Source organism: Rhodomicrobium udaipurense JA643 (assembly GCF_000636015.1).
GTDB classification, from domain to species: Bacteria; Pseudomonadota; Alphaproteobacteria; order Rhizobiales; family Rhodomicrobiaceae; genus Rhodomicrobium; species Rhodomicrobium udaipurense.
In genome coordinates, this window is record NZ_JFZJ01000001.1 from 57,092 (window position 1) to 103,250 (window position 46,159).

Here is a 46,159-nt window from a genome sequence, read left to right on the forward strand (position 1 = left end):
GTACAAAGAATTTTTCGCTTCCGAGTGATCGGATTTTGTTCCTATTTGTTGATCGGATTATGGAAGCAAAGTTTTAGGCATGCCGTGCAAAAACCAGCGTAGGCCGCAGGCTTCCACCGCTGGGTGATCGTTCCGGCGCACGCGATCTCAGCACTTGGTAACGATGGGTGGGGTAGACGTGGAGGAGTGTATCGATTGGAAACATCCCATGATTGGCGCATTTCTCGTTGTGCTCGTAGTTCTGTTCATGCCGCAAAGCGCCGACGCACAGCGGCGTTCTTCGCAGGCTGACGCTCCAAAAACCTTCCGCGACTGCTCGAACTGCCCGGAGATGGTGCCTCTGCCAGCGGGCGAGTTTCTGATGGGATCGCCCGAGACGGAGCGCGGCCGCAACAAGGACGAGGGGCCGCAGCGCCGCGTGTCGGTTCCGGCCTTCGCGGCGGGCAAATATGAAGTGACCTTCGCCGAATACGACGCCTGCGTGGCGGATGGCGGTTGCGCCAACAAGCCCGCCGACGAGGGATGGGGACGCGGCCGCAAGCCCGCGATCAACGTCTCGTGGGACGACGCTCAAGCCTATGTTTCGTGGCTCTCGCGAACGACGGGCCAGCCCTATCGCCTGCTCACCGAAGCGGAATGGGAATACGCCGCGCGCGGCCAGACGACAGTCGCGGAGCGCGTGTTGCCCTTCTCGACGGGGCGAACCATCAACTACCGGCAGGCGAATTACGACGCGAATTTTGTCTACCCCGGCGGCCAGCAGGGCGAATACAGGCAGAAGACGACAAATGTCGGCTCGTTCCAGAGGAATGCGTTCGGTCTTCACGACATGCACGGCAATGCGTGGGAATGGGTCGAGGATTGCTATCGCCCGACCTACGAAGGCGCTCCGACCGACGCCACGGCCGTACAGGATGCGACCTGCGAGCTTCGCATTTTGCGGGGCGGCTCATGGAACTATCACCCCCGGCTTTTGCGTTCGGCGTATCGGTATGCCACGCCCGGCACCATTCGTCTCAATTCGTTCGGGTTTCGCGTCGCGAGGCCGCTTTGATGCATCTCTGAGGGCCTCGATATGAAAAAACTCAAGCTCATCACGTCCTGCGCGTTCGTTGTTCTCGTGGTGGCGGCGCTGTCCGCTCCCGCGCCAACACCCGCCGACGCGCGTTCGAACCGCTACATGGACGACGACTACACGCGGCCGAGGTTCGGGGCCGCGCCCGTGCTTGCCATCGTCGGCCTGAAACAACAGCGCATCACGGTCTACGACGCGCGCGGCAAGATGCTGGAATCGCCCGTATCGAGCGGCGCAACCGGCTATGAGACGCCGCCCGGCATCTACAGCATCGTGCAGAAGAAGGAGGAGCATCACTCCAACCTCTATGATGACGCGTCGATGCCCTATATGCAGCGCATCCTCTGGACCGGCATAGCGCTGCACGAGGGCGCTTTGCCCGGCTATGCCGCGAGCCATGGCTGCATCCGGTTGCCGGGCTCGTTCGCGCAGAGGCTGTTCGGCCTCACGAACATGGGCATGCGCGTGATCGTGGCGCGCGAGGACATCGCGCCCGCTCCGATCGCCCAGCCCTTCCTGTTCGGTGCGCGCGAGGTGGCAGAGGAAAGCGACGGCGAGACGTCGATCCTCGGGATTCCCGTGAGCGTCGGTCGCGATAATGGCTCCGACCTGTTGCAGCGGCTGCGCCTCAACGCGATGGCGAAGAGGGGCGAAGCGGAGGCCGCCGCCCGGCGCGAAAAGGAACTGAAGCAGATCGCGCAGAAAAAGGCCGCCGAAGCCGCGCCCGCGTTGAAGGTGGTTGCGGCCGCCGAGCGCGATGTCGCCAGGGCGGAGGCAGACTTCGCGGCGACGGCCAAGTTGATCGAGGGCGCCGACACGGACGCGAAGGCGGAAAAGGCGGCGAAGGCGAAGGAATTGGCGACAGCGAAGCTCGCATCGGCGCGCGAGAAGCTTGTCCAGGCGAAGGCGCAGGCTGAAGCGAAGGCCGCCGCCGCGTCGACGGCAAAGCAGGAAGCCGAGGCGGCGGAAGAGGCGAAAAGCACAGCGCAGGACGCCGCCGACGAGGCCGAACTGAACACCGCGCCCGTTTCGGTGCTCATCAGCCGCAAGACGCATCGGCTTTATATCCGCAAGGCCAACCAGCCGATTTACGAAGGCCCGGTCTCGATCCGCGATGACGACAAGCCCATCGGGTCATTCGTATACACAGCCGTCGATACGTCGCGTTCCGGCGCGCTGAACTGGAGCGTCGTTTCGCTGTACAAGGATGCGCTCAACGTCGAGCCTTACGTGAAGCAGAAGGAGCCGGCCTCGAAGAAGAAGCAGCCGCCCGCGCCGCCGCATGCGACCGATGTCGCGGCCGCGACGGCAGCGCTCGACCGGTTGACGGTGCCGCAGGAAGCGCTGGACAAGATTTCGGCGGTGGTGCTGCCGGGGTCGTCGCTCATCATCACCGATGAAGCGCCGAGCGTCGAAACCGGCAAGGACACCGATTTTATCGTGTTCATGAGCGGCGAGCCGGCAGGCAGCATGGCAATCCGCAAGCGCGCGCCGAGCCAGGGCTGGGCGCGTCGCGGTGGCGAGACGGACTTCTGGGGCAATCCGCGCCCGCGTCGGTATGGCGGCGGGGGAGGCGGCTGGTCGCGCGGCGGTGGCGGCGGGTTTCCGTCTTTCTTCGGCGGATTTTAGCCGAAGCCTCGATAGCTGAAGGAAACGCATCGAAAAAGGCTGGGGTATTCCCGGCCTTTTTCAGTCGGCGGCGGATCGCTGGGTTGGGTATCGCCGCCCTTCAGGAGCGCCTTTTTGCCGCTGCAACCTGCGAATTGAGCCGGTTTCATACAGCGGAGGCTTAATTGTGAGGACATTACGGCTCCGGTGCGCAAAAAAGTGATTGGCAAGCCGTAAACGCACTCTTATCTTATAGTCCGAGTGAGCATAAGGTCGAGTCGAGTGATCGGCTGGGACAGGAAACCCGAGGGGTTCCTTTTTTGCCTGTCCCTCTTATGCTCAGGCGGAGCATTACTCCCGGCGACGGGTGGTGGGGTGGAGGACTTTTCGGCATGGCATTTCTCGATAGCGGCGTGGAGCCGATCCGTCGGCATAGGGGCGCAGACCCGGTATGCACGCTCGATGCGGACATCGACATCGAACCCGCTCGCCATCATTTCGACGCTGCCTTCGTCCGCGAGGCCATCCGCGAACTGAAGCCGGTCTATGCCAAGGTCGAGCGCGTGATCCCGTCCTTCGAATGGGCCGCGCATGCGCCTTATATCAAGGCGATCCGCGACCTAAAGCGCGAGAAGAATGCCGTCGTTCTTGCTCACAATTACATGACGCCGGAAATCTTTCACGGCGTGGGCGACATCCTGGGCGACAGCCTCCAACTGGCGAAGGAAGCGGCCAAGACCGACGCGGACATCATCGTCCAGTGCGGCGTACACTTCATGGCCGAGACCTCGAAGCTGATGTGCCCGGAAAAGAAGATTCTTATCCCGGACCCGAAGGCGGGCTGCTCGCTCGCCTCGTCGATAACGGCCGAGGACGTGCGCGCGCTTCGCGCCGCCTATCCGGGCGTGCCGGTCGTCACCTATGTCAACACGAGCGCGGCGGTGAAGGCCGAATGCGACATCTGCTGCACCTCGGCGAATGCGGTGAAGGTGGTGGAAAGCCTCGGCGCGCCGCGCGTGCTGCTGATCCCCGACCAGTATCTCGCGCGCTACGTGGCGACGCAGACGAAGGTCGAGATCATCTCGTGGAAGGGCGCGTGCGAGGTGCATGAGCGCTTCACGGGCGCCGAGCTTCGCGGCTATCGCGAGGCCGAGCCGAACGTGAAGATCATCGCGCATCCCGAGTGCCCGCCGGACGTGATCGCCGAAGCCGACTACACCGGCTCGACAGCAGGCATGATCAAGTGGGTTACGGATCACCAGCCGAAGCGCGTCGTGCTCGTCACCGAGTGCTCGATGGCGGACAACGTTGCCTACGCCGCGCCGAAGACCGAATTTACGCGGCCGTGCAACCTGTGCCCCCACATGAAGCGCATCTCGCTGCCGAAGATTCTCGACAGCCTTCTTTACGAGAAAGTTGAGGTCACGGTCGATCCGGCAGTTGCGGATCGTGCGAGACTCGCTGTTGAACGTATGGTGAAGCTGCCGCTTTGAGCAATTCAAGGAAAACAGAAACCGAGTCTCCGCCCGGAGTTGCTACTGAACAATAAGCTGGAGCGCTTGAATGATTCCGTTTAATGCGGAGGCGCTTTAAGTCCGAAGCGTTGGCGGTGGCTGCCGCCGACGCTTCTGCAACCTCGTCGGTGAGGATGCGCCGACTTTTCAGGTGGGGAGCATCCCGAAATGATCGATAAACGCGCGAAAGACCTGCTGCCTTTTCGGCGGCGGACGGCGCCTGATCGCGTTCTGGTGGTTGGCGGCGGACTTGCCGGGCTGTTCACGGCGCTTCGGCTTGCGCCGCTGCCCGTCACGGTGCTGACGCCGAAGCCGCTCGGCGAGGGTTCGTCTTCGGCGTGGGCGCAGGGCGGCATCGCGGCGGCTATCGGCGCGGGCGACGATGCGGATTCTCACGCGGCGGATACCATCGCGGCGGGCGCGGGGCTGACCGATCCCGAGGTTGCGCGTGTCGTCACGAGCGAGGCGGGCGATCGCATCCGCGACCTTCTTTCTTATGGCGTGCCATTCGACCGCGAGCTTGATGGCAAGCTTCGTCTCTCGCAGGAGGCCGCCCACAGCGCGCGCCGCATCGTGCGCGTCGATGGCGACCGCGCGGGCAAGGCCGTGATGGCCGCGCTGATCGCAACGGTCGCGAAGACGCCGTCGATCTCCGTGCTCGAAAATGTCGAAGCGGTGGAACTCGTCAAGCGCGACGGCCGCGTGATCGGGCTTTACGCCACCCGCAGCGGCAGCCATGGACGAGCCTCGTTTCTCGCGGGCCGCGCGGTCGTGCTCGCGACCGGCGGTATCGGCCAGCTTTTCCGCGTCACCACCAACCCGGCGGAAGCGCGCGGCGGCGGGCTCGCCATGGCGGCGCGGGTCGGGGCCATCATCGCCGACCCGGAATTCGTGCAGTTTCATCCGACTGCGTTCGACGTGAGCCGCGATCCCGCGCCGTTGGCCTCGGAGGCCATTCGCGGCGACGGCGGCCGCCTCGTGAACCGCGACGGTGAGCGTTTCATGCTGGCCATCGACCCGCGCGGCGAGCTTGCTCCGCGCGACGTGGTGGCGCGCGGCGTGCATCGCGAGATTGCGGCAGGACGCGGCGCTTTCCTCGACGTGCGCGCGCTCGACCTCGCCCGCGGTTTCCCGACCGCCTACGAAGTGTGCACCGAGGCGGGCATCGACCCCGCGAAACAGCCGATCCCCATCGCACCCGCCGCGCATTATCATATGGGCGGCGTCTCGACCGACATGCGCGGACGCACCTCGCTCACCGGGCTATGGGCCTGCGGCGAGGTCGCGTGTACCGGGCTTCACGGTGCGAACCGGCTCGCGTCGAATTCGCTTCTCGAAGCGGTGGTGTTCGCGGCTCGCGTCGCTGACGATATCGCGGCGGATGCCCCGCACTGGCCCGCGATGGGCGACATCGAAGCACCCGAGACCATCGCCGTTCCGGTCGTCGAGCCTGCCGAGGAGGCGCGCCTTCTGAAGCGCCTGCGTGAGGTGATGGCGAGCCACGTCGGCGTCGAGCGAACGGCCGCAACACTGAAGGCGGCGCTCCAGTCGGTGGTCGACATTTCGCGCGTCGCCACTTCGCCTGCGCTTGCCAACATGGCCGCCTCCGCGATCCTGATCGCGGCCGCCGCGCATGAGCGCAAGGAAAGCCGCGGCGCGCATTGCCGGCTCGACTTCCCCACCGCGAAGGAGCGAAGCCGCCACACCTTCATGACGCTGACCGATGCCGTCGGGATTGCCGCGCGCGTGACGGGCAAGTCGGCTTTCGATGCCGAAGATGCGCGAGCGGTTCGGGCACGGGCGGCGGATCTGGCCGGGTAGGGCGTTTCAGGCGAGGCGCGCGAAGTCATTCGCGCGCCTCGGGGTAGAGTTCGTTTCAGTGAAACGCGGAACGGGCGCTGGGCGTTTCTTGCCGTTTTCGCCCGGCTTGGAGCGTTAGTTGTCGGGAACCACTCCGGGGAAAATAATGCACCAAGCGCGATTGCGATGCCTTCGTTTTACGGCCCCGCGCGCACGTACGAACCCGGCGCGTCCTCGATGGGTTGGAACCCGTTTCCGCCCGGCTCGCGCGGCGCGATCTTGTCCCCCGACAGCGAGCCGAGCCACTTCGCGTAGTCCGGCCACCACGAACCCGCATATTCCTTCGCACGCGCCACGAACGCGTCGACGGTCGGGATCGATTTCGGATCGCCGTCCTCAAGGATCCAGTGCTGGTATTTCGACCGGCTGGTTGGATTGACAACGCCTGCGATGTGCCCGGACCCGGCCAGCACGAAGCGGACTGGGCCGCCGAAAAGCTTCGAGCCGACGAGCACAGACTGCGCGGGCGCGATGTGGTCCTCGCGTGTGGCGAGTTCATAGATCGGGATCGTCACGCGGGACAGGTCGAGCGGCACGCCGCCGAGCGACAGAAGCCCACGCGCTAGCTTGTTGTCGCGGTAGAACTCGCGCAGGTAGAAGCTGTGGTTCGCGGGGGGCATGCGCGTCGAATCCGCGTTCCAGTACAGGAGGTCGAACGGGAACGGCTGCTTGCCGAGCAGGTAGTTGTTGACGATGTAGGGCCAGATGAGGTCGCGCGGACGGAGCATGTTGAACACGGCCGACATGCGCGCTCCGTCGAGGAAGCCGCGCTCCGCCATCACTTCGTCGAGCGCCTTCAATTGCTCGTCGTCGATGAAGACAAGTAGATCGCCTGCGTGGCTGAAATCGGTTTGCGCAGCAAGGAATGTGGCCGACGCGATGCGGTCGTCGCCGGTCGCGGCCATATAGGCGAGCGTGCTGGCGAGCAGCGTGCCGCCGACGCAATAGCCGACAGCGTTGGTCCGCGGCTCGCCTGTGATACGCAGCACGGCGTCGGTCGCGGCGAGCACGCCCTCGCGCATGTAATCCTCGAACGACTTCGAGGCGAGGCTGGCGTCCGGATTGACCCACGAGACGACGAAGACCGTGAAACCCTGATCGACGACCCACTTGATGAATGATTTCGGCGGCGTCAGGTCGAGGATGTAATATTTGTTGATCCACGGCGGCACGATCATCAGCGGCACGCGATACACGCTCTCGGTCGACGGCGTGTACTGGATGAGTTGCATGATGTCGTTCTGATAGACGACCTTTCCCGGCGTGACAGCGAGATTCTTGCCCACTTCGAACGCCGACATGTCGGTCTGGCGAATGCGCAGAAGCTCTCCCGACTGGTTCAGGTCTTCGACGAGGTGCTGCATCCCCTCGGCGAGGTTCTGCCCTCCTGTCGAAACCGTGGTGCGGATTATCTCGGGATTGGTGAACGGGAAATTGGAGGGCGAAAGCGCGGTCACGATCTGGTTCAGATAGAAATCGGCGCGCATCTTCGCATGTTTGTCGACGGTCGACGCGTTTTCGACGAGATCGCCCGCCCATTTTCCGGTCAGGAGATAGGCCTGTTTCAGAAAATCGAAAAACGCATTCTCAGACCACTCCTTGTCCTTGAAGCGCGGATCGCTCGGAGCCGGCTCGATCAGCGGCTTGACCTCTTCGCCGAGGAAACGCTGATAGGTGCGCCCCCAAAGATCGATGAGATCCTCATTAAGCTTCGCCTGGGCTGCGGCAAGCTTCTGCGGATCATTCATCCAGTATTGCGCGATCGGCGCGAAAATCTTGCCGATGTCGGCCATTCCGCCAGCGACCGTGAAAGCTCCGGAGCGCTTGTCCTTGTCCTCGTAGATTTTCGCGACGGCCTGCCCACTCGCCTCGAAGGCGCGAAGAAGGTTCGTCGCGAATTGCTCTGGAGACTGAAGGCCCGGCAAAGGTCTGGATGGCGCCGGGCCGCTTGCGGCTTCTCGCTTGTCGCCTTTTTGACGCTTGTCTGACATCCGTGCGTAGCTCTCCCAAACCGCAAAGTTATTCTTGCGTCCTTTTGCGCCCGTTGAATCGAGCATGGACCAATAATATAACATCCTGGCGTCGTTTGGTGAGGGGCCAAAAGCATTTCTTAGCCCGCTGCAATAGTCCTCCGACTAAGTACGTACTATAGCGCTTCGTGCACGCGTGTCCCGCTTCCGCGTTGTCGTCATATCAGCCATGACTCGACGCGATGGCGACTTAAAATCGTCGCAGGAGCGCGACCAGCTTGCCCTGGATTTTCACGCGGTCTGGACCGAAAATCCGTGTCTCGTAAGCCGGGTTGGCAGGTTCGAGAGCAATCGATTGTCCGCGCTTGCGAAGCCGCTTCAGCGTGGCCTCCTCGTCGTCGATGAGCGCGACCACGATATCCCCGCTCTCGGCAGCCGCCGTCTTTTTCAAAACGACGGTATCGCCCTCTTGAATCCCGGCCTCGATCATCGAATCGCCGCGCACTTCAAGCGCGAAATGATCGCCCGTCGAGAGGTATTCGGGCGGCATGACGAGAACGTGGCTGTGGTCCTCGATGGCCGAGCGGGGCACGCCCGCCGCGATGCGGCCCATCACGGGCACCGAAATGCCGCCATCGTCACGGTCGCGGATGAAAGGAGCCTGCGGTGCCTCTTCGAAAGACGAGCGGCGTGCCCCTTCGATCACGGTTGGCATGAAGCCTCGCCTTCGGTCGGGTTCGAACCCGACGCGGCGCTCCGGCATCTTCATCACCTCAAGCGCGCGAGCGCGGTGCGGAAGCCGTCGGATGAAGCCGCGCTCTTCCAGCGCCATGATTAGGCGATGGATGCCGGACTTGGATTTGAGGTGCAGCGCCTCCTTCATTTCGTCGAACGACGGAGGAACGCCGGTCGCTTCAATGCGCTCGTTGATATAGAGAAGGAGTTGCTTTTGCTTGGGTGTCAGCATGGGCGGCCCGGTTGTGGCGAAGGACTTGTACAAACCAAGAACACCAATAATCGTTCTCATTAAGTTCCGCAAGGGAAAAGGGTACTTTTGCAACCCGCCCTGCACAGAAGGGAATCTGTAGCCTCCCGAGATTTCCCAATGGCTAATTCGCCCGCCATGCCGCAAATTTCTGGAAGAATGATGCCTTTGCGCGAAGCGGAACGATCAGCGATAGCCACGATTCATGCGCACCTGACTGCGGTGGACGACGCCTTCCCCGTCTTCTCTTTTCAATCCGCCGAAGATGAAGGTCGATAATATCGTCATGATCCCGAGGACGATGAAGGCTTCGTGAAGACCGAAGCCCATCATCGCCTTTGCATGCGAAGGCGCATGTTCGGGAATGAAGAACGCCGTTATAAGTCCTGCCGCCGCTATGCCGAAACTGATGGATAGTTCCTGAGCGGTGCTTGCAATCGAGCCCGCGCTGCTTGTCTTGTGCGGGTCCATATCGGCATAGGCCATGCTGTTCATGGTCGTATACTGCAACGAGCTGAACGCGCCATAGAGGGAGGCCTGCAACACGATGAGCCAGACGGGCGTGTATGGCCCCACGGTTGCGAACAGCATCAGGAGCGCGCCCAGAATGATGGTGTTCGACGTGAGCATGTTGCGATAGCCGAGGCGGTCGAGAATGCGGGACAGCGCAAGCTTCGCAAGAATGCCGCCGATAGCCTGGGGCATGATGAGCAGCCCCGACTGCATCGGCGTGAAGCCCAGGGGGATCTGATAGAGGAGCGGCAGGAGGAAGGGCACGCCGCCGACACCAAGGCGGGTGAAGAAGCTGCCGCTGACGGAGATGCGGAACGTGCGGATGCGGAACAGGCCAAGCTCAAGCAGCGGCCACCGCGTCCGCAGCGAGTGATATCCGTAGGCGAGGATGAGGGCGATGGAGATTACCAGAAGCGCGATGCTTTGCGATGGCGTCAGAATATGCTCGCCGAAGATCTCTAGCACGTAGGACATTAAGGCGACGCCCGCCCCGAAAAGCACAAATCCAAGGATGTCGGGTGGCCTTTTCTCTTCGCGATAATCGGGCAGATAACGGGCGACAAGGATAAGGCCGATGATGCCGATCGGCACATTCACAAAAAATATGAAGCTCCAGTGCAGGTGAGCGACCATGAAGCCGCCCACCGTCGGGCCGATGACCGGGCCGATCCAGCCGGGGATGGTGACGAGGCTCAGGATGCGGATGAACTCGGTTCGATCGAACGTCCGCACGAGGGTGAGCCGACCCACGGGCACCATCATCGCGCCGCCGCACCCCTGAAGGATCCGGCAGGCGATGAGCATGTACATGTTTTGCGACAGCCCGGCGAGCAATGACGCCAATGTGAACAGCCCGATTGCGCCCGCGAACACGCGGCGCGTCCCGAAACGGTCCGCCATCCAACCGCTGATCGGGATGAAAATCGCCAGGCTGAGCGTGTAACTCGCCAGCACGGCTTTCATGCTGAGCGGGGGCACGTCCATCGCTTTCGCGATCACCGGCACGGCCGTGTTGAGGATGGTCGTGTCGAGCGATTCCATGAAATACGCGACAGCGACCAGCCACGGCAGCAGCCGCTTGACGGCGTCGGATGGCGGCTCTGGGTATGTGCCACTCGCGTCGGATCGACGAGTTCTTACCTGTTCGTCCATAGGCCTGGCTGTTCTTGCTGGCAAAGCCGGATTAAGAGATCATAGGCAGGCCGTAGAGTAAAGTTTCCAAGCTAAGCTTTAACGAGAAGCAATATTGCCAATGTCCTTATATATATCCAAACAATATTGTGATGCGAATTTTGATGCGTGCTTTTATTCATGGTGAAGGGGCTCCGATTAGAATCGATCGATTGGAAAGCTGCAACGTTGGCCTTCCGGCACCCGAGCAAAGGGTTCAGATGCACATCGACTCGTCACTCGTTCTCGACCGCGATGAGGCCCGGATCGAAAAGCTCGACCGGCTGTTCATCGACGCATCGCTGGCGCAGGTTCATCCCCTGATCCGCAGCTGGGGAGCGGTCGCCACCGAAGCGGAGTTGCGTGAGGCCCAACGCGAGGCGATCCGCGCGCTCGTGGACGAAGGCGGTGCGCGGGTGGCGCGGGCTTCGCGCGCCTTTCACTTGCCGCCGCGAAACGTGAGCCGTCTTATCGAGTTCGAAGGCCATCGGCTGATTGCAACCCTTGATGTGCAAAACGGGGCGCAGGGGCGCCCGTTCATCTGCCTTTTCCGCTCGACCATTCCGCCGGGTACGATCTCGGACTGGTCACGCCTGAAGCGGCGGCTTCTCCATCGCTTTGCCGCGTTCGAGCCGAGGGCGGTTCTCTTCTTTCATCCGTCCCACCTCCCTCTCATCGCGGAAACTGCGGGCATCGACGATCACCTCCTTGCCGCGCCCGCCCGAGAAATCGCCGGGATGCCGAAGGCCGTTGGTTCCGAGCGCGTCATCCTGAAACGAAGCAACGGCCTCGCGTTCTACCCGCGTTACAAGGCCGTCTACGAAGCAACCTATGTCGAGCGCCCCGGCTTGCGCGGCGAGGTGCGAACGGAGACCGAGAGCAGCCTCGCCTATTGCCTCCGGCACGGCTTCCTTTTCGAAATCTTCGTCGATGGCAAATGGGCAGGCGTCGTTGCCGCGAAGTGGCGGACGCTCGTCGGCATCCGTGGCGTCTTCATGGTGGAGATCGTGCTGGCCGGGGACGTGCGCGGGCAAAGGCTCGGCCCGGCGGTCCATCAGCTCTTCGCCGAGGCCGTCGCGCAGGCGGAGCCGGATGCGGTCATCATCGGGACGATTGCGGCAAAAAATCCGTGGTCACTCAAGGCCGCGCTTCGGGCCGGTCGGATCGAGATCGGCGCATGGCATTGGGTCGAACTGTGACCGGGGACGCCGCGCACTATACGATTTCGACGCCGATCCAACCCAACAATTCGTTAGCTCTGCGTTGAGCGGCGGCGCAGGTCTTCCCCGACACGCAAAACTCGACGAGATAGGCTTCGCGGTCCATCCGATCGATTTCGCCCCCCTCGGGCACGAGCTTCCTGACGAAAACGCAGTCGGTCTGTTGCTGCACCTTGTCGATCCCGCGGTAGCGTCTCACCCTGCCCGACCTTTCCGGCTGCACCACGACGGTAACGAAGCTGCGGTCGACACGGACCTTGTCGAGCACGGCCTTGATGCCAAGCTCATGCAGATTGACCGCGTGAATCGAAGCGACAAGGTCCGCAATCGAGCCGCCGCCAACCCTCGGATTGAACTCGACCGGCTTCATTCTGGCCGATCCCTTCAGTTCGATATGAAAGGGCGAATTCTCGAATTCCAGAACGTGAAGGAGCGACGTAACGCACTCTATGGCCTTTTCATTAGGATGATTGTTGCAGACGAGATATTCGAGGTCGCGGAAAACCGGCTCCTCCACCCTCCTCGTCTTCCGCTGCGCCACGAAATACTCGATGCCGCCGTGCGAAGTGGCAAAGCCCTCCATGCTCTCTTCCGTGCCTTCGATGTAGGCCTCGACAAGCACGAAGTCGTTCACCGGGCGACGGCAGGCGAATTCCAGAAAGGGCGCGGCGACCGTGTCCCCAAACATGCCGCGCTGCAAGGCCAGCGCTTTCTCGGCGGCGCTCCCAAGATTGCGCTCAAACGCATCGTCGTTCTCGACATGAGTCACGCCGAATCCGCCCGAGCCCACGACGGGCTTTACGATCAGGCGGCCGCTCCGCTCGGCCAAAGCGCGCAACGGCGGAAATCTGCCTGGCCGTTCGATGTATCGGCGCGGCAGGAGGACGTAGGGAACGTGATGCTCCGTATTCCTCAGGAGAAACCGCAAGTTCGGCTTCACCGACGTCTTCACGATGAGCGAGGGCGGAACCCCGGCGGCTGAGGGAAACGCTCGCCGAAGATCGAGGTAGCAGAGCCACATACGGTCCTGCCCGTTGAGGATGGCTCTGACGCGGATGCGCCCGCCGCCGAGGACGCGCCCCATGCGGCGGATTTCGTCGACCAGCGCGCGGTGATCGCGGTTCACGTTGCCCGACCGCAGGATCAGCGCCTCGGGCAGCCAGTTGCTGTAATCGGCACCGCTCCGGTTCAGGACAACGATCGGTATCAGAGCCGCTGCCTTGGCCGCCTGGATCGCGGGGACAACCTCGCCAAGTGCGTCGTAGCCAAGTATCAGGGCCACATCCACAGCCATGTTCCGCTCTCTGCGTCAGCTTCGAAGGGCGTAAGATGCGCGAAAGTTCCTTCGATTTCGATAGTCTCACCTTATGTGAACGCCGACGGCCGCCAGCAGCGGGATGAGCAGCCCGCCGAGCAGCGCCTCGCCCGCGATCATTCCCGAGGCGACGGTGATCGCATACCGGTCGTAGGTTTGCCGGTGGAAGCGCCTCCAGACGAAGCCCGCGACGCCGCCAAGCGCAATGGGTATGTTCAATTCGCCCGGAAGGATGAGCGCGAAGCCGAACCCCGTCACGCTCGGTATCCAGCCGACCCATGCCCTGTCGGACAGTTCCCTGATGACGCTGACGACGATCCCCGCAATCCCGGCGATAATGGTCGCCAGCAGCGCATATTCCGGCAGTGCTTCGATGCCCTTGGAAAGCAGAACCGCCATGTTCGCGATCTTGAGCCCCGTGGGCGCAACGAGGCCATCGCCGCCAAGGCCATATTTCTCAATGAGGATGGGATACATTATCGCGACGGCGGCCGCGCCGATGGGGACGGTCGCAATCTGCACATAGGTGAGAATTTGCGGCGATGATCCGATGATCCTGCCGGTCCTGTAATCCTGGATCATCCCTTCGGATTGCGAGGTGATGTTTCCGGCGATGCCCGCCGCGATCAGGTTAGAGCTGATATGCGTCGGCCAGAAGACCGCGAACAGCGCCTGAAGGGCGTTCGCCATCGCCGAGACGGGACCGATGTTGGTCTCTCCCTGCACGCGCATGCCTATGAGCATCAGCGGTAACGACGCCAGCACCGCGACGAAGGTCTGGAGATACGACATCTGGAAGAACGCGTGCTGGATCACGGCGAGCAGGATTGTCAGGCACACGGCGCTGATAGCGACGGCTCGCAGCGGTATGTCCTTCTCCCTGAAACCCCGCTCGATGTGGAGATCCTGGAAAATTTCCGCGATCGACCGCCATTTCATGAACAGCGTCGTGAAGGTTGCCGTGACCATGAGCGCGGTCGCGGGCCACATCACCCAGAAGACGACAATCGGAAAATACTTCTGGGCGTGCATGTTCTGCATGAGCCCGCAATGCTGCGAGATGAAAAGGGCCTGATCGGGCGCGGGTTTGACGAGCGCGACGAGGGCCTGACATCTGTCCCAATATTCGGGCGCGATCTGGCCCCGGACGATGTCGTCCCCGATCCCCGACCCGATGACCCACGGGCCGACGATGTATCCCGTCACGAGGGTGCCGAGCAGCATGGAGAGGCCGACATTAATCCCGACGAGCAATCCGCTGCCGACGTTGAGGAAACTCCATTCGAAGCCCAGGCGATAGGGCTTCGCGAGGTAAAGCGTCGGCAGCCAGCCGAGCCCTTCGCGCAACAAGACCACGCCTGCGGAAGCCACCGCCGTCAGTCCGAGCGCGCGCATCTTGTGCCGCGCCTCGCTCGGATGGGAGTCGAGAACCTCAATAGTTTCCGCCGCCGCTACGCCGCTCGCAAAGACCATTCTCGGGTCGTCCAGAATGTGCCTGCGGAAAATCACGGTGAAGACGACGCCGATAATGCCCGAGCAGGTGAGCCACAGGAACATCGGCCACGGGGCGATCTTGAGATGCATCTCGACGGTGTCGTTCAGGTCGAGATAGCCGAATGCAGCCGCGACAACGCACATGAACGCGGTGGAAGCCGCGCTCGTCCCGGCGGTCTGGATGACGTTGTTGAGGAAGCGGTTTTGTCCCCGCGTGCTGTAGGCCGTAACGTTGAGGAACATCGCGCCGAGAAAGGCGGAAACGACGCTCGCGTTCGGACCGAAGCCAAGCTTGAGGACGATATAGGGATAGGCGCCCGCGACGAGCGACGAGATCAGGGCGGCGCCGATGACGGACTGCCATGTAATTGCGCGAAGCGGCGACCTGTCGGGCCGCGTAATCCGCTCGGGTATGTCAGGTGGGTCTAACGAATGATCCATGGTCCCATCGCGCGCGGCAGCTTAACCCACAATACGCATGAAAGGTTTCGCAGTGGATCAACGCAATTCAGCTGTGCGAACGAGCTTAATTACTGCGCGCCTGTAAGAACGATTTTGAAGCTTTTGTGGTGCAGTGAGAGGAAACGCGCGCGAAGGTCGATGCATGAGCGGTGCAGTTCCGTGACCTGCTGCCCTCGCGCAGATTTCCGCCCGCAATCGGATGTAAAAGAGATGGGCCACGACAACCTTGGCGATGCACTGCCATATAGAGTTTCGGCGGAAGAGATGCCTTCGCCGACGCCGCTTGCCGACTACTTCGCCGCGAACGAGCCATCCCTTCGAGCGGCGCTCTACAAGCACGGCGCGATCCTGTTTCGCGGGTTCGATATCGTCGATGGGGCTGCGTTTGGAGCGGCCACCACCCGCATGGCCGGGCCTCTCCTGGATTACCGGGGCGGCGTCGCGCGGCGGCGGCAACTTGGCGACGGCGTCTACAACTCCACGGAGATGCCCGCAGACCGGACGCTCGCCGCCCACAATGAAAAATCCTACTCGGCTGCGCACCCCGATCTGGTGCTCTTTTGCAGTGTGACCGTAGCAGCCACGGGCGGGGCGACGCCTCTCGCGGATGGCAGGCGCGTCTGGCAAAGGCTGAGCACCCGCCTCAAGGATGAACTCCGAACGCGGCGGATCACCTACATCCAGAACCTGCACGGGGGCGTTGGGGCCGGCAAGTCATGGATGGCGGCTTATGAGACGGAGGATCGCGCAGAGGTGGAAGCCTTGCTGACGTCCATCGGTGCGCGCTTCCGCTGGAAGCCGGACGGCACGCTCCATGTCGAGGAGACGGTCAGCCCGATCAAGGTGCATCCCGTGACGGGGGCCGAGGCTTTGTTCTGCCCGGCCGACACATGGTATCGCAGCACGAGCGAATTCGGCGGCGGACGAACAGGCGCGGATCGCGCGGCGGAGGAGTTCCCCCAATATTGCCGGTTCGAAGACGGGGAAGAAATCGCCCCCTGGATGGTCGACGAAATCAGATCCACGATTTTGGCCGAGCTTCGCGAGTTTGCGTGGCGTCGCGGCGATGTGTTGCTCGTCGATAATCGCATCGCGCTTCACGGGCGGGCTTCGTTCACCGGGGACCGGCTGGTGCTCGTCGCCATAGCAATGGATCACCAGCGCTGATCGCAGCGCCGCGGTCGGTATCGCGGGATAAGCCGGGAGCAATGTCCGGTCTTGGCCACACAAACGCGATAAAAACGCCACGCTCACGCCCGATTTACCACAAAGTTTGGCGAGGCGGCTCGCGTTTCGAGACGATGCTCGGCGAAGTATATCTTGAGTGCAATCTCCACATTGATGCCGCCACGAGTGGTTTAGAATTATTCTATTTCTATATTATTCTTGAGTTATAAAGACTTGCTGGTCATCCCTGTTTACCTTAAATGCAAGACGCATTTAGAGGCAATGACACGGGAAGCCACCATGAGAAAAACTATTTTTGCCGGCGCGCTTTCAATCGCAACGATTATTTCGGCAATCGCGGCGCAAGCGCAGGAATTGACCGTTTATTCCGGTCGCGGCGAAAGCTTCGCTGGCCCGATCTTCAAGATCTTCGAGGAGCAGACGGGGATCAAGATCAAGGCGCGTTACGGCTCCACGGCCGAATTGTCCGCGCTTCTGAAGGAAGAAGGCGCGAAATCGCCCGCCGACGTGTTCCTTGCGCAGGACGCCGGCGCGCTGATCGAAAACCGCCCGCTTTTCGCAGATGCACCGAAGGCTCTCTCCGAAACCGTGCTGCCTCAGTTCCGCAGCAACGATCCGAAGTGGCTTGCCACGTCTGGCCGCGCGCGCACGCTCGCCTACTCGAAGGAGCGCGTCAAAGCCGACCAGCTTCCGAAATCCGTGTTCGACCTGACGAAACCCGAGTGGAAGGGCAAGGTCGGCTATTCGCCCAAGAATGCCAGCTTTCAGGCGTTCCTGACGGCGCTACGCGTTCAGGAAGGCGAGGAAAAGGCCAAGGCGTTCGTCAAGGGGCTCGTCGATAATGGCGCGAAGACCTACGCGAACAACGTCGCCATCGTACAAGCCATCGCCGACGGCGAAATCGATGCTGGCCTCGTCAACTCCTATTACCTGACGCGCTTCGTCGCCCGCGATGCCAAGGTGCCGGTGGCGCAGACCTTCTTCGACAAGGGCGATATCGGCAATCTGCTGTTCGTATCGGGCGCAGGCATCGTCGAGACCAGCAAGAACAAGGAAGACGCGGCGAAGCTGCTGGACTTCTTCCTGAGCCCCGCCGTGCAGCAGCACTTCGCAAGCGCCATCGGCGAATATCCGGTCATCAAGGGCGTCATCCCGAACCCGACCCTGACCGGCCCCCTCGCGACGCCGACCGACTACGCGCCCAAGGTTCCGCTCGAAAAGCTCGGCGACGTCAGCGCCACCAAGAAACTCCTGACCGAGCTTGGCCTCCTGTAACGATGAAGCTTCGGACCGAAACGGCAGGCGGGACGCGCAGCCCCCGCGCACAGGCGAGATGACAGCGCAACAGCAAGCCGCCGCCGAGCGTCCGGCACCATGGATCGAGGTTTTCGGCCGTCGCCGCGCGACAGGGCGAAAACCGCCGCTGTTCCTCATGCTGCCCGCCATCGTTGCGGGCGGCATGATGCTCATCCCGCTCGTCTATCTCGTCGTTCGGGCCAGCGCCACGGAGCGCACCGAACTCGCCGCCATCGTGCTGCGTCCGTTCACGCTGGAGGTCACGCTCAACACGCTGGCGCTCGTCGGCTCGGTGCTCGCGCTTACGACGGCGATTGCACTGCCGCTTGCGCTCCTCGTCACGCGGACTGACATTCCGGCGAAACGCGCGATCACCATCCTCGCCACGCTGCCGCTTGCCATTCCCGGCTATGTGATGGCCTACGCGTTGATCGGGCTGTCCGGCTATTACGGGCCGCTCAACGCGTTCTTCGGCCTGCGCCTTCCGCGCCCGGAAGGGCTGTTCGGCGCAGCGCTGGCGCTTTCGCTCTACACCTTCCCTTACGTCTTCCTCAACATGCGCGCGGCGCTCCTCGGCCTCGATCCGGCGCTGGAGGAAAGCGCGCGCAGCCTCGGCCGCTCGTCGCGCGCGGCCTTCCTGTCGGTGACGCTGCCGCATCTGCGCCCGGCCCTGCTGTCGGCCTGGCTCGTCGTCGCGCTCTATACGCTTGGCGATTACGGCGCGATTGCCCTTATGCGCTACGATGTGCTCTCGTCCGCGATCTTCAGCCAATACGCCAATGCCTTCGAGGTGAATTACGCCGCGTGGCTCGCGCTGATGCTGCTCGCAATTGCCGCCGCCTTTCTCGTGCTCGAAGGCGCGTTGAACCGCGGGCGGCGTCTCGCGCGGACGGGCACAGGAACGCGCCGGAGCATCCCCGTCGTGGCGCTCGGGCGATGGCGCTGGCCGGCGCTTGGTTTCGCAGCGCTCGTTCACCTCGCGTCGCTCGGCGTGCCCGCGCTCGTCATCGCCTTCTGGCTTTCGCGTGCTCCCGCCGATGTGGATTGGGCCAAGGTGCCGGCCACGGTGCTCGGCACGCTTTCGGTCGCGCTGCCCGCCGCAGCGCTCGCCGTCGCCATCGCGGTGCCGGTGGCGCTGGTCGCAACCCGATGGCCCTCGCGGCTGACCTACGGCATCGAGCGCATGACGTATTTCGGCTATGCCGTGCCCGCGCTCCCCTTTGCGCTCGCGACAGTGTTCTTCACGCTGGCGGTCGTGCCCGCCCTCTACCAGACGCTTGCGATCCTCGTCATCGCGCTGGCGCTGCACTCGGCGGCGCTGGCTGTCGGTCCCGTCCGCGTCCGCCTCCTGCAGATCGGCCCGCGCGTCGAGGAAAGCGCGCGTTCGTTCGGCTATTCCGCGCCAGCCGCCTTCCGCTCCGTGACGCTTCCGGCGCTCTCGCGAAGTGTACTGGCTGGCGCGATCTTCGTCTTCATAATGGTAGCGAAAGAGCTGCCGATAACGCTTCTTCTCGCGCCCTCCGGCTTCACCACCATGGCGATGAACGTCTTCAGCCGCACGCATGAGGGCATGCTCTACGAGGCCGCGCCCTATGCCGCGCTCATGATCGCCTTTTCCGCGATATCCGTCGCGCTGATGCTCCGTTCCGAAAGGGATCGCCCGTGACCGACATCACGAACACCGCAGCGCCCTTCCTGCGCATCGATGGCGTTTCAAAGCGCTTCGGCGACGTAGCCGCGCTTCGCGACGTCTCACTCGATCTTCGCGAAGGCGAGATCCATGCGCTGATCGGCCCTTCGGGCTGCGGCAAGTCCACACTTCTGCGCATCGTCGCCGGGTTCGAGGGTGCGGACGAAGGCGCCGTTCATCTTGGCGAGCGCCGCATCGACACGCTCAAGCCCGAGGCGCGCGGGATCGGCATCGTCTTTCAGGATTACGCGCTGTTTCCGCATCTGACGGTGGCGCAAAACGTGGCGTTCGCGCTGAAATACGCGGACGATGCCCGCCGCGCGGCCGGGACAGCGCCGCTCCTGCGCATGGTCCGCCTCGACGGGCTAGAAAGTCGCTATCCGGACGAATTGTCGGGCGGGCAGCAGCAGCGCGTCGCGCTCGCGCGCACCTTCGCTGCGGGGCCGCGCGCCATCCTGCTCGATGAGCCGTTTTCCAATCTCGACGCCTCCTTGCGCGAGACGACTCGGCGCGAGATCCGCGACATCCTGAAGGCGAGCGGTCTCGGCATCCTGTTCGTCACCCACGACCGCGAGGAGGCACTGTCCTTCGCCGACCGCATAAGCGTGCTGCGGGATGGCGGCGTGGAGCAAACCGGCCTGCCGAAAGACCTGTATTTCCGTCCGGCGAATGCCTTTGTCGCGGGGTTTCTCGGCTCGACCAATTTTCTCGATGGCATCGCGGACGGGGCGAGTGCCGAAACGCCAATCGGGCGCGTTAGCCTCGACCGACCCGCGAGCGGACCCGTGCAGCTGTCGCTGCGTCCCGAAGCGATCGGCATTGCGCCCGAGGGCAGCGATGGCGTTCCGGCCATCGTCGCGAGCCTCGTGTTCAAGGGGCATGACGCCTCGGCTTTCGTGCGTGTCGGAGAGGCGACGTTTGAGGTGCTGATGCCCGCATCGCTCGACGTCCAGCCGGGGCAATGCGTGAGCGTCGCGGCGCGTGCGTCCGCCGTTGTGCTGAAGGGGTGAGAAGGAGTCTGAGGTTAGTCGCGCGCTCCGGGTGGCCTTTGGAGCATGCGACGCTGTGAAGGCTTCGTGCCGCCTCCGTGATTACTGCGGCAAACTCGTTCGGATGGGATTCATAAACCGAGTGACTGGCGCCCCGATCTCGGTCGTACGGCTTTTGGCCCGAGTGTAATACCAGCGTTCGAGGTCGGGGTGAGGATCTGGTCGTTGCTGGCGACGATCCCCCAACTTGGCTTTGTTCTCCGGGCGGCTTCGGTCTCATAAGATCGAGACGCTGGCGAACGCATTCAGGAGTTCTCGGCAGTCGAGACAAAGCGGCGAGACATACGCCTATGATATATTTCTAAGCAATATCTCTCGCACTTATGGCCCCTAGCCGAAGCCCTCTTGACCTTTTGTCGAACCGCGCTCTAATGAGGCTGCGGTCCTCGTAGCTCAGCAGGATAGAGCACCAGATTCCTAATCTGGGGGTCACAGGTTCGAATCCTGTCGGGGACGCCATAAAATCAAGGGCTAAGGCGAAACCGAAAAAGACTTACGGAAGCCGGAGACATCACCGGGGACATCAGAGCAGGAGCCTTTGCAACCCCGTGCATCCTCGTTAACGAATGGCGGCGACCGCAAGGAAGTGGCCTAACGGCAGCGCCGCACCTTCCTTGATCGCGCCTCTTTCATCGGAGGTCGCAATTGACCACCATCGCCCTTTTCGATCTGAACAAGATGTTCGCGCTCGTAATTGCGAGCGCTTGGAAAACGTTGAACCGCCATGAGCGTGGCCGAAAACGGGTGCGACGTGGCCGTCACGACTCGACACGAACATTGATGGGGACCTGATGAAAGATGGCTTGAGATGATGTCGTCGGTATCCTAGAGGTCTTGGCATGGTTGATAAATTAGCCCTCGAAGGTACCCCCATCGAGCCGATCCGGCTGAAGGACGCGCTCGAAGAGCGCTACCTCGCCTACGCGCTCTCCACGATCATGCACCGTGCGCTCCCCGACGTACGCGACGGGCTGAAGCCGGTGCACCGCCGCCTGCTGTTCGCGATGCGACAGTTGAAGCTCGACCCGGCGGGCGGCTTCAAGAAATGCGCGCGCGTCGTCGGCGACGTGATCGGTAAATATCATCCGCACGGCGACCAATCGGTGTACGACGCGCTGGTGCGCCTCGCGCAAAGCTTCTCGCAGCGCTATCCGCTGGTGGACGGGCAGGGCAATTTCGGCAATATCGACGGCGATAACGCGGCCGCGATGCGTTACACCGAAGCGCGCATGACGGCCATCGCGGCGGCGCTGCTCGATGGGATCGACGAGGACACCGTCGATTTCCGCGAGACTTACGACGGCGAGGAAGAAGAGCCGGTGGTGCTGCCCGCCGCCTTCCCGAACCTGCTCGCGAACGGTTCGTCGGGCATCGCGGTCGGCATGGCGACGTCGATCCCACCGCACAACGCCGACGAGGTTTGCGACGCGGCCCTCTATCTCATCAAGCACCCGAAGGCGAGCGTCGAAACGCTGCTCACCTATCTGCCGGGGCCGGACTTCCCGACCGGCGGCGTGCTCGTGGACGACACGGCGGGCCTCGTCGAAGCCTACCGCACGGGGCGCGGCTCGTTCCGGCTGCGCGCGCGCTGGCACACCGAGGATACGGGGCGCGGCGGCTATCAGATCATCGTCACCGAGATCCCTTATGGCGTGCAGAAGTCGCGCCTCATCGAGAAGATGGCGGATCTTCTCCAGGCGAAGAAGCTGCCGCTGCTCGGCGACATCGACGACGAAAGCGCCGAGGACATCCGCATCGTCATCGAGCCGAAATCGCGCAACGTGGACGCGGCGCTGCTCATGGAGCAGCTTTTCCGCCAGACCGAGCTTGAGGCGCGCATCCCGCTCAACATGACGGTGCTTTCGAAGGGGCAGGTGCCTCAGGTGCTGGGCCTCGCGCAGGTGCTTCAGGAGTGGCTCGACCATCGCCGCGTCGTGCTGCGCCGCCGCTCCGAGCATCGGTTGCGCGAAATCGATCACCGGCTCGAAGTGCTGGGCGGCCTGCTCATCGCCTATCTGAACCTCGACGAAGTGATCCGCATCATCCGTAACGAGGACGAGCCGAAGCAGGCGCTGATCGCGCGTTTCGCGCTGACCGACGTGCAGGCCGAGGCGATCCTCAACATGCGGCTGCGCAGCTTGCGCAAGCTCGAAGAGATCGAAATCCGCGCCGAGAACGATCGCCTCACGACGGAGCGCGAAGGGCTGGTCGAGCTTCTGGGCTCCGACGAGATGCAATGGGACCGGATTTCAGCCGAGATCAAGGGCATCAAGAAGCAGTTCGGCAAGTCAACGCCGCTCGGCAAGCGGAAGACCACCACTGCTGCGCTGCCGGACATCGACGTGGCCGTCGAGGAAGCGCTGATCGACAAGGAGCCGGTGACGGTTGTGCTGTCGGAGAAAGGCTGGATCCGCGCGCTGAAGGGCCATGACGGCGATCTCGCCAAGCTTACCTTCAAGACGGACGATGTGCTGAAGGTCGCGATCAAGGCGCAGACGACGGACAAGATCGTGCTGTTCGCCACCAACGGGAAATTCTACACGCTCGAAGCGAGCGAGCTTCCTGGCGGGCGCGGGCAGGGCGAGCCGGTGCGTCTCATGATCGATCTGGACGAGGCGGACGAACTGCTCGAAGCCTTCGTGCACAGGCCGGGCCGCAAGCTCGTTGTGGCGTCGAGTGTGGGCAACGGCTTCGTTGTGACCGAGGACGAGGTCGTCGCGCAGACGCGCAAGGGCAAGCAGGTGCTGAACCTCGGTGACGGAGAACGCGCGGTACTGTGCCGCCCGGCCGAAGGGGATGCGGTGGCCGTGGTCGGCGAGAACCGCCGGTTGCTCGTGTTCCCGCTCGCCGAGTTGAACGAGATGACGCGCGGTCGCGGCGTTCGCCTCCAGAAATACAAGGATGGCGGCCTCGCCGATGTGCAGGTGTTCGACGCGGCGACGGGCCTCAAGCTCGGCGATACATCAGGGCGTGTTCGCACCATGACCGAACTGGACGAGTTCAAGGGCGCGCGCGCTGCGGCTGGCTCGGCCGTACCGAAGGGCTGGCCGAAATCGGGCCGCTTCGGGCTGACGGGGTTCGAAACCGCCTGATCGTCATCGCAAGGCGTTTTCGGCGCTCTCCGGTAGGTCGGTCGGCCTATGACGCGCTGGCGGCAGGGAGCCACACCCGCACCCTGAGGCCGCCTTCCGGCCTGTTCGCCAGCGCGATTTCGCCGCCATGGGCTCGCACGATGTCGCGCGCGATGGCGAGGCCGAGGCCGACGCCGCCCGTCTCGGGGCAGCGGGAATCTTCGAGGCGGCGGAACGGCTGGAAGGCGATCTCCGTCTTGCCCGGCGGAATACCCGGCCCGTGATCGGCCACCGTCACCTCGACGCCCTCCTCCTTCGCCGCCAGAAAAACCTCCGCGCGGCTGCCGTACTTCACCGCATTGTCGATCAGGTTTGCGAAGACGCGTTTCATCGCGGTCGGCTGGCAGATGAGAAACGCGTGGTCCGGTCCCTCATACTCAGCGGGGCGGCTGCGGTCGGAGAACGTATCGCACAGGCTGATGAGCATCGCCGCGAGGTCCACGCGTTCGGCGCGCTCGCCCTTGAGGTCGTCGCCCGCGAAGGTGAGCGTCGCCGAAATCATCCGCTCCATCTCCTCCATGGCGGCGATGAGATCGTCCTTGGTCTCGCCGTCCGGCAGCCGCTCGGCGTCCAGGCGAAGGCCGGTGAGCGAGGAGCGCAGGTCATGCGAAATCGCGGCAAGCATCTGCGTTCGTTCGTCGATGAAACGCTTGATGCGGTCCTGCATGTCGTTCAGCGCCTCGGCGACGACGGTGAACTCGTTCAGATTGGTCATGTCGATTGGAACCGGGTCGCGCGTGCGGCCGAGACGCTGGGCGGCATCCACGAGTCGGCTGAGCGGCGCGAGGACACGGCGCGACGTTATCGCGGACAGAATCACCACAAGCAGGATGGCACACAGGATACTCGCCATCCTCGGATCGAAGAAGGGCGCGAATCGCGGCGGGCGGTTCGGCCCGATCGTGAGCGTGTCGCCGTTAATGCCTTGCATGACGATCTCGAAATCGCCGAACAGCGGAAAATCGCCCTCCCCGGGTTCGAGGGGGCCGGTCCGCATCGCCTTCATGAACTCCGGCGGGACGAAGCGCGTTTCGCCCGGCTCTAGCCTCGGAAATGACGGCGGCCCTCGGCTCGTGATGATGACGCCGGTGCCCGATCCGCTGAGCTCGCTGGCAAGGGTCGCACGAAGCCTTTCATGGAGAGAGCGGCGTCCGGTAAAGGGAAGGTCATGCGGAAGGGGCGGCGGGGTCATTCCGCGCGGGTGCCAGCGGATGTCGAGGCCGGTGCGGGTTGCGAGTTCTCTTGCGGCGGTCTCCCGCTCCGCCTCGGGAACGGCGAAGACGGCGCGCGTCGTTTCGGTCACTTCGGCGATGAGCCAGCGCGCGCTGTAGACCGTTACGTGCGGGCGCGGCATCAGGAAAAAGACGGCCGAGTTCAGCGCCTGCACCGCGAGAAGCGCGATCAGCGTCGTGATGGCGATGCGCGTGCCGAGGCTGAAACGCGGGCGAAGGCTCGGCAGTCTCATTCCGTCACGCCGATTGTCTTGTGTCTTCGACCGCAACCGGCGCGCAGAAGATGTAGCCGCCGCTGCGCACCGTCTTGATAAGTTCGGGCGTCTGCGGGTCGGCCTCGATCTTGCGGCGCAGCCTCGACACCTGCACGTCGATGCTGCGATCGAAGGGCGACGCCACACGGCCGCGCGCGAGGTCGAGAAGCTGGTCGCGCGTGAGAACGTGCTGCGGCCGTTCGAGGAAGGCGAGCAGCAGATCGTGCTCGCCCGCGGTCAGGTCCACGAGCGCGCCCTCGGGATTGCGCAGCGTCCGGCGCACCACGTCGAGCCGCCAGTTCTCGAAGACATAGGTGAGGCCCGCCACCCTCGTTTCGGACGCGGCGTCGCCGGTTCGCCTCAGCACGGCGCGGATGCGGGCGAGAAGCTCGCGCGGACTGAACGGCTTGCACACATAGTCGTCCGCGCCGATTTCGAGGCCGATGATGCGATCCGTCTCGCCCGACATGGCGGTGAGCAGTACGACCGGGATCTTGCTCGTCCCGCGAAGTCTGCGGCAGAGCGAAAGCCCGTCCTCGCCCGGCATCATAACGTCGAGCACGATCAGATCGAACCGCCCCGCCTCGACAGCGGCGAACATGGCAACGCCGTCGGCGACTTCCGTAACACGCATGCCGTTGTCGGTGAGAAAGCGCTTCAGGCTGGTCCTGATGCGCCTGTCGTCATCCACAACGAGAATATGAGGTGTCGAAGCCAAGGTAATCTCCCGCTTACCGGACTTGCGCACCTATAAAGGGGCAACGCTCGCCACGCCACCCTCTGCGTGTAAACGAGCGTTACATGCCGTCGTCTCGCGCCGATCCACTGCCGTACCGTCGCGGCGTAAGTCATATGTGGAGGCGTTCGCAGTATACCTCAGGTAATCACATCCGGCTGCGCGCGCCCGGTACGCTCGCGTATCCCGGCCAGTTCATCGGCCGTTGCGATCAGGTCCGCCAGCGCCTCCTGTGTCTCTTGCGCCAGGCGAGCGGGATCGGCTTCGTAGCGCTCGATGTACACACGCAGCGTCGAGCCCGTCGTGCCCGTCCCCGACAAGCGGTAGACGATCCGCGACCCGTCTTCGAAAACGATGCGCAGCCCCTGATTCTTCGAAACGCTGCCGTCCACCGGGTCCGTGTAGCTGAAGTTATCGGCCATCGCGACCCGGCGGCCGCCCACGGTGGTGCCGACGAGGCCGCTCAGCCGCGCCTCAAGCGCACTCATCAGCCCCTGCGCCGCTGACGTATCCACTCCCTCATAGTCGTGGCGAGTGTAATAATTGCGCCCGTATGTCGCCCAATGTTCCTTCGCGATTTCGGCCGCGCTCTGGCCACGCGCCGCCAGGATGCTCAGCCACAGCAGCACCGCCCAGATGCCGTCCTTCTCGCGCACATGGTTGCTGCCGGTGCCTGCGCTTTCCTCGCCGCAAATCGTGATGCGTCCCGCGTCGAGCAGGTTGCCGAAGAACTTCCAGCCGGTCGGTGTCTCGTAGCAGGGCACGCCGAGCTTGTCGGCGACGCGATCAACGGCGCCGCTCGTTGGCATCGAGCGAGCCACGCCCGCGATGCCGTTGCGATAAGCCGGCGCGAGATGGGCATTCGCCGCCAGCATCGCGAGCGAATCCGAGGGCGAGATGAAAATGCCGCGCCCGATGATGAGGTTGCGGTCGCCGTCGCCATCCGAAGCCGCGCCGAGATCGGGCGCGTCGGCGCTCATCATCAGATCGAGCAGTTCCTTGGCATGCACCAGATTCGGGTCTGGGTGATGGCCGCCGAAGTCGGGGAGCGGTGTGCCGTTGCGTACGGTTCCGGCGGGCGCGCCAAGCTCGCGCTCGAAGATGGCGTGGGCGTAGGGGCCGGTTACCGCGTGCATCGCATCGAACGCAAATGTCAGGCCCGATGCGAACTTTGCACGCAGAGCCGGAAAGTCGAAAAGCTCGCGCATCAGCTCAACGTAATCCGCGACGGGATCGATCACCTCGACCCGCGTATCGCCGAGGTGGTGGCTGCCGATCTGGTTCAGGTCGATATCGGGGGTGTCGAGCGTCAGGATTTCCTTGATCGCCAGCGTTTCGGCATAGATTGCGTCGGTGATCTTTTCCGGCGCGGGGCCGCCGTTCGCGGCGTTGAACTTGATGCCGAAGTCGCCGTCGGGTCCGCCGGGGTTGTGGCTGGCCGACAGGATCAGCCCGCCGAACGCCTTGTGCTTGCGAATGACGCACGAGGCAGCAGGCGTCGAAAGAATGCCGCCCGCGCCGACCAGCAAGCGCCCGACGCCGTTTGCCGCCGCGATGCGAATGACCGTCTGGATCGCTTCCGCGTTGAAATAGCGCCCGTCGCCGCCGACCACCAGCGTTACGTCGCCGAAGCCCTCGGGCGGCCGCACCGCGTTGAACACCGATTGAACGAAGTTCGCGAGGTAATGCCCTTGGGCAAACTCGGTCACCCTTTTGCGCAGCCCGCTCGTGCCGGGTTTCATGCCCTCGATCGGGGTGGTCGCGATACGCTGGATTTTCATGGGAGCTCCGCAGGCGTTGGTTGGAATTGGCATAACCCGCGCCGCCATCTTTTGCCAGCCGGGATCATGACGCGTGATGGGCGCCGGTGAAGCAAGGGGGATATTCCGCTTCCATCAATGTCCGGATTGCACGGGCGAACAGGTAATCATGTAACCGAGCGTTACACTTCGTCGCCTCGCGATCATCGAAATCGGCCTCGCGAACCGTAAGCTCCGGCTATCGAACAAGGAGTATATTCGATGGTTTGCTCACTCTCGCGGGGCGCGCTTGTTGCAGCGCTTCTGGTCCCGTGCATCGCATCTTCGGCTTCCGCGCAGACGCCGGATCGCCCGCCGCTTCCGAACCCGGCGTTCGCCGCTCAGCCTCCGTTGCCGGGCGGCTTCGGTGGACCGGGCGAAGCCGCCGGTCCGGGCGGACCTCGCGGCGACGCTCCGCCGTACTCCCGCGACGGCTTCCGCCATCCACCCCGGCCCCCGCTCGCGCAGGTGCTTTCCACGCTCGAAACCGAGATCGGCATCCGCGCGAACCAGATCGACGCCTGGCGCGATTTCACCGATGCGTTCCTCGCGGTCGCCCAGCCGCCGCAGCCGCCGAAACCTCCGGTTCCCGGTGACGCGCCTGAAAAGGCGAAGCCGTTTGAACTGGCGCTGCGCCTCGCCGAGTCCGCGAGCCAGCGCGCAAAGGCCGCCGAAGCGCTCGTCAAGTCCGTCGAGGCCCTTCGCGCCAAGCTCACGCCGGAGCAATTGACGAAGCTCGCCGATGCGGAAGCCCGGCTGCGCTTTCCGCCGCCCCCTCCGCCGCACGAGCATCGCTCGTGAGGAGATCGATCCTGGCGCGAATGAATGAATTTGATCGGCGATAGGATCAATAAAATCAATGGTATGGAGCGGCGCAGCACGTTTGTTGAACTGGCGCCGCTCCGGAGGAGGGAAGGCCGCCGCGCCTCCCTTTTCCCATCTCCTCCAACCTTGGATGTGGACCTTTTTCGAAGATGCAATTTTACCGGAACGAACGCCTCGGGCTATTTCTCGACGGGCCGAATCTGTTTGCAGCGGCGAGAACGCTCGGTTTCATGATCGATTACGGCTCGTTACTGCGGCTGTTCCGCAACTCGGGCCAACTCATTCGCGTAAACTACTATCTCCCGATCGCCGACGATTTCGCTACCTCGCCGCTGCGCGGCGTCTCGGACTGGCTTCAGTATAACGGCTACACCGTCATCACGAAGCCCGCGAAGGACTACGTGGATGCGAACGGCCGACGCAAGATCAAGAGCGGCATGGACATCGAACTTGCGGTCGACGCGTTGAGTCTCGCGAACTCGCTCGACCATATTGTGCTGTTTTCGGGCCTTGGCGATTTCTGCGGTCTCGTGTCGGCCTTGCAGCGGAAGGGGCGGCGTGTGACCGTCGTATCCACGATCCGCACGCAGCCGCCCATCGTCGCCGACGACCTTCGCCGCATGGCAGATCAGTTCATCGACCTCGCGGACCTTGCGCCCATGATTGGACGCGCGCCCGCAGCGTAGCCTTCACCAGTTGCTCGCTCAGCAGCAGTCCGACTCGGCGGTTTGCGCGCCGGAGTTCGCCTTCAGCGGCACGGGATAGGCGGCCGGCACCGAAGCAATCGCTCTCACGGCTTCGACGTAATCGGCGGGCAGCCCGTAGGCCTTCGCGCCTTCCACGACATAGGCGAGATATTCCGTGCTCGGCGGGCGCTCGTCGCGCAGCGCTGCCTTGCGATACATGACGGCGGTATGAACCGCCCCTTCCGCGTCGATGACTTCGACGGGATAGTGAAAGTAGGTGCCGGTGCCGTTGAGGCGAACGCCCTGAGCGGCGTCGAGTCGGTCTACGTCCAGCCCCGAAACCTTGTAGATCACGCCCCAAAGTGCCTGCCCCGGCGCGGGCAAGGCGGCTTCTTCGGCACCGTCCCAAACCTGCGTATAGCCGTGGAACGACAGCCTGTGGTCGGGCAGGCGCGCCAGCGTTACCGGCTCCGCGCGGATGCCGCGCTCGGCGAGCCAGGCGGGGTTCATGGCAGCGCCATAGATAAACGCGAGGACGGGCACTCTTCGCGGCGAGGGTTTGGCGTGCTTCGAGGAAGACGGGGGCCTTGCCGATAGAAGGGTTACGGACGATGTCATGTCATTCTCTCCTTTAGGCGCAGCCGGACAGGCTGGCAGGCGCGCGGCGGCGCGACGTATCGCAGTCGGGCCGCCTTGTGACGGTGGCCTTCACGCCATGGGCGGGCGGCTCAAGCGTGACGATGGCGGCGTCAAGGTCGAGTTCTGCCACGCGCTGCATGAACCAGCGCGGGACGTGATCGCAGATGATTTCGAGCGTTTCGAACGGCGTCTGCGACAGAATCGGGATCAGAGCCTGACGCGAGTTGAGAAGCGGGTTCTTCGACAGTTCTGCGGCGAGGTCGAAGCGGAAATGCCCGTCGCCGAGGTCTTCGGCCGGGATGAGCGGCTCGGCGGCAGTGACGGGCTGCAACTGCACGAGCTTCTTCCCTTTGGAACCGCATCCGCCAGTATTGCACCCCTCGTGCGCGCTCGCGCAGTTGGCAGCGGCTTCGGCCTTTGCGCGCTCGCCCTCCTCGACGGTCGGCAGCGCATCGAGCAGCGCCTCGCCCGACTTCCAGCTCGCGACGCCAAGCTCGGCGAAATAGGAATAGAAGAAGCCCCGCGCTTCGCTTGAGAGGATGACCTTGCATTCGCCGAACGATGTGACAGCCGTCTCAATGGTTTCGCGCACATCGGGCAGCGAGGCGTCCGCGCTCATCTCGAAGGGGATGTCGCCGATGGTGCGCCAACTCTTCGCTTCGCCCTCGTAGAGCCGGAACCGGCCCTTTTTGTAAAGGCTGGTCAGTTCGCCGTCGTCGTTGACATAAGCTGCGATCTTCATCTCTGGCCTCGTTCCCGGTCTCGTGGCACTTGCACGAGCGCTTCGGGCTTCAGTCGGTCGTCATGAATTCGAGAATGCCGCCCGGACCCTCCCGAGGAAGCGGAGGGTCCGGTGGCGTTCGCGCCGCTCCGAAGGAGGAAGAAGCCGGCGCGTGAGAGGAGGCGGGGCTGGCGCTACCAGACGTTCAGCACCCACTCCTTGTTCTTCTTGTTTTCCATGTCCTGGAACAGCGTGTTGGCCATCTGCTCGGCAAGCCACGCCGCGCCGTTGTAGCCGACGACGGGATAGCGATAGAGGCCCGCGCGGTCGTAGGTCGGGAAGCCGACGCGCACCATCGGGATGCCGTAGTCGATGGATATGAAGCGGCCCTTCGAGTGACCGAGGATGAGGTCGAGTTCGAGCCCCTTGTTCTTGATGCGGTCCTCAAGCTCCCAGAAGTCGGCGTTGGTCACGATTTCCATCTCGTGATCGACGTTCTCCTGAAGCGCCTTGATGCGCGGATCTTCGACATACTTCGAGTTGTCGTCGCCGAGCAGCAGAAGCTTCGGGCGCATTTCGAGGTCGAGGCAGAACTCGGCGAGGCCGATCACGAGGTCCGGCGCGCCGTAGATCGCGACCTTCTTTTCCGCGAGGAACATGTGGCTGATGTCGGCGATGGCGTCGAGCGCCACGCCGCGTTCGTGGACGAGCTTCTTCGGGATCGGCTTGCCCGTCACGTCTGACAATTGCTTCAGGAACGTGTCGGTGTTGCGGATGCCGATCGGCGTCGGTCCAATCACGGACGGCACCTTGTGCTTCTTCTTCAGGAAGTCGGCAGCCTTGCCGCCTTCATAGCGGTTCAACACGAAGGTAGCCTTGGCATTCGCCGTGTTGCGCAGGTCTTCGACCGTTGTATTGCCGTGATTGACGTTGTCCTTCGACGGCAGGAGCGGCGAGTCGAAGCTTTCGATCTCGAAGAGAACGTTCGCCTCGATCTCCATCTCCTTGAGGAGATGCTTCAGCTCCTTCACGTCGCCGGGATTCACCCAGCCCGTGATGAGGGTGATCTTCTCGGACGGCTCGCCTTTCTCCGCGAACTTCTTCACGAAGTCGCGCACGGCGAGGTCGTAGCCGGAGATCATGGAGCCGACGAAGCTCGGCTGATGCATCGCAAGCAGATGAACTTCGCGGCCTGCGAACTTCTCGGCCAGAAGCCCCTCTTCGAGTTTCGTGATGACGCCGTCCACGTCGTCGCCGATAACTTCGGTCGAGCAGGTGGTGATGATCGGCACCACCTTCACATGCGGATAGCGTGAGAGCAGCACGTCCACGGCTTCCTCGACGCGGTTCAGCGCGCCGAACACTGCGCCGTCTTCATGGAGCGACGACGAGGCGATTTCGAAGCTTTCCTTCAGATGCTGCGAGATAAGGAGCCGCACGAACATCACGCAGCCCTGGCCGCCGTGCACGATCCCGATGCAATCCTTCACGCCGATGGACGCGAACTGCGCGCCCGCCGGCTGGCAGGTGAAGATCGGGTTGACGACGCCGGCCCTTTCCTTCGGCACTACATGGCAAGTCATTATCTGTGGTCCTTTTCTAGTAGTGCTGAACGGTCAGTTCTTCGTTGAGCGAGCCGTCGATGGTGAGGAAGTCGAGGCGCTCATGGAGAGCCTTGATCAGCGCCTTGATCTCGTCGTGCGACAGTTCGTTGATCCAGGGGAAGCGCGCGCGATACTCGCGGGCGAGGAGCACGGCATCCACCCAGTAGCATTTGTCGTTCGCCGTCTCGTGCACGGGTGTCTCGCCGCACAGAAGCTGCGCCGTCTGCCCCAGAATGCCCGCGTTCTGCTTGCGGCGGTCCCAAGCGCGTGAGTTGAACTGCCAGAGACACTTCTTCATGATGTAGTTGAGAAGCTGCTCAACCCGATCTTTTGTCAGATCTTCCATTGTCCTTGTCTCTCTTTTACTCGGCCGCAACCGGAGCGGGTTCTTTCTTTGGGAAGACCGGGTAAGTCTTCGCGCGAAGGTCCGGGATTGGGTCCAGCTTGCCGTCGTATTGCTTGAGGATCGGATCGTTGACCACTTCCGGCGGCAGGGTCGCGTCGGAGAGCATCTTGCGGGTGAGGAAGCCATTGTCGGTCGGGATCTCGTCCTTCGAGATGTCGAGGTTCGACAACTGGTGCATCGGCGAGTAGATCGCGTTGTAGATGTCGCGCGCGAAACGCACCCAGCCCTCGTAACCCTTGTAGGGGCCGTTGTGATAGCCGTGCGCGTTGAGGTACGGAACGCCCGCCTTCTTCGCGACTTCGCCCGGACGCTTGCCGGTGAAGATGACGTCCGGCTTCAGCATCTCGATAGCTTCGAGACCTTCAAGCTCATTCGGGTCGTCGATGGCGAGCGCGCCCTCGGAGCAGCGCGAGATGCCCTTCTCCATGTCGCCCTGATGGCCGAACTTCGTGTAGACCGAGACAACCTTGAGGCCCATTTCCTCTTCGATGACGTGCGCCCAGTGCCAGAGCTTCGAGCCGCCCGGCCACAAGCAGACGCGCTTGCCCTTGAGGCGCTCCTTGTACCAGTCGAGCTGCGGCTTCCACTTCGCGGTTTCTTCCGCGATGATCGCTTCCGCGCGGTCTTCGATGCCGAAGAACAGGCCGATCTTGCGCAGCGAGCCGGAGAGCGGCTCGAAGCCGAAACCGTCGATGTCGAGGCGCGGGATGCCGTAGCGGGCGCGAAGCTCGTCGCAGATATATTCGGCGGAGCGGGCGCATTCGAGCACGTTCAGATGAGCGCGGTGCATCGCGCGCAGGCCGTCATAGCTGCCGTTGCCGGTGAAGGTCGACAGCACCTGGATGCCCATGCGATTGAAGAAGTCGAGCATCACTTCCTGGTCGCCCTGGATGTTATACTCGCCGACGTAGTTGATAACGTAGTCGCTCGTGATCTCCGGCTCGACGGTGCCGACCTTCTGATTGATCCACGCGATGTTGATCTTGTGGTGACCGCCCGACTGGGACGGACCGGCGAAGCCCGGCGAGTTGCAGACGAAGATGTCCACGTCGGGCCGCTCTTCCATCACTTCCTGCGCGATGGCGTCGATGTCGTCGCCGATCAGCGCGGTTGCGCAAGTTTGATAGATCGTCATGCGCTTTATTTCGGGGAACGCGTCGAAAGCTTCGTGGATGTTCTTCTTCAGAAGCGGCTCCGCGCCGAACACGATGTGCTTTTCCTTCACATCGGTCGCGAAGGTATATTTCAGCTGGAAGTTGTTGTTGTCGGAGATGTAGCGCTTCGTCTGCCACGTGTCGTAGGTGCAGCCGACGGGGCCGTGACTGATATGGATCACGTCCTTCATCGGCGTGCCGATCACGTGCTTTGCGCCGCAATAGGCGCAGCCGCGTTCGGAAATCGAACCCGGAATGGTGTTGAGATATCCCTTCGGCAGCGCATGGCTCAGGTCTTCGCCCGGGCCCTTGATGACCGCATGCTGCTTCCTTTCGGGGATGCACTTGCTGGCTTCAAATTCATGATACGGCATGGTTCGGTTCCGTCCGGTGTCTTGGGTCGCATTGGGTGTGGCCGAGCCGCTTGAGAGGGGGTGCCCGACCCGCGAGGCGGCATGAGCCGCCCGTGCCCTCCGGACGTGTCCGGATTGCCCGTATTCTCGCGATGTCGGTTCGTTCTCTTTCGCGGCTCGACCGCAAGAGCCCGTTTCGATCATGTTGCACTGCAATCTGATCGGATCCGGCTCCAGGACTTCAGTCGAGCAGGCCGTATTTCACGACCATTGCTTCCAGCTCATCCATGTTGAGCGGCTTCGGAATGACGAAGTCCTTGTTCTCAAGGATTTCCTTGCCAAGCTGCTTGTATTCCTGCGCCTGATTGGCCTCGGGATCGAATTCCGTCACCGTCTTCTTGTTGAATTCGGCCTTCTGCACGATGTTGTCGCGCGGAACGAAATGGATCATCTTCGTGCCGATGGCGGCGGTGAACTCGTTCAGGAACTCCTTTTCACCGTCGACCATGCGGCTGTTGCAGATGATGCCGCCGAGGCGTACGCCGGATTGCTTGGCGTACTTCACGAGGCCCTTCGCGATGTTGTTCGCCGCATAGATCGCCATCATCTCGCCGGAGGCGACGATGTAGACTTCCTGCGCCTTGCCATCGCGGATAGGCATCGCGAAGCCGCCGCACACCACGTCGCCGAGCACGTCGAAGAACACGAAGTCGAGGTCTTCGGTGTAGGCATCGTTTTCTTCCATCAGGTCGATGGCGGTGATGACGCCGCGGCCTGCGCAACCAACTCCCGGCTCCGGACCGCCCGATTCCACGCAGCGGATTTCCTTGAACCCGGTCTTCACGACCTTATCGAGCGTGACCTTCTCCGCGCCGTGAATGCGCAGCGTATCCATCACGGTTTCCTGCATCTGGCCGCCAAGGATGAGACGCGTCGAGTCTGCCTTGGGGTCGCAGCCGTGGATGAAGATGTGCTTGTCATGGAAAAAGGCGAGCGCGGCCGCGGTGTTCTGCGTCGTGGTAGATTTACCGATGCCGCCCTTGCCATAAATGGCAACCTTGCGAGTCATAAAGGGGTGCTCCTGAGAGTGATCTTGCGTTGGCGGCCATCTTGCCGCCTTCACACCCCTATAAGAGCAACCCGCGTGCCAATTCTGGCGATGCGGGCGAAAAAATAAGAATGACATCAAAAATAGTTCAAACTTCGCCTGAAGTGCTGTTTATACTAACAATAATAACAGAAATGAAAAAATAGAGTCCCTTTTTACATTTGTGAAACTTCTTGAGGCATCGCCTTTCGGCTTCCTTCGGGCTCCGCAAAGCCCTAACGGTAAATCTCGCCCGGCTTTCGACCAAAATTGTAAATTCCCCTATCGGTCAAGTTTGGGGCACGGTTTCACGAACGTCCGAGGGTGCTTAAAAAAGCCGAGCATGCGATGGGCTTCGTCCGGGCGACAAAATCCGCAAGCGGCCTATGCGCCTTTCGCTGCCACCATGGGGCGATCGGGAATTTCGATGGTGGGGTGTGCGCTCGCCTGAGCTTTGCGTCAGCGACGTTTTGTCGGCTTTGCGATGCACCGGAACGTGGCGCGCTGGATGGGCATGCGCCGAAGGGCGGTGCTATAGAACGGCCGCCATTTTTCACTCTCAACAATGAGAGGGCGGTTTTGATTCCATCAAAGCGATAACGCTTAACGTATGCCCGCGTTCACCTTGTCGGAGCGCTCGCTCCCGCTTCCACTCTGCGGCTTGTACGCGCCCGATCGGAAGTTCTTGTAATTGATGCCGTATTTCTCCATCCGTACGCCAAGCATCCGGCGCGTGAGCCCAAGCTCCTGCGCGGCCGTGCCAATGTTACCGTTGGAGCTTTTCAGCGCCTCGACGATCATCTCGTATTCGACCGCGCGCACCTTTTCTTCAAGGCCCACGCCGAAGCCCGTGCCGCTTTCCTTTGGCGTTTGCAGCGAGGGCGGCAAATTGTAGGCGTGTATCACCTCGTCGTCGGAGAGGATGACCGCGCGCTCAATGACATTTTCCAGTTCGCGCACATTTCCGGGCCAATGATACGCCATCAGCATATTCAGCGCGGGCGTTGAGATACGCTTCACGCTGCGCCCGTTGGCCTCGCAGGACTTCGCGACGAAATAATCGGCGAGCAGGATCACGTCCGAGCCGCGCTCGCGCAGCGGCGGCACGGTGATCGGCACCACGTTGAGCCGATAGAACAGGTCTTCGCGGAACAGGCCGTTTTCCACCATGTCGGGTAGATTGCGGTTCGTTGCGGCGATGATGCGCAGATCGACCTTGATGGATTTGCCGCTGCCGACGCGCTCGACGGTGCGATCCTGAAGCACGCGCAAGAGTTTCGCCTGCACGGTGAGACTCAACTCGCCGACCTCGTCGAGGAAGATTGTGCCGCCGTCCGCCTGCTCGAAGCTGCCTTTGTGCGTCTGAAGCGCGCCGGTGAACGAGCCCTTCTCGTGGCCGAACAACTCGCTCTCGGCGAGCGCTTCGGGGATCGCGGCGCAGTTGAATTTCACGAACGGGCCGTCGGCGCTTGCGCTGTTATAGTGGATCGCGTTTGCCACCAACTCCTTGCCGACACCGCTTTCGCCGAGGATCAAGATTGTCGCGCGCGTCGAGGCGACCTTGCCGATGAGGTTGTAGACCTCCTCCACCATCGGTTTGGAATTGCCGATGATGTTCTTCGGCTTGTAGCGCTCCTTCAGCGCGTTCTTGAGGCGGCGATTCTCGTTTTCGAGCCGCACCTTGTCGTTGTTCGCGATGAGATATAGCTCAACGGCCGGCGCGATCATGAGCGCGATGGCCGCGAGAAATTCCGCATCCTGCTTGAAAAGATGCGGGTTGAGATAGACGCGTTCCGCGCCGATGGCTCCGAGAACGCGCTGTCCGAGCAGGATCGGCACGCAGAAAAATGTCGCCTTCGGGTGTTTGCGGTCCTCGTGCGCCTTCGTGCGGTCGAGGAAATCGGTGCTGTCGTGCAGGCGCGGCACGACGATGAGCTTGCCGCTTTCCACCACCTTGCCGGTGACGCCTTCGCCAAGCGAATAGATGCCGCGCTGCTTCTGCTCATCGGTGAGGCCAAAGCTGTCGTGGATGAAGATCGTCTCGGACTGGCGGTCGTAAAGCGTGATCGCGCCGCGATGCATGCGCAGCGTCTCGCGCATGACGTCGAGGATGATGCGCAGCGGCTCGGTCAGATCCTGCGCGGAAGAAATCGCGCGGTTCAGCCTGTAAAGGATCGGCAAGACGTTCGCGCGGCACTCGCCGGTGAAGCAATGCGTGAAGTCATCGACGGGCGAACCCATGTCGAGGTCGAGTACTAGAGTGTCGTCCATTTATCCTGCCTTCAAAGCTCCTGCGATCACGGCCGACCCGCCAAGGCGGCATTCCCGGGGGCCGGCCGATTCCGTCGAGCTGAGCCACGTGTCGCCGCGTGTTGAAGACGCGGACTGCTCGGTGACGCAGGCATGCAAACTATACGCCAAGCTATATATATAAGGGAATAGCTTTATTCGCTCCAAATCCAATTTTCAGCGCCTGTCGAAAAAACGACGGGTTACGCGTTCGTGGGGGAGATCAGCGCCATCAGATTGTCGTCAAGCCGACGCGCGGCTTCGTTGAAGGCTGGCAGCCGCGCCTCCGTCTCGCCTTCCAGCGCCGCCGCGCCATCCTTGCCGAGTGCTTTTTCGAGGCTCGCGGCGTATTCCGGGATGTCGCGCCATTCGGGCACCGTGTCGGGCGTGATCTCGACATGGTACTGGAAACCGTAGGCGTGGCGGCCGACGCGGATCGCCTGCGTGGTGCATGCTGCGTTGGACGCGAGCACGACGCCGCCCTCGGGAAGACGCTTCACTTCCGAGCCGTGCCACTGAAAGATTTCCGCGCGAGGCGGGAAGCCCCGAAAGATCGGATCGGCAACGCCCGCTTTGGTCAGGTCGACATGCGTGAAGCCCACCTCAGGCGCGTCCATCGGGCCGACCTCGCCGCCAAGCGCCGCGGCCAGAAGCTGATGCCCAAGACAGATGCCGAGATACGGGCGGCCAAGCTCGACCACCCAACGGCGGATCGCGCGCTTTTCGTCCGCGAGCCAGGGTAATTCGTCTTCCTGCCACACATCCATCGGGCCGCCCATGGCAACGAGCAGGTCGAACTCTTCGAGGTCGGGGATCTCGTCCCCTTCGTCGAGTTCGACCGCCAGCACCTCATGGCCCGCGTCGAGCCAGAAATCGAGGAAGACGCCGGGATGTTCAACCGCGAGATGCTGGAAAACGAGAATGCGCATGTGAACCCCCGAAGCGTTTTCGCGCGAAACGGAGCCCGCCTCGCGCGATGAAAAACATGTCAGAAAGATAGTAGCAATCTAGCCGATCTTGAAGTCCTTCACACCGGCCGGCATTTCCACGCCCGGCAGATTGCGCGGGTCGGGGATCGGTTCGCCGACATCGAAGCGGATCGGGATCGTACCCGCCCATGCCGGAAAATCATAGTCGGCGTCATTGTCTTCGGGATGACCGGTGCGCACCTTCGCGGACGCCTCGTCGAGCGAAAGCGACAGGATCGTGGTTGCGTTCATCTCGGCCTCGGTGACGGGGCGCAGACGATCCCATTGGCCCGCGACATAGCCATCGACCATGCGCTTCAACTGCCGCTCCTTCTCCGCGCGGTCGGTAACTTGCTCGGCCTTGCCCAACACCATCACGGAGCGATGATTGACATTGAAGTTAAAAGCGGCGCGCGCCATGACAAATCCGTCGAGAATCGAGACGCAAAGACAGACCTCCGCGCTCGTCGAAGCCTTCATCGCGCGCCCCGCCGCTGCGCCGTGCCAGTAGATGCGGTCGCCCTCGCGCCATTGCATCGTCGGCGTCACGATAGGCTTGCCGTCGTGGATAAACGCCACGTGGCAGAGCGGCTGCGCGTCGAGGATGGCGTGGATCGTGTCCTTGTCGTATTTCGCGAGCCAGCGATAGCGGTTGACGGTCGTGCGCGCGCTCGGGGGAGTGCTGTTCGGGGCTTCGGCCTCGGTCATGATCGGGAACCTTTCTTGTATTACTCTATATATAAGTTCCGTTAGCAAGATCGAGGCCAGGCTTCAGCTTGTGCTCTGGCGCATGCGTTTGGTGCGCCTTGCTCACGCCGCCCGAGCAAACGCCTGCGCCTCAAATCACTGCGCTTGGCAGGCGCGCCCAACGTGGCGGATCAGCGCGACCGCATCCGCCGGGGGCTTTTTCTCGACGCGCCGATATTCGCGGCAGTCCGGCGTCCGGGTCACAAGACCTGTGTCGACCATCTCCCGCCTGAGCAGCGCGTGATCGCCGAACAGGTGATTTGCGTTGAGAAGGTCGTTGACCTCGCGCTCGTGGAGAACCAGACCTGCCGGCCACCGCGACCACATCACCCAAAGGCAGAGATCGCGGTGGCTTGCCTTGGAGGGCCAGCGGATGAAGCGCCCGGCGGCATCGAAATACCGCGCGAGGCGCTCGACGCGAACGAAATCCACCGGCTCCGGCGCAGTAGGCGTGCGTTCGAGCTTGGCTTCTGCCTCTTGTTGCGCCCGGAAATGCTGAAAGTTGCGAAATCCTGCTCCCCGCGCGAGCATGTTGAGCAATTGCACGTGGCCGGGCTTTTCTGGCGTGGTTTCAAGCTCGCGGCCGAGTGAACGGGCGAGTGCCGAAATATCGGTGGCGGCGTAGGGAAATACGGTTCTGGACATGGCTCATCCTCATGGCGCCAAACCGCTTGGAGAACGGGTCGCGGGTCGCTCTTGACGACTGGCACCGAGGGTGTCCCGTCGAAGGATAATGAGGGCAGGTTTAGCTTCCCACAGGGGAACAGCGACGCCTCGGTGAACTGCCGACCGCCGCGAAGGATAATGCCAACGCTCTATTCGCGCAAGATCGAACGCGAAGCTTCCGCTGCGGTGCGCTGCCCGTTACCGCAGCAGATCGTTCAGCGCGTCGGCGGGGATGGCCTTTTCGAGGTTGTTGAACTGGCCGAAGGCGAAGATTTCCTCGGCCTTGAGGCGCAGATTGCCGAGCAGCGAGCGCATCAGCGCGGTGCCGAGCGCGACAGACGACGCGCCTGCCGCGTTCAACGCCTTGAGATCCGGCGCGGGTGTCAGCCCGACGGTGATCTGGAGCGGGCCGTCCACATGCGCGGAAAGCCGCTCGATAATCTGGATATGCTGCACGCCGGGCACGGCGATGCAGTCCGCGCCCGCCGCGAAATAAGCTTCTGCGCGCTCGACGGCGGTTTCGAACGGCGAATACGGCGGCGGTTCGAGCAGGAACGCCTCGGTGCGGGCCGTCACAACGGCTGGAACGCGGGTTTCGAGCGCGGCCGCCTTCGCAGCCTTGATGGCCGCTGTCATGTCGTGCATCGAGGCCATGCCGTGCTGGCCGCCGCGTCCGCCGTCGCCGATGGTCACGCCCACGCACCCGGCCGAGATTACGGCGCCGACCGCGCGGCCGATCTCTTCCATGGACCGGCCGATAACGCCTTCGAGGTCCGCGTTGACGGGTACGGAGAAATTCATGGCGACGCTCTTCGCAGTCTCGACGAGCGTATCGAGCGGCACGCGGTCGCTCGGCAGCAGCCCGCACGACCACGCGACGGAAACGGGCGATATGCCGACGATATCAAAGCCGGCGTCGCCGATCACGCGCGCGGAAATGACGTCCCAGACCTCGGGCAGGATGAACGCCTCGCGCGCCTGCAAGCGCTTGCGGAAGCGGCGAACCTTTTCCTTTTGATCCCTGAGGGCGTTTTCGTCGATGCCTGCTGCGTGATCGGAATCTGCGACATGGCTTGAAATCATATCACACACTGCCCCTGCCCATTGGTCCGCGTCATGCGAGGCGACGCCAGATAAGAGTGTTTTTGGGTTAAATGTCCTTCGCCGATCCCGCAAGCAAAATGCGGCCTTGCAATGGCGCGTCCCATGCCGTCCACACGCGCTTTCCGCCCGGCGTGCAACCTTGGATCGCTTGCTCTTTTTGGCTCGGGTGCGGGCGATGTTGGAACCTCCGAAAGCGACGCCATATCTACCGGCGGACCTGCCTTCAGACCGGACTTGTATCATGTTGCCAGCCTCGTCACGCCGAACCGCCGCCGCCCGCGCCGCCATGGCGCTCGTCGTTCTCGCCGCGCCGCTGGGGCTGGCCGTTTCACGCGCAGCCGACGAGCGCTCCGATGCTGCGACCGCTGGCGCGCAAGCGGTGGAACCCGACACGCGCGGGCTTCAGTCGGACGCGCTGCTTTCTGCCATCGACCGCATCCTGAAGCGCGCGGCGGCCGAGCGCGAGGCGGCGAAGACGCTGCCGAACCGTGACAAGTTCCTTTTCGAGCCGGTCTTCACCGAAACGCGGCAGGACCGGGAGAAATCCGTTCGCGCGCTGCTCGACGGCGCGCTCTCGATCGTCACAGACGCGCCCGTTCTGAAGTTTCAGGAGGACATCGCCCGCCAGCGCGAGAAGATCGCTGCGAACCGCGACCGCATCGCATCCTTGCGCGAGCGCAGGCTCGACGCGCCGCAGGGCGGTGTCTTGCCGGGTATCCTCACCGAAACGAAGGATTCCATCGACGGGGCCATCGCCGCGCTTCAGGACGACATTAAGGAGCGCGAGTCCGACATCCTCCGCGTCAAGCAGGAGATCGGCAAGGCGCTCGATGTGGCGGGGATTCCGCTCAGTCAGGATCAACTCGACCTGTTGCTCGACAGCGTGCTCGGCGGCGACCTTCTCAGGCTGATGACCGCGTATGAGGTTGCGAAAATCGCCGACCGCAAGCTTGCGGCGCTCGTGGTGCAGTCGAATGACGACCTGAAGGCCGCGCGGCGCTATTTCGCGATGCACGCGGCGCTGTTCGCGCTTCTCGTGCAGGCTCAGGAGTTGCTGATCGAAAAAATCGACAAGGTGTATATGGCGCGGCTCGACGGCATCATCGGCGACATCGCGAGGACGGGTGCGAAGACGCGGGATCTGATGGAGTCGGCCACGCGCGACGATCAGCGCCGCACGCTCGAAGCGAACGCCAAGGCGCAGGAACTCTCACGAAAAGTGTCGGGCTTCTATCGCGACTATCTCGCTACACAGCGGCGACTTCTATGGCAGACCCGTGAAAAAACCCTGTTCGATCTGAATGTTGCCGACAATACCTACGAAACTGTTGAAGCGAGCTTTCAGTTGAAAGCGCTAATGGACGAAGCAAAAACGTCGTTCGATTCTTTGCAGAAGCTTGACGCTCCCGGTTTCGAGCAGATTTTCCGCAATGAAAATTTAAGGCGGGAATTCGAAACTCTGACCCGCAAGCTCTCGCCGGCATCGTGATGGCGGGAGCTGTCTCCCCGAATCAACAGGGCGGGGAAAATCCGACTGCATCGCGGCCTTTGCGCTTCGTCGAGCATGCGGTTCCGATCTATAGTTTTGGCGTCTAGCGGGACGATGGGTATTTCGAGATGCGGTTCGTACTAAGTCTGATTTTGGCAGGGGGCGTCTTTTCGGGCGCGCTCGCAAGCGACAATGACTGCGCGTACGACCCGAAAACCTCCGCGATGTCGCGCATCATCGCCGCCGACTCAACGCACGGCGCGCTTTACGGCACGGCGCTGAACGCACAGTCGAACCGCTCCTATTCGCGCACGCTCAACCTGCGTGATCGAGAAGTTGTTCTGACCTTCGACGACGGCCCGCTGGGTACGAACACGCGCACCGTGCTCGACACGCTCGACAAGCATTGCGTGAAGGCCACGTTCTTCTCCGTGGGGCGCATGGCGCTCGCCGATCCGAAGCTGCTCAAGGAATACGACCGGCGCGGCCACACCATCGGCACGCACACATTTTCGCATCCGTTCGCCATGGACCGCATGCCGCCGCAGGACGCCATAGCCGAGATCGAAAAGGGCTTCGCGGCGGTGAGCCATGCGCTTGGCAAGCCCATCGCGCCGTTCTTCCGTTTCCCCGGCCTTCGCGATTCACCAGAGACCGTCGCCTATCTCGCCAGCCGCAACATCAGCACGTGGTCGGTCGATGTGATCTCCGGCGACACGGACCCCGGCGCGAATGCCGCCAAGGTAACGAAGGACGTGCTGGCGCGCGTTCGCGGGGCAGGCAAGGGCATCATTCTCTTCCACGACATCAAGAAGCCCACGGCGGAGGCGCTGGACGGGATCATCACCGCGCTCAAGAAAGACGGCTACAAGTTCGTGCACGTCGTTTCCAACACGAACTACAAGCCGAATCCCGAGATGGTGGCGAAAACCGACGCGTTCCGCACACCTCCTGAGATGGCGACCGTAACCGGCCGGTGGACGGCGTCCGCGGCGACGGTCGGACGCCCCGAGATCAAGGCGGGCAGCGTCGACGTGATGCGGACCGAGTGGGTCGAGTTGAAGCTCGCGAACGAGCAGCTTACCGGCAACGCGCGCTCCGAGACGGCCAACGTAGGCGGCGGCAACGGCCAGACGGCTAGCGGCTACGTGGCTACCAGCTCGGGTGGTGGCGGCAGCGGCCAGACCGGCGGTGCCTATATGGCCAACAGTTGGCTCGTGACGGGCCAAATCCAGTAACGACGCGTGGCGAACGCCAGCGCCTGTTCGATCGGTCGCCGCACGGGAGCGAGGCGTTCCTAAGCGGCGTACGGCGACTTGCCCTCATGCGTGCTGCGATGCGCGGTATGGCTGTTGGCGGCAACGCGAGCCCGACGGCATAGCGCAAAGCCCGCGTGCGAGCGTGAAGGAAGGGGACAGCGCTCAATCGCAGCTTGTTGTGGCCTTTCGCGATCCGCTATGTTTGCTCCCTCAAAGGGGTGGCGAGCAGGCATGAGACAGGACGAAGCACTTCAAATCCTCAAATCGGGGGCGAGCGCCTTCCTCACCGGCGAGCCGGGCAGCGGGAAGAGCTACATTGCATCGCGCTTTGTCGGCTATCTGCGCCGCGAGGGCATCGCCGTCAGCGTGACCGCCTCGACCGGCATCGCGGCCGCGCAACTCGGCGGCATGACGGTGCACGCGTGGAGCGGCATCGGCACGCGCTCGACGCTGTCGCGCTCCGACCTCGATTTCATCGCGCGCAACCGCCGCGTCACCGACCGCATCAAGAAGACGCGCGTGCTCATCATCGACGAGGTGTCGATGCTGTCCGGGCAGACGCTCACCGCCGTCAGCCAGGTCTGCCAGTATGTGCGCAAGTCGCCCGCGCCTTTCGGCGGTATCCAGACGGTGTTCGTCGGCGATTTCTTCCAGCTTCCGCCGGTGGTGCGCCGAGACGAGCATCCGGGCGCCGAGACGGAAAGCCAGGACGAGGCGGACGCATCGCCCTTCGCCTATGCGAGCCGCGCGTGGCGGGACCTCGATCCCGCGATCTGCTACCTCACCGAGCAGCATCGCCAGACCGACCGCGAGTTCTCCGAGCTTCTCGGCGCGATCCGCTCGAACGCCTGCCGCCGTGAGCATCTCGAAATCCTCGGCAGCCGCAAGCCGACGCGCGAAACGCTGCCGCACGGCATCACGCGGCTCTACACCCACAACATGGACGTGGACCGCATCAACTACGCCGAACTCATGAAGCTGCCCGGCGAGCCGAACGTCTTCCTCATGAGCACGATGGGCGACAAGGTGCTGTCCGAGGGGCTGAAGCGCGGCTGTCTTTCGCCGGAAGAACTGGCGCTGAAGCTTGGTGCGGTGGTGATGTTCACCAAGAACGACCCCGAAGGCCGCTTCGTGAACGGCACGCTCGGCGTCGTCTGCAACTTCGACCGCGACGGCGGCTGGCCGGTGGTCGAAACGAAGAGCGGCTTTACGGTCACGGCGAAGCCCGCCGAATGGAAGGTGCAGGAAGACGACGCCGTGAAGGCGGGCATCGAGCAGGTGCCGCTGCGCCTTGCCTGGGCGATCACCGTGCACAAAAGTCAGGGCATGTCGCTCGACGCGGCGCTGATGGATCTGTCGAATGCGTTTGAATACGGGCAGGGCTATGTTGCGCTGTCGCGGGTTCGCGCGCTCGGCGGCCTGCATCTCCTCGGCTGGAACGAGCGCGCGTTGCGTGTGCATCCGGAAGCGCTGGCGAAGGACGCCGATTTCCGCGAGGCTTCGGAGGGCGAATCCGACCGGCTCGCCGCGCAAGGGGCGGAGGCGATCGAGGCGCTGCGCGTTTCGAACCTGCGTGACATGAAGGGGCTGCCCGCCGGTCCGGCCGCAGCGCCGCACACTGCAACCGCCGCCCAGCCCGCACCCACCGCAGACGCGGATCATGGCCGCATCGCGAACGCCTACAAGAAATGGAGCGAGGAGGAAGAGGCCGACGTGTCGACTCGCTACAAGCGCGGCGAGAGCGTCAAGGCCATCGCCGCCGCTGTCGGCCGTCAGGAAGGCGGCATCCGCGCGCGGCTCGTGAAGCTCGGCCTCATCATGAAATAGCGGCGCCGCCCGCGAAAGATGACAGGGCGAACGAATTCTGCTTTCTAAGCTCTCGAAGAAGAACACCGGCCCGCGTTTTCCTCCCCACCGAAGACCTCATGCAACCCATCATCGCCGTCTCGAACGTCAGCAAAACCTACGCCTCGGGCCTCGTCGCGCTCAAGGGCGTGAGCCTCGACATCGCGCCGGGCGAGATTTTCGCGCTGCTCGGGCCGAACGGCGCTGGCAAGACGACGCTGATCAGCATCATCTGCGGCATCGTCAACGCGAGCGGCGGCACGGTCACGGTTGGCGGCCACGACAACGTGACGGATTATCGCGCGGCGCGCTCGCTGATCGGGCTTGTGCCGCAGGAACTCGCGACCGACACGTTCGAGCAGGTGTGGGCAACGGTTTCGTTCAGCCGCGGTCTTTTCGGCAAGGCGCCGAACCCCGCGTTCATCGATCAGGTGCTGAAGGATCTCTCGCTCTACGATCGCCGTTACAGCAAGATCATGACGCTCTCGGGCGGCATGAAGCGCCGCGTGATGATCGCGAAGGCGCTCGCGCACGAGCCGCAAATCCTGTTCCTCGACGAACCGACTGCGGGCGTCGACGTCGAACTGCGCCGCAGCATGTGGGAGCTGATCCGCAAGCTGCGCGAGGCGGGCGTGACCATCATCCTCACCACGCACTACATCGAGGAAGCCGAGGAGATGGCGGACCGCATCGGCGTCATCAACAAGGGCGAGATCGTGCTCGTCGAGGAAAAGGTGGAACTGATCCGCAAGCTCG

At 62.9% G+C, this 46,159-nt stretch carries 35 protein-coding genes and 1 tRNA gene; 17 read left to right on the forward strand and 19 right to left on the reverse strand.

Going from position 1 to position 46,159, the window contains the following annotated elements:
• Positions 1-208 precede the first annotated feature (208 nt).
• The 4 genes from T281_RS00265 to T281_RS00280 all read left to right on the forward strand — a co-directional run bounded on the left by T281_RS00265 (position 209) and on the right by T281_RS00280 (position 6,018).
• The gene (locus tag T281_RS00265) at positions 209-1,054 is read left to right on the forward strand and encodes a formylglycine-generating enzyme family protein (RefSeq protein WP_037232388.1); all 846 of its coding nucleotides are present in this window, start codon (positions 209-211) and stop codon (positions 1,052-1,054) included.
• Between the two features lie 21 nt (positions 1,055-1,075).
• Positions 1,076-2,704: a L,D-transpeptidase family protein gene (locus T281_RS00270; RefSeq protein ID WP_052036854.1), complete on the forward strand. Its 1,629-nt coding sequence runs from the start codon at positions 1,076-1,078 to the stop codon at positions 2,702-2,704.
• A gap of 371 nt (positions 2,705-3,075) precedes the next feature.
• On the forward strand, positions 3,076-4,176 hold the full coding sequence (nadA, locus tag T281_RS00275) for a quinolinate synthase NadA (protein WP_037232391.1): 1,101 nt from the start codon (positions 3,076-3,078) through the stop codon (positions 4,174-4,176).
• Between the two features lie 189 nt (positions 4,177-4,365).
• Complete coding sequence (locus T281_RS00280; protein WP_052036855.1) at positions 4,366-6,018, forward strand: L-aspartate oxidase; 1,653 nt, start codon at positions 4,366-4,368, stop codon at positions 6,016-6,018.
• Between the two features lie 176 nt (positions 6,019-6,194).
• Here T281_RS00280 and T281_RS00285 read toward each other — a convergent pair whose 3' ends face one another.
• The 3 genes from T281_RS00285 to T281_RS00295 form a co-directional block, all read right to left on the reverse strand.
• Positions 6,195-8,048, reverse strand: coding sequence for a PHA/PHB synthase family protein (locus T281_RS00285; RefSeq protein WP_037232502.1), 1,854 nt, complete (start codon positions 8,046-8,048; stop codon positions 6,195-6,197).
• Between the two features lie 229 nt (positions 8,049-8,277).
• Positions 8,278-8,994 (reverse strand): transcriptional repressor LexA, encoded by a 717-nt coding sequence (gene lexA / locus T281_RS00290; protein ID WP_037232399.1) that lies wholly within the window; start codon positions 8,992-8,994, stop codon positions 8,278-8,280.
• Positions 8,995-9,198: 204 nt separating this feature from the next.
• Positions 9,199-10,677 (reverse strand): DHA2 family efflux MFS transporter permease subunit, encoded by a 1,479-nt coding sequence (locus T281_RS00295; RefSeq protein WP_037232406.1) that lies wholly within the window; start codon positions 10,675-10,677, stop codon positions 9,199-9,201.
• A 239-nt stretch (positions 10,678-10,916) separates the two neighbouring features.
• On the opposite strand from T281_RS00295, the gene T281_RS00300 reads away from it, so the two are divergent.
• The gene (locus T281_RS00300) at positions 10,917-11,894 is read left to right on the forward strand and encodes a hypothetical protein (protein ID WP_037232408.1); all 978 of its coding nucleotides are present in this window, start codon (positions 10,917-10,919) and stop codon (positions 11,892-11,894) included.
• 16 nt (positions 11,895-11,910) lie between these two features.
• Here the strand turns inward: T281_RS00300 and T281_RS00305 are convergent, their stop codons facing one another.
• Positions 11,911-13,209 (reverse strand): ATP-grasp domain-containing protein, encoded by a 1,299-nt coding sequence (locus T281_RS00305; protein WP_037232411.1) that lies wholly within the window; start codon positions 13,207-13,209, stop codon positions 11,911-11,913.
• Between the two features lie 66 nt (positions 13,210-13,275).
• A complete protein-coding gene (locus tag T281_RS00310) occupies positions 13,276-15,165 on the reverse strand; it encodes an OPT family oligopeptide transporter (protein WP_037232414.1) in 1,890 nt (629 codons plus the stop codon).
• A gap of 231 nt (positions 15,166-15,396) precedes the next feature.
• Between T281_RS00310 and T281_RS00315 the strand changes: the two genes are divergently transcribed.
• The 6 genes from T281_RS00315 (at position 15,397) to parC (ending at position 23,501) form a co-directional block, all read left to right on the forward strand.
• Complete coding sequence (locus tag T281_RS00315) at positions 15,397-16,353, forward strand: TauD/TfdA family dioxygenase (protein WP_052036856.1); 957 nt, start codon at positions 15,397-15,399, stop codon at positions 16,351-16,353.
• 300 nt (positions 16,354-16,653) lie between these two features.
• Positions 16,654-17,649 carry an iron ABC transporter substrate-binding protein gene (locus T281_RS00320; RefSeq protein ID WP_037232417.1) on the forward strand — a complete coding sequence of 332 codons (996 nt, stop codon included), beginning with the start codon at positions 16,654-16,656 and terminating at the stop codon, positions 17,647-17,649.
• A gap of 58 nt (positions 17,650-17,707) precedes the next feature.
• The gene (locus tag T281_RS00325; RefSeq protein ID WP_245269114.1) at positions 17,708-19,336 is read left to right on the forward strand and encodes an ABC transporter permease; all 1,629 of its coding nucleotides are present in this window, start codon (positions 17,708-17,710) and stop codon (positions 19,334-19,336) included.
• The gene (locus T281_RS00330; protein ID WP_052036857.1) at positions 19,333-20,370 is read left to right on the forward strand and encodes an ABC transporter ATP-binding protein; all 1,038 of its coding nucleotides are present in this window, start codon (positions 19,333-19,335) and stop codon (positions 20,368-20,370) included. The genes T281_RS00325 and T281_RS00330 overlap by 4 nt, the downstream gene beginning before the upstream one ends.
• 421 nt (positions 20,371-20,791) lie before the next feature.
• Positions 20,792-20,868 (forward strand) — tRNA-Arg (locus T281_RS00335).
• Positions 20,869-21,248: 380 nt separating this feature from the next.
• Positions 21,249-23,501, forward strand: a complete 2,253-nt coding sequence (parC, locus tag T281_RS00340; RefSeq protein ID WP_037232421.1) for a DNA topoisomerase IV subunit A — start codon at positions 21,249-21,251, stop codon at positions 23,499-23,501.
• Between the two features lie 46 nt (positions 23,502-23,547).
• On the opposite strand, the gene T281_RS17235 is transcribed toward parC, so the two are convergent.
• From T281_RS17235 to T281_RS00355, 3 genes are all read right to left on the reverse strand, one after another.
• A complete protein-coding gene (locus T281_RS17235; RefSeq protein ID WP_052036858.1) occupies positions 23,548-25,005 on the reverse strand; it encodes a sensor histidine kinase in 1,458 nt (485 codons plus the stop codon).
• Between the two features lie 4 nt (positions 25,006-25,009).
• The gene (locus T281_RS00350; RefSeq protein ID WP_013419050.1) at positions 25,010-25,744 is read right to left on the reverse strand and encodes a response regulator; all 735 of its coding nucleotides are present in this window, start codon (positions 25,742-25,744) and stop codon (positions 25,010-25,012) included.
• A 158-nt stretch (positions 25,745-25,902) separates the two neighbouring features.
• A complete protein-coding gene (locus T281_RS00355) occupies positions 25,903-27,543 on the reverse strand; it encodes an alpha-D-glucose phosphate-specific phosphoglucomutase (RefSeq protein ID WP_037232426.1) in 1,641 nt (546 codons plus the stop codon).
• A gap of 240 nt (positions 27,544-27,783) precedes the next feature.
• On the opposite strand from T281_RS00355, the gene T281_RS17240 reads away from it, so the two are divergent.
• Both T281_RS17240 and T281_RS00365 read left to right on the forward strand, forming a co-directional pair.
• Positions 27,784-28,362: a Spy/CpxP family protein refolding chaperone gene (locus tag T281_RS17240; protein WP_052036859.1), complete on the forward strand. Its 579-nt coding sequence runs from the start codon at positions 27,784-27,786 to the stop codon at positions 28,360-28,362.
• 173 nt (positions 28,363-28,535) lie between these two features.
• Positions 28,536-29,072: a LabA-like NYN domain-containing protein gene (locus T281_RS00365; protein WP_037232429.1), complete on the forward strand. Its 537-nt coding sequence runs from the start codon at positions 28,536-28,538 to the stop codon at positions 29,070-29,072.
• A gap of 18 nt (positions 29,073-29,090) precedes the next feature.
• Here T281_RS00365 and T281_RS00370 read toward each other — a convergent pair whose 3' ends face one another.
• The 11 genes from T281_RS00370 to T281_RS17245 all read right to left on the reverse strand — a co-directional run bounded on the left by T281_RS00370 (position 29,091) and on the right by T281_RS17245 (position 40,789).
• Entirely contained in the window at positions 29,091-29,690 is a 600-nt protein-coding gene (locus T281_RS00370) for a gamma-glutamylcyclotransferase family protein (RefSeq protein WP_037232432.1), read from the reverse strand.
• 13 nt (positions 29,691-29,703) lie between these two features.
• Complete coding sequence (gene anfO, locus T281_RS00375) at positions 29,704-30,453, reverse strand: Fe-only nitrogenase accessory protein AnfO (RefSeq protein ID WP_052036860.1); 750 nt, start codon at positions 30,451-30,453, stop codon at positions 29,704-29,706.
• Between the two features lie 173 nt (positions 30,454-30,626).
• The gene (gene anfK / locus T281_RS00380; RefSeq protein WP_037232434.1) at positions 30,627-32,015 is read right to left on the reverse strand and encodes a Fe-only nitrogenase subunit beta; all 1,389 of its coding nucleotides are present in this window, start codon (positions 32,013-32,015) and stop codon (positions 30,627-30,629) included.
• Between the two features lie 16 nt (positions 32,016-32,031).
• Positions 32,032-32,382, reverse strand: coding sequence for a Fe-only nitrogenase subunit delta (gene anfG / locus T281_RS00385; protein WP_037232436.1), 351 nt, complete (start codon positions 32,380-32,382; stop codon positions 32,032-32,034).
• Between the two features lie 16 nt (positions 32,383-32,398).
• Positions 32,399-33,970, reverse strand: coding sequence for a nitrogenase iron-iron protein, alpha chain (gene anfD / locus T281_RS00390; protein ID WP_037232438.1), 1,572 nt, complete (start codon positions 33,968-33,970; stop codon positions 32,399-32,401).
• 220 nt (positions 33,971-34,190) lie between these two features.
• A complete protein-coding gene (nifH, locus tag T281_RS00395; RefSeq protein WP_037232440.1) occupies positions 34,191-35,018 on the reverse strand; it encodes a nitrogenase iron protein in 828 nt (275 codons plus the stop codon).
• 621 nt (positions 35,019-35,639) lie between these two features.
• Positions 35,640-37,307: a sigma-54-dependent Fis family transcriptional regulator gene (locus T281_RS00400; protein ID WP_037232443.1), complete on the reverse strand. Its 1,668-nt coding sequence runs from the start codon at positions 37,305-37,307 to the stop codon at positions 35,640-35,642.
• Positions 37,308-37,528: 221 nt separating this feature from the next.
• Positions 37,529-38,254 (reverse strand): type 1 glutamine amidotransferase, encoded by a 726-nt coding sequence (locus T281_RS00405; RefSeq protein ID WP_037232446.1) that lies wholly within the window; start codon positions 38,252-38,254, stop codon positions 37,529-37,531.
• 78 nt (positions 38,255-38,332) lie between these two features.
• Complete coding sequence (locus T281_RS00410) at positions 38,333-39,001, reverse strand: pyridoxamine 5'-phosphate oxidase family protein (RefSeq protein WP_037232449.1); 669 nt, start codon at positions 38,999-39,001, stop codon at positions 38,333-38,335.
• A 135-nt stretch (positions 39,002-39,136) separates the two neighbouring features.
• Entirely contained in the window at positions 39,137-39,685 is a 549-nt protein-coding gene (locus T281_RS00415) for a DUF2087 domain-containing protein (RefSeq protein WP_037232451.1), read from the reverse strand.
• Positions 39,686-39,904: 219 nt separating this feature from the next.
• Positions 39,905-40,789: an isocitrate lyase/PEP mutase family protein gene (locus T281_RS17245; protein WP_052036861.1), complete on the reverse strand. Its 885-nt coding sequence runs from the start codon at positions 40,787-40,789 to the stop codon at positions 39,905-39,907.
• A 262-nt stretch (positions 40,790-41,051) separates the two neighbouring features.
• Here T281_RS17245 and T281_RS00430 point away from each other — a divergent pair, with 262 nt between their 5' ends.
• The 4 genes from T281_RS00430 to T281_RS00445 form a co-directional block, all read left to right on the forward strand.
• Complete coding sequence (locus T281_RS00430) at positions 41,052-42,299, forward strand: hypothetical protein (RefSeq protein WP_037232459.1); 1,248 nt, start codon at positions 41,052-41,054, stop codon at positions 42,297-42,299.
• A gap of 224 nt (positions 42,300-42,523) precedes the next feature.
• Positions 42,524-43,537 carry a polysaccharide deacetylase family protein gene (locus T281_RS17250; protein WP_162173085.1) on the forward strand — a complete coding sequence of 338 codons (1,014 nt, stop codon included), beginning with the start codon at positions 42,524-42,526 and terminating at the stop codon, positions 43,535-43,537.
• Between the two features lie 252 nt (positions 43,538-43,789).
• Positions 43,790-45,385 (forward strand): ATP-dependent DNA helicase, encoded by a 1,596-nt coding sequence (locus tag T281_RS00440; RefSeq protein ID WP_037232462.1) that lies wholly within the window; start codon positions 43,790-43,792, stop codon positions 45,383-45,385.
• Positions 45,386-45,483: 98 nt separating this feature from the next.
• Positions 45,484-46,159 (forward strand): ABC transporter ATP-binding protein (locus T281_RS00445; protein ID WP_037232465.1); only part of this gene is annotated, 676 nt, incomplete at its 3' end.

What these genes read in the sequence shown, in the direction of transcription:
- T281_RS00265 (WP_037232388.1), top strand. Translation starts at nt 209, where the DNA reads ATGATTGGCGCATTTCTCGTTGTGCTCGTAGTTCTGTTCATGCCGCAA.
- T281_RS00270 (WP_052036854.1), top strand. Translation starts at nt 1,076, where the DNA reads ATGAAAAAACTCAAGCTCATCACGTCCTGCGCGTTCGTTGTTCTCGTG.
- nadA (WP_037232391.1), top strand. Translation starts at nt 3,076, where the DNA reads ATGGCATTTCTCGATAGCGGCGTGGAGCCGATCCGTCGGCATAGGGGC.
- T281_RS00280 (WP_052036855.1), top strand. Translation starts at nt 4,366, where the DNA reads ATGATCGATAAACGCGCGAAAGACCTGCTGCCTTTTCGGCGGCGGACG.
- T281_RS00285 (WP_037232502.1), bottom strand. Translation starts at nt 8,048, where the DNA reads ATGTCAGACAAGCGTCAAAAAGGCGACAAGCGAGAAGCCGCAAGCGGC.
- lexA (WP_037232399.1), bottom strand. Translation starts at nt 8,994, where the DNA reads ATGCTGACACCCAAGCAAAAGCAACTCCTTCTCTATATCAACGAGCGC.
- T281_RS00295 (WP_037232406.1), bottom strand. Translation starts at nt 10,677, where the DNA reads ATGGACGAACAGGTAAGAACTCGTCGATCCGACGCGAGTGGCACATAC.
- T281_RS00300 (WP_037232408.1), top strand. Translation starts at nt 10,917, where the DNA reads ATGCACATCGACTCGTCACTCGTTCTCGACCGCGATGAGGCCCGGATC.
- T281_RS00305 (WP_037232411.1), bottom strand. Translation starts at nt 13,209, where the DNA reads ATGGCTGTGGATGTGGCCCTGATACTTGGCTACGACGCACTTGGCGAG.
- T281_RS00310 (WP_037232414.1), bottom strand. Translation starts at nt 15,165, where the DNA reads ATGGATCATTCGTTAGACCCACCTGACATACCCGAGCGGATTACGCGG.
- T281_RS00315 (WP_052036856.1), top strand. Translation starts at nt 15,397, where the DNA reads ATGGGCCACGACAACCTTGGCGATGCACTGCCATATAGAGTTTCGGCG.
- T281_RS00320 (WP_037232417.1), top strand. Translation starts at nt 16,654, where the DNA reads ATGAGAAAAACTATTTTTGCCGGCGCGCTTTCAATCGCAACGATTATT.
- T281_RS00325 (WP_245269114.1), top strand. Translation starts at nt 17,708, where the DNA reads ATGACAGCGCAACAGCAAGCCGCCGCCGAGCGTCCGGCACCATGGATC.
- parC (WP_037232421.1), top strand. Translation starts at nt 21,249, where the DNA reads ATGGTTGATAAATTAGCCCTCGAAGGTACCCCCATCGAGCCGATCCGG.
- T281_RS17235 (WP_052036858.1), bottom strand. Translation starts at nt 25,005, where the DNA reads ATGAGACTGCCGAGCCTTCGCCCGCGTTTCAGCCTCGGCACGCGCATC.
- T281_RS00355 (WP_037232426.1), bottom strand. Translation starts at nt 27,543, where the DNA reads ATGAAAATCCAGCGTATCGCGACCACCCCGATCGAGGGCATGAAACCC.
- T281_RS17240 (WP_052036859.1), top strand. Translation starts at nt 27,784, where the DNA reads ATGGTTTGCTCACTCTCGCGGGGCGCGCTTGTTGCAGCGCTTCTGGTC.
- T281_RS00365 (WP_037232429.1), top strand. Translation starts at nt 28,536, where the DNA reads ATGCAATTTTACCGGAACGAACGCCTCGGGCTATTTCTCGACGGGCCG.
- T281_RS00370 (WP_037232432.1), bottom strand. Translation starts at nt 29,690, where the DNA reads ATGACATCGTCCGTAACCCTTCTATCGGCAAGGCCCCCGTCTTCCTCG.
- anfO (WP_052036860.1), bottom strand. Translation starts at nt 30,453, where the DNA reads ATGAAGATCGCAGCTTATGTCAACGACGACGGCGAACTGACCAGCCTT.
- anfK (WP_037232434.1), bottom strand. Translation starts at nt 32,015, where the DNA reads ATGACTTGCCATGTAGTGCCGAAGGAAAGGGCCGGCGTCGTCAACCCG.
- anfG (WP_037232436.1), bottom strand. Translation starts at nt 32,382, where the DNA reads ATGGAAGATCTGACAAAAGATCGGGTTGAGCAGCTTCTCAACTACATC.
- anfD (WP_037232438.1), bottom strand. Translation starts at nt 33,970, where the DNA reads ATGCCGTATCATGAATTTGAAGCCAGCAAGTGCATCCCCGAAAGGAAG.
- nifH (WP_037232440.1), bottom strand. Translation starts at nt 35,018, where the DNA reads ATGACTCGCAAGGTTGCCATTTATGGCAAGGGCGGCATCGGTAAATCT.
- T281_RS00400 (WP_037232443.1), bottom strand. Translation starts at nt 37,307, where the DNA reads ATGGACGACACTCTAGTACTCGACCTCGACATGGGTTCGCCCGTCGAT.
- T281_RS00405 (WP_037232446.1), bottom strand. Translation starts at nt 38,254, where the DNA reads ATGCGCATTCTCGTTTTCCAGCATCTCGCGGTTGAACATCCCGGCGTC.
- T281_RS00410 (WP_037232449.1), bottom strand. Translation starts at nt 39,001, where the DNA reads ATGACCGAGGCCGAAGCCCCGAACAGCACTCCCCCGAGCGCGCGCACG.
- T281_RS00415 (WP_037232451.1), bottom strand. Translation starts at nt 39,685, where the DNA reads ATGTCCAGAACCGTATTTCCCTACGCCGCCACCGATATTTCGGCACTC.
- T281_RS17245 (WP_052036861.1), bottom strand. Translation starts at nt 40,789, where the DNA reads ATGATTTCAAGCCATGTCGCAGATTCCGATCACGCAGCAGGCATCGAC.
- T281_RS00430 (WP_037232459.1), top strand. Translation starts at nt 41,052, where the DNA reads ATGTTGCCAGCCTCGTCACGCCGAACCGCCGCCGCCCGCGCCGCCATG.
- T281_RS17250 (WP_162173085.1), top strand. Translation starts at nt 42,524, where the DNA reads ATGTCGCGCATCATCGCCGCCGACTCAACGCACGGCGCGCTTTACGGC.
- T281_RS00440 (WP_037232462.1), top strand. Translation starts at nt 43,790, where the DNA reads ATGAGACAGGACGAAGCACTTCAAATCCTCAAATCGGGGGCGAGCGCC.